General features: G+C 51.1%; 45 protein-coding genes, 1 tRNA gene and 3 pseudogenes (2 of these 49 running past the window's edge). 27 read left to right on the top strand and 22 right to left on the bottom strand.

Translation table 11 applies throughout. From position 1 onward, the window contains the following. A protein-coding gene (gene arcB / locus QRY16_RS02555; protein ID WP_289775534.1) for an aerobic respiration two-component sensor histidine kinase ArcB crosses the window boundary here: on the bottom strand, nucleotides 1-635 show its 5' end (the start). The gene continues 1702 nt to the left of window position 1, outside the view; only the first 635 of its 2337 coding nucleotides appear in the window; it begins with the start codon at nucleotides 633-635; the stop codon falls past the left edge of the window. 892 nt (nucleotides 636-1527) lie between these two features. On the opposite strand from arcB, the gene QRY16_RS02550 reads away from it, so the two are divergent. Next, complete coding sequence (locus QRY16_RS02550; RefSeq protein WP_289775533.1) at nucleotides 1528-7059, top strand: glutamate synthase-related protein; 5532 nt, start codon at nucleotides 1528-1530, stop codon at nucleotides 7057-7059. 177 nt (nucleotides 7060-7236) lie between these two features. Next, the gene (locus QRY16_RS02545) at nucleotides 7237-8994 is read left to right on the top strand and encodes a sulfite reductase subunit alpha (protein WP_289775532.1); all 1758 of its coding nucleotides are present in this window, start codon (nucleotides 7237-7239) and stop codon (nucleotides 8992-8994) included. A gap of 136 nt (nucleotides 8995-9130) precedes the next feature. Here the strand turns inward: QRY16_RS02545 and sspB are convergent, their stop codons facing one another. From sspB to zapE, 5 genes are all read right to left on the bottom strand, one after another. Continuing rightward, nucleotides 9131-9616 carry a ClpXP protease specificity-enhancing factor gene (sspB, locus tag QRY16_RS02540; RefSeq protein WP_289775531.1) on the bottom strand — a complete coding sequence of 162 codons (486 nt, stop codon included), beginning with the start codon at nucleotides 9614-9616 and terminating at the stop codon, nucleotides 9131-9133. Between the two features lie 3 nt (nucleotides 9617-9619). Further along, the gene (sspA, locus tag QRY16_RS02535; protein WP_193405226.1) at nucleotides 9620-10261 is read right to left on the bottom strand and encodes a stringent starvation protein SspA; all 642 of its coding nucleotides are present in this window, start codon (nucleotides 10259-10261) and stop codon (nucleotides 9620-9622) included. A gap of 329 nt (nucleotides 10262-10590) precedes the next feature. Beyond that, entirely contained in the window at nucleotides 10591-10983 is a 393-nt protein-coding gene (gene rpsI / locus QRY16_RS02530) for a 30S ribosomal protein S9 (RefSeq protein WP_193405227.1), read from the bottom strand. A 15-nt stretch (nucleotides 10984-10998) separates the two neighbouring features. After that, the gene (gene rplM / locus QRY16_RS02525; protein ID WP_067427471.1) at nucleotides 10999-11427 is read right to left on the bottom strand and encodes a 50S ribosomal protein L13; all 429 of its coding nucleotides are present in this window, start codon (nucleotides 11425-11427) and stop codon (nucleotides 10999-11001) included. Between the two features lie 235 nt (nucleotides 11428-11662). Then, complete coding sequence (gene zapE / locus QRY16_RS02520) at nucleotides 11663-12790, bottom strand: cell division protein ZapE (RefSeq protein WP_289775530.1); 1128 nt, start codon at nucleotides 12788-12790, stop codon at nucleotides 11663-11665. A 178-nt stretch (nucleotides 12791-12968) separates the two neighbouring features. Here zapE and zapG point away from each other — a divergent pair, with 178 nt between their 5' ends. The 3 genes from zapG (at nucleotide 12969) to degS (ending at nucleotide 16008) form a co-directional block, all read left to right on the top strand. Further along, nucleotides 12969-13373: a Z-ring associated protein ZapG gene (gene zapG, locus QRY16_RS02515; protein ID WP_193405229.1), complete on the top strand. Its 405-nt coding sequence runs from the start codon at nucleotides 12969-12971 to the stop codon at nucleotides 13371-13373. 110 nt (nucleotides 13374-13483) lie between these two features. Beyond that, nucleotides 13484-14857, top strand: coding sequence for a serine endoprotease DegQ (gene degQ / locus QRY16_RS02510; protein ID WP_289775529.1), 1374 nt, complete (start codon nucleotides 13484-13486; stop codon nucleotides 14855-14857). An 89-nt stretch (nucleotides 14858-14946) separates the two neighbouring features. Continuing rightward, nucleotides 14947-16008 carry an outer membrane-stress sensor serine endopeptidase DegS gene (gene degS / locus QRY16_RS02505; RefSeq protein ID WP_193405231.1) on the top strand — a complete coding sequence of 354 codons (1062 nt, stop codon included), beginning with the start codon at nucleotides 14947-14949 and terminating at the stop codon, nucleotides 16006-16008. Nucleotides 16009-16160: 152 nt separating this feature from the next. Here degS and epmA read toward each other — a convergent pair whose 3' ends face one another. From epmA to efp, 4 genes are all read right to left on the bottom strand, one after another. Further along, complete coding sequence (gene epmA, locus QRY16_RS02500) at nucleotides 16161-17138, bottom strand: elongation factor P--(R)-beta-lysine ligase (protein ID WP_193405232.1); 978 nt, start codon at nucleotides 17136-17138, stop codon at nucleotides 16161-16163. Nucleotides 17139-17516: 378 nt separating this feature from the next. Beyond that, the gene (locus QRY16_RS02495) at nucleotides 17517-17651 is read right to left on the bottom strand and encodes an entericidin A/B family lipoprotein (protein ID WP_193405233.1); all 135 of its coding nucleotides are present in this window, start codon (nucleotides 17649-17651) and stop codon (nucleotides 17517-17519) included. A 102-nt stretch (nucleotides 17652-17753) separates the two neighbouring features. Then, nucleotides 17754-17885: an entericidin A/B family lipoprotein gene (locus tag QRY16_RS02490; protein ID WP_193405234.1), complete on the bottom strand. Its 132-nt coding sequence runs from the start codon at nucleotides 17883-17885 to the stop codon at nucleotides 17754-17756. Nucleotides 17886-17939: 54 nt separating this feature from the next. Then, nucleotides 17940-18506 carry an elongation factor P gene (gene efp / locus QRY16_RS02485; protein WP_289775528.1) on the bottom strand — a complete coding sequence of 189 codons (567 nt, stop codon included), beginning with the start codon at nucleotides 18504-18506 and terminating at the stop codon, nucleotides 17940-17942. A gap of 43 nt (nucleotides 18507-18549) precedes the next feature. On the opposite strand from efp, the gene epmB reads away from it, so the two are divergent. Then, the gene (gene epmB, locus QRY16_RS02480) at nucleotides 18550-19578 is read left to right on the top strand and encodes an EF-P beta-lysylation protein EpmB (protein WP_289775527.1); all 1029 of its coding nucleotides are present in this window, start codon (nucleotides 18550-18552) and stop codon (nucleotides 19576-19578) included. A 55-nt stretch (nucleotides 19579-19633) separates the two neighbouring features. Here epmB and QRY16_RS02475 read toward each other — a convergent pair whose 3' ends face one another. The 4 genes from QRY16_RS02475 to QRY16_RS02460 form a co-directional block, all read right to left on the bottom strand. After that, nucleotides 19634-19987 carry a DUF4156 domain-containing protein gene (locus tag QRY16_RS02475; protein WP_193405237.1) on the bottom strand — a complete coding sequence of 118 codons (354 nt, stop codon included), beginning with the start codon at nucleotides 19985-19987 and terminating at the stop codon, nucleotides 19634-19636. Nucleotides 19988-20180: 193 nt separating this feature from the next. After that, entirely contained in the window at nucleotides 20181-21830 is a 1650-nt protein-coding gene (gene groL, locus QRY16_RS02470) for a chaperonin GroEL (RefSeq protein ID WP_289775526.1), read from the bottom strand. A 48-nt stretch (nucleotides 21831-21878) separates the two neighbouring features. Further along, nucleotides 21879-22172, bottom strand: coding sequence for a co-chaperone GroES (locus tag QRY16_RS02465; protein ID WP_193405239.1), 294 nt, complete (start codon nucleotides 22170-22172; stop codon nucleotides 21879-21881). A 244-nt stretch (nucleotides 22173-22416) separates the two neighbouring features. Continuing rightward, nucleotides 22417-22881 (bottom strand): FxsA family protein, encoded by a 465-nt coding sequence (locus tag QRY16_RS02460; protein ID WP_289775604.1) that lies wholly within the window; start codon nucleotides 22879-22881, stop codon nucleotides 22417-22419. 344 nt (nucleotides 22882-23225) lie between these two features. On the opposite strand from QRY16_RS02460, the gene aspA reads away from it, so the two are divergent. The 8 genes and pseudogenes from aspA to QRY16_RS02420 all read left to right on the top strand — a co-directional run. Then, nucleotides 23226-24662 carry an aspartate ammonia-lyase gene (gene aspA / locus QRY16_RS02455; RefSeq protein ID WP_289775525.1) on the top strand — a complete coding sequence of 479 codons (1437 nt, stop codon included), beginning with the start codon at nucleotides 23226-23228 and terminating at the stop codon, nucleotides 24660-24662. Between the two features lie 110 nt (nucleotides 24663-24772). Continuing rightward, nucleotides 24773-26074: an anaerobic C4-dicarboxylate transporter gene (locus QRY16_RS02450; RefSeq protein ID WP_289775524.1), complete on the top strand. Its 1302-nt coding sequence runs from the start codon at nucleotides 24773-24775 to the stop codon at nucleotides 26072-26074. Between the two features lie 75 nt (nucleotides 26075-26149). Continuing rightward, nucleotides 26150-26443: a divalent cation tolerance protein CutA gene (cutA, locus tag QRY16_RS02445; protein ID WP_289775523.1), complete on the top strand. Its 294-nt coding sequence runs from the start codon at nucleotides 26150-26152 to the stop codon at nucleotides 26441-26443. Beyond that, nucleotides 26440-28140 carry a protein-disulfide reductase DsbD gene (locus QRY16_RS02440; RefSeq protein WP_289775522.1) on the top strand — a complete coding sequence of 567 codons (1701 nt, stop codon included), beginning with the start codon at nucleotides 26440-26442 and terminating at the stop codon, nucleotides 28138-28140. Before cutA ends, QRY16_RS02440 begins: the two co-directional genes overlap by 4 nt. 64 nt (nucleotides 28141-28204) lie before the next feature. After that, nucleotides 28205-28783: a division control transcriptional repressor DicD gene (gene dicD / locus QRY16_RS02435; protein ID WP_289775521.1), complete on the top strand. Its 579-nt coding sequence runs from the start codon at nucleotides 28205-28207 to the stop codon at nucleotides 28781-28783. 107 nt (nucleotides 28784-28890) lie between these two features. After that, nucleotides 28891-28966: transfer RNA gene (locus QRY16_RS02430), tRNA-Phe, on the top strand. Nucleotides 28967-29245: 279 nt separating this feature from the next. Continuing rightward, nucleotides 29246-29362: pseudogene (locus tag QRY16_RS02425) on the top strand (IS200/IS605 family transposase); the annotation flags it as partial. Next, nucleotides 29352-29506, top strand: a pseudogene (locus QRY16_RS02420) (IS66 family transposase); the annotation flags it as partial. The pseudogenes QRY16_RS02425 and QRY16_RS02420, both read left to right, overlap by 11 nt. A 261-nt stretch (nucleotides 29507-29767) precedes the next feature. Here QRY16_RS02420 and QRY16_RS02415 read toward each other — a convergent pair. After that, the gene (locus QRY16_RS02415) at nucleotides 29768-35053 is read right to left on the bottom strand and encodes an inverse autotransporter beta domain-containing protein (RefSeq protein ID WP_289775520.1); all 5286 of its coding nucleotides are present in this window, start codon (nucleotides 35051-35053) and stop codon (nucleotides 29768-29770) included. Nucleotides 35054-36504: 1451 nt separating this feature from the next. Continuing rightward, entirely contained in the window at nucleotides 36505-36780 is a 276-nt protein-coding gene (locus QRY16_RS02410) for a helix-turn-helix domain-containing protein (protein WP_289775519.1), read from the bottom strand. Nucleotides 36781-37152: 372 nt separating this feature from the next. Here QRY16_RS02410 and QRY16_RS02405 point away from each other — a divergent pair, with 372 nt between their 5' ends. Genes QRY16_RS02405 through queF form a run of 3 tightly spaced genes read left to right on the top strand, consistent with a single transcriptional unit; the run spans nucleotide 37153 to nucleotide 39498 of the window. Next, a complete protein-coding gene (locus tag QRY16_RS02405) occupies nucleotides 37153-37764 on the top strand; it encodes a helix-turn-helix domain-containing protein (RefSeq protein ID WP_289775518.1) in 612 nt (203 codons plus the stop codon). A gap of 31 nt (nucleotides 37765-37795) precedes the next feature. Then, nucleotides 37796-38671 (top strand): queuosine precursor transporter, encoded by an 876-nt coding sequence (locus tag QRY16_RS02400; RefSeq protein WP_289775517.1) that lies wholly within the window; start codon nucleotides 37796-37798, stop codon nucleotides 38669-38671. Beyond that, entirely contained in the window at nucleotides 38662-39498 is an 837-nt protein-coding gene (queF, locus tag QRY16_RS02395; protein WP_289775516.1) for an NADPH-dependent 7-cyano-7-deazaguanine reductase QueF, read from the top strand. The genes QRY16_RS02400 and queF overlap by 10 nt, the downstream gene beginning before the upstream one ends. A gap of 228 nt (nucleotides 39499-39726) precedes the next feature. On the opposite strand, the gene QRY16_RS02390 is transcribed toward queF, so the two are convergent. The 3 genes from QRY16_RS02390 to QRY16_RS02380 form a co-directional block, all read right to left on the bottom strand. Continuing rightward, the gene (locus tag QRY16_RS02390) at nucleotides 39727-40896 is read right to left on the bottom strand and encodes a Gfo/Idh/MocA family protein (protein WP_289775515.1); all 1170 of its coding nucleotides are present in this window, start codon (nucleotides 40894-40896) and stop codon (nucleotides 39727-39729) included. 10 nt (nucleotides 40897-40906) lie between these two features. Further along, entirely contained in the window at nucleotides 40907-41827 is a 921-nt protein-coding gene (locus QRY16_RS02385) for a TIM barrel protein (RefSeq protein ID WP_289775514.1), read from the bottom strand. A gap of 151 nt (nucleotides 41828-41978) precedes the next feature. Further along, nucleotides 41979-43007, bottom strand: a complete 1029-nt coding sequence (locus tag QRY16_RS02380; protein WP_289775513.1) for a LacI family DNA-binding transcriptional regulator — start codon at nucleotides 43005-43007, stop codon at nucleotides 41979-41981. Nucleotides 43008-43386: 379 nt separating this feature from the next. On the opposite strand from QRY16_RS02380, the gene QRY16_RS02375 reads away from it, so the two are divergent. Together QRY16_RS02375 and QRY16_RS02370 are read left to right on the top strand one after the other, a co-directional pair. Then, nucleotides 43387-44424: a Gfo/Idh/MocA family protein gene (locus QRY16_RS02375; protein ID WP_289775512.1), complete on the top strand. Its 1038-nt coding sequence runs from the start codon at nucleotides 43387-43389 to the stop codon at nucleotides 44422-44424. An 18-nt stretch (nucleotides 44425-44442) separates the two neighbouring features. Continuing rightward, entirely contained in the window at nucleotides 44443-45324 is an 882-nt protein-coding gene (locus QRY16_RS02370; protein WP_289775511.1) for a sugar phosphate isomerase/epimerase family protein, read from the top strand. Nucleotides 45325-45360: 36 nt separating this feature from the next. Here QRY16_RS02370 and QRY16_RS02365 read toward each other — a convergent pair whose 3' ends face one another. Next, nucleotides 45361-45528 carry a hypothetical protein gene (locus tag QRY16_RS02365; RefSeq protein ID WP_289775510.1) on the bottom strand — a complete coding sequence of 56 codons (168 nt, stop codon included), beginning with the start codon at nucleotides 45526-45528 and terminating at the stop codon, nucleotides 45361-45363. A gap of 324 nt (nucleotides 45529-45852) precedes the next feature. Here QRY16_RS02365 and yghU point away from each other — a divergent pair, with 324 nt between their 5' ends. Beyond that, nucleotides 45853-46716 (top strand): glutathione-dependent disulfide-bond oxidoreductase, encoded by an 864-nt coding sequence (gene yghU / locus QRY16_RS02360; RefSeq protein ID WP_289775509.1) that lies wholly within the window; start codon nucleotides 45853-45855, stop codon nucleotides 46714-46716. A 224-nt stretch (nucleotides 46717-46940) separates the two neighbouring features. Here the strand turns inward: yghU and QRY16_RS02355 are convergent, their stop codons facing one another. After that, on the bottom strand, nucleotides 46941-48035 hold the full coding sequence (locus tag QRY16_RS02355; protein ID WP_289775508.1) for a YncE family protein: 1095 nt from the start codon (nucleotides 48033-48035) through the stop codon (nucleotides 46941-46943). A gap of 107 nt (nucleotides 48036-48142) precedes the next feature. Here QRY16_RS02355 and QRY16_RS02350 point away from each other — a divergent pair, with 107 nt between their 5' ends. Continuing rightward, nucleotides 48143-49366: an IS91 family transposase gene (locus QRY16_RS02350; protein WP_289775507.1), complete on the top strand. Its 1224-nt coding sequence runs from the start codon at nucleotides 48143-48145 to the stop codon at nucleotides 49364-49366. A 142-nt stretch (nucleotides 49367-49508) separates the two neighbouring features. Here the strand turns inward: QRY16_RS02350 and QRY16_RS02345 are convergent. After that, nucleotides 49509-51176 (bottom strand): annotated as a pseudogene (locus QRY16_RS02345) (ABC transporter permease subunit); the annotation flags it as partial. A 150-nt stretch (nucleotides 51177-51326) separates the two neighbouring features. Between QRY16_RS02345 and ppk1 the strand changes: the two are divergent. From ppk1 to QRY16_RS02315, 6 genes are all read left to right on the top strand, one after another. Further along, on the top strand, nucleotides 51327-53387 hold the full coding sequence (gene ppk1, locus QRY16_RS02340; protein ID WP_193404621.1) for a polyphosphate kinase 1: 2061 nt from the start codon (nucleotides 51327-51329) through the stop codon (nucleotides 53385-53387). A 5-nt stretch (nucleotides 53388-53392) separates the two neighbouring features. Beyond that, entirely contained in the window at nucleotides 53393-54916 is a 1524-nt protein-coding gene (gene ppx, locus QRY16_RS02335; protein ID WP_289775506.1) for an exopolyphosphatase, read from the top strand. 40 nt (nucleotides 54917-54956) lie between these two features. After that, on the top strand, nucleotides 54957-55550 hold the full coding sequence (gene tehB / locus QRY16_RS02330) for a tellurite resistance methyltransferase TehB (RefSeq protein WP_193404619.1): 594 nt from the start codon (nucleotides 54957-54959) through the stop codon (nucleotides 55548-55550). Nucleotides 55551-55648: 98 nt separating this feature from the next. Next, nucleotides 55649-55834 (top strand): YfgG family protein, encoded by a 186-nt coding sequence (locus tag QRY16_RS02325; RefSeq protein WP_289775505.1) that lies wholly within the window; start codon nucleotides 55649-55651, stop codon nucleotides 55832-55834. 117 nt (nucleotides 55835-55951) lie between these two features. After that, entirely contained in the window at nucleotides 55952-57385 is a 1434-nt protein-coding gene (gene mgtE, locus QRY16_RS02320) for a magnesium transporter (RefSeq protein WP_289775504.1), read from the top strand. A gap of 276 nt (nucleotides 57386-57661) precedes the next feature. Continuing rightward, nucleotides 57662-57671, top strand: partial view of a GDFGVC terminal motif YodC-like protein gene (locus QRY16_RS02315; RefSeq protein WP_193404617.1) — the 5' portion only. 170 nt of this gene lie beyond the right edge of the window; only the first 10 of its 180 coding nucleotides appear in the window; the start codon lies at nucleotides 57662-57664; its stop codon lies off the right edge, out of view.

Genomic DNA, 57671 nt, shown 5'->3' with positions numbered 1-57671 from the left:
ACTTTTGTCGCCGCATCGTCGTCATAAATATCGCGCGGCGTCAGTCCAATCAGCTGCTTCTCACTTTTGCCGGTCAGTAACTCCATTGCGCGGTTACAGCCAGAAAATTGCTTATCAATGTTGCGGTAGAAAACCAGATCGGGCGAAGCATCAAGAAAGGATCGTAAAAAAGAGGATTGCTGCTCCAGTTCGATCTGCGCCTGCTCACGTCGCGCCACTTCTTCACGTAGCTTGTCCATCACATGTTCGCGGGCCAGCTCCGCCTTTTTACGGTCAGCAATCTCCTGGTTCAGCTGGGAAATCGTCTCTTTCATCTGCTGGTTGAGCTCCAGATCGCGGGTACGCATCTCCTCCAGCTTATCCACCAGCCGCGCCAGCCGTTGACGCGAATCTTCCAGCTGATCAACCACTACCGACAGAAAATAGACCGCCCACGGCGTGATGAGCAGGCCAAAGAATACCGATCGCACCATATCGATACTTTCTACATGCCCGCGCAGCACCAGGGTAACCGCCATTTGTACAATCATCGCCAGCACGACCAGCGCCGAGGCTAATAGCAACGAAAAGCGAATCAGGCCGAGCTTAACCATCAAATCAACGTAATATTGCGCCAGCAGGCGGATTTGTTTCATAAAGACTCCCTGGATGAGAAACAGGCACATAATAGCGTAGTTGTACCGCCGCTGGCTTTACGCATCTGAGGCAGATAGCGGAAGGGTTGCGCTGTTTTGGTGCGACACACCGGCTGATCGCCGACGTTTATGACATATGCATTAAATCCCTTGACTAATTGTGCTAACTGAATAATCTGTAGGGCCGCCAGCTTAATGGCAAATAAATTAGCTTCTTATTTTTTCAATATCCTGGCAGCGTCCTGTTGCACAGGCACATCCTTATTTTTGCATACCCATTCATCTTAAGCGTAATTTTAAGCAGATTCCCATTGATTAATTTTACTTATAACGTCGCCCTGTTTCATTCAAATATGCCGCTATAAGAAAAACAGATACATCCTGTGCATGAAGGGGCCGCAGCAGCATTTCATGCTAATAAAGACCTTATCACCAGCATGGTGCAGAGATTTGGACGCTGCACCACAGTGAGACAGTTCACATTTATTGGCCTTTTCCCAGCCGGTTAACCCTACCCTATTTTCCAGTAAAAACCTTACATTACAGATGGTTAACCTCAAAAAAGCCCGATTAACGACTATAACTTACCTTATTTGACCTGTATCGCCTTTCCCGATAAGTTGGAAATCCGCTGAAAGCTTTCCTGACGGGCCAGTGTCTCGGCATATCTATGCAATAAGAAGACTCCCCCATGGTGTAAGTCATCTCCTTTAAGAGACCGGAAATCAAAGAGCAGCTCAATTAAGGACGTTTTAAACCTGTCTGGAGTGAACTGCCCGGAGCAATAACGCCCGTTCGACAGAGCGAGCTGCTGAATATGAAACTGCGCCTGTTGGCGCTTAGTTATTGAAATAATGCAGGTAATGTCAAAAGCAGTTTAAGGAGACCCTCAATGTCCACTCAAAAACCTAATTCCTATGGCTTGTATGACCCAGCAGCAGGGAGTGATAGCTGTGGTGTAGGTTTCATTACCCGTAAGGACGGCGAGCAGACCCATGAGATCCTGCAGATGGCGCATGGCGCCCTTTGTACCGTACCTCACCGCGGGGGCATGTCGGCTGAAGGCGTCGGTGACGGCGCTGGGGTAAACGTCGATCTTTCATTACATTTCTTTCGCAAGATAACCGGTCAGGCGCTGGAAGCCGGACGCTTTGGCGTGGGTAATTTCTTTGTACCAAAAGATGCCGGGCTGCGCGCGAATGCAGAACGTCTGGTAGAAGAGACGCTGACCCACTTTAATCTGCCGATCATGATGAAACGTGACATGCCGCTTGACAGCAGCGTGACGCGTCCGGCTGCTGTGCAGTTCCAGTTACCCATCGTGCAGTGGATTTTCTCTGCACCGCAGGATGTGGTCGATCAAAACGACTTCGAACAACGCATCTACCGCGCCCTGCTGGCTATCGAAGCCCGTGCCTTTACTGAAAGTGAATTTGGCGGACTCTATCCGCTGTCGCTCTCTTCCCGTACCCAGGTATTTAAGGCGCGTCTGAATTCCAATGAAGTGATTCCTTACTTTAAAGACCTGACCGATCCCGATCATCAGGTACGCGGGTTATTCTTCCATACGCGTTTTTCAACCAATACCGATCCCCATACCACCATGGCGCAGCCGTTCCGGCTGATGGCCCATAATGGTGAGCTCAACACCGACCGTAAAAACCGTATTGCGGAATCGGCGCTGGCGCTGGCGCGTGGTAAGAAGATTGTGCGACCAAAAGGCCAGTCAGACAGTTCGCGCCTCGATCAAAGTATTCACAGCCGCTTAATGGAAGACAGTCTTGATTTGATTACCGCAGTGGTTTCTATGATGCCGCCAGCCTGGGAAAACGATACGTCTTTAACCAAAGACGTTCGCGATATGCTGGAGTACTTTTCACTGTACGAAGAGAAGAACGATGGCCCGGCTGCGCTGATTTTCGGTAACGGTGAAGTGATTGGCGCACGCCTTGATCGCCTTGGCCTGCGTCCGCTGCGTTCGGTTGAAACAGCGGAATATATCGGTGCGATGTCGGAAGCCGGTCAGATTGCCTTTCCGCCTGAAAGCGTTCTGCGTCGTGGCCGTATTGAAGCAGGCGGTATGCTCTACTTCGATCATCGCGAAAAACGCAGTTACACCACGCACCAGGCGCTGGAAAAACTGGCGGCGGAAAAAAATTATTCTGCCCTGCTGGCTAAATCCCGCGTTGGCCTGAACGATCTACCGGTGATCCCGGCCGAGAAGCAAGGCTCACCATTGCGCTATCGGGGCGATCTCAAAGCCTATCAACGCTTCGTGGCGTACTACTACAATCAGGAAAGCTTCAAATTCATGATGGACCCCATGCTGACAACCGGCGCAGAGAAAATCTCCGCGATGGGTTACGGCAACGCCATCAACGGCTTATCTGATCACGAAGGCGGCGTAGCGCACTATTTTTCCCAGCGCTTTGCCCAGGTAACCAACCCGCCGCTGGACTCAATTCGTGAAGTGGATGGCATGACGCTGCGCGTAGCGCTGGGGGCAAAACCGCATCTGGGCCGCAGTAAAGGGCGTCAGATCATCGTGCCAACACCGATCCTCAGCCATCTCGATATGCTGCAACTACGCGAGCAGAATGTCGCGCCTTATGCGCGCTTCGAAATGCTGTACGAACCCGTAACCGGCAAAGATTTACTGAGCCGCACCGCGAATGCCAATGCGCTGGAAAAAGCCATTGATGATTTGGCGCAGCAGGTGGTGGATTTCGCTCGTTCCCAGGGCGGAATCGCCGTGATCACCGATCGCCACGTCTCCTCAACCCAGGCAGCCATTCCCATGCTGCTGGTGGTTTCCGCCATTAATCAGCGTCTGGTACAGGAAGGTTTGCGTCTTGATGTCTCGCTGGTAGTAGAAAGCGGCCAGAGCATTTCTTCACACCATATTGCTGCCGCGTTGGGCTTTGGCGCATCCGCTATTTATCCGCTTGGCGTACAGATGCGCGCCGAAGAAAAATATGGTGAAGGTGAAGAAGGTAATAAAGCCTTTAAACGCTATGCGAAAGCGGCTGAAAAAGCGCTGATGAAAACCATGGGCAAAGTTGGCCTGTGTACCGTTGAAAGCTATAGCTGCGGTGAGTTTTTTGAACCGAACTTCCTCAACACCGACGATCCGGTGCTGAAAAAGTATTTTCCAAATATCAAAACACCGGTTGGTGGTGCAGGCTTTGCAACTATCGCGCAGATGGCCGTTGACTGGCACCAGAGCGCGCTGAAAATTCAGGGCGAATCTGATGTTCCGTTACTCGGCCTGTTTAAAGAGCGTGCTGAGGGGGCGGGCCACTCTTACGGCACTATCGCCGTTCGTACTTTTATTGATATGACTGAAGAACCTATCCGGTTTGCTGATAAAGCGCGTGAAGAGGATAACTTTATCCGACTGATGACGCTGGCCAAACTGGATAATGCATTTGGTATCAAAGCCGACTCTTTCAAAGACAGCAGCTTTGAGCGTATCCCCAATGAAGTCATCAATAGCTTTGCGATTACCGCGGATTATCGTCAGTTCTCCAGCCTGATGTATGAAGAACGTAAACGCCGTCCGGCCGCGCTACGCGATATTTTGGCCTTCCCGGCCGATTTGACGCATATTGACAGCGAAGCTGAGTTCCGTCGCAAACTGGGGCGTTATTCACTCACCAATAATGGTTTTGCTACCCGCGGTTTGGTATGCGAAGCGGTTGATGGCAGCCTGAATCATTTTACGCTGCATCTGACCGATGCCATTAAAGGTTTAAAACCAGAAAGCGAGCGTCTCGCCGCACTGGCACAGGCACTGAAATCCCGCTTCAATGACGAAATTGAAAGCACCGAGGTGGTAAATGAGAGTTTACACGTCGTCGCTTATGGCAAAGCCGCTGAGTATCTGTCGCGTATTTTTACCAGCCTGCCTTCGTTGCCTCTGAACGAAGTTCAGCCGGCCTGCGAAATCACGCGTACTTTTGCTTCCGGTGCGATGAGTCACGGCGCACTGGTGGCACCAGCGCACGAAGCAGTCGCGCATGGCACCAATATGGTGGGCGGCATGAGTAACTGTGGTGAAGGTGGCGAACACTACTCACGTCACGGCACCATTCGCGCATCACGTATTAAACAGCTGGCTTCGGGCCGTTTTGGCGTATGGGCAGCCTATTTAGCCGACCCGATGCTGGAAGAGCTGGAGATCAAAATTGGTCAGGGTGCGAAACCAGGCGAAGGCGGCCAGTTACCGGCACCGAAAGTAACTGTGGAAATTGCGGCCGCACGTGGCGGCACTCCAGGCGTGGAGCTGGTTTCACCGCCGCCGCACCATGACACTTACTCTATCGAGGATTTGGCGCAGCTTATCCACGACTGTAAAGCTGCACGCGTCCGCGTCATCGTTAAACTGGTTTCTTCTGAAGGCATCGGCACGATTGCTGTCGGCGTAGCAAAAGCGGGCGCCGACGTGATCAACGTCGCGGGTAATACTGGCGGCACCGGCGCAGCGTCGGTGACCAGCCTGAAGTATACCGGACGCGTAGCGGAAATCGGCATTGCCGAAGTGCACCAGGCGCTGTGCGCTAATGGCTTGCGCGAGAAGGTTCAGTTGCGCTGTTCTGGCGCGCAGCAAACCGGTAGCGATGTCGTAAAATCGGCGCTGCTGGGTGGCGACAGCTTTGAGTTCGGTACTACCGCGCTGATGATGCTGAAATGCGTGATGGCGAAAAACTGCAACGTTAAATGCCCGGCTGGTTTGACTACCAATGCCGAAGCGTTTGATGGCGATCCGCGCCAGCTGGCGCAGTATTTTATGAACGTGGCGCATGAAGTGCGTGAAATTCTGGCCCGCATGGGCTTGCGTTCGCTGCGTGAAGCGCGTGGGCGTTCTGATCTGCTGCACCTGATGGATCACCCACTGGAAGTCGGCAGACTCGACCTGCGTGCAATGTTAACCGTAGTGCCAGAACTAAAAATCGATCATCCGGTTTATCTGGAAAAAGATTTCGAATTAGACGATGCCTGGGTTGAGCAGCTGAATAATGAACTGGTTACTCAGGGCAAAAACGACGTTGCACTGGGCCATAACGTCACGCTCAACAACCGTAATAAGAGTGTCGGCGGGCAGTTAGCGATTGATATTGAGCGTATGCTGAACCACACGCTGACGGCAGATCAATGGCAAGCGATGCCAGCCGTCTTACAGGATGATCGTGGGCGTCGTTACCTGGCACCAGAAACGGTGAAGATCACCACTTCCGGCTCGGCGGGACAGTCTTTTGGCGCTTTCTGCAACGACGGTATGCAGATGAAACATTACGGCACCTGTAATGACGGCGTAGGTAAAGGCCAGTGTGGCGGCGAGTTAGCCATTATGTCACCAGGCGGCGGCGCGCAGGACAGCGATGGCAACGTGCTCATTGGTAACTTTGCACTGTTTGGCGCCACAGGCGGACGTCTGTTTGTGCAGGGCCAGGCGGGTGACCGTTTCGCCGTACGTAACTCAGGCGCAACGGCGGTAGTCGAAGGCGTGGGTGATTTCTGCTGCGAGTACATGACTAACGGTGCCATCCTCAACCTTGGCACCTTCGGTAAAGGCTTCGGTAATGGCATGAGCGGCGGCTTCGCCTATCAGTACGATCCTTATGGATCGCTTGCCAGCTACGCTGCCGGTGATTCGGTGCTATTCGGTTCTATTGCCGCACAGGACGAAATGGCGCAAACGCACAAGCAAGCGGTGCTGACGATGCTGAACTGGCATCTGGAAGCAACCCACTCGCCGCGTGCAGCCTGGCTGCTGGAAAACTGGGAAACGGAATGCCAGCATTTCGTCTACGTAATGCCGCGTTCACTGCTGCTGTATCAAGACGGTGGCGAAATCCTGAAAGCAAAATCACGCAAAGATTTGCTGGAAGAGCTATCAACGGCACTGGCCGGGCATCAGGTTGCGAAGTTCAAATCAGCCTGGCGTGATGGCAAAACGATTGCTGATGGCGCAGTACCGGCTTATGGCGCAACCGACACGCTGGAAATGTTCGTGCTGCTAAACAACTATACCGTGCTGAGCTTTGCCCAGCAGCTGGCGCTGGGTAAATTACCGAAAGGCACAGCTGTGGAAGATCCGGCGGTGGAAAAAGCGGTACGTAATCTGCTGATGACCGAGGACTTTTCGCTGATCAGCAAATTGCAGCGTCATGCCCGCTCCGCAATTGAGAGCTATAGCGATGACGAACTGGCCAGCCTGATTGGCACCAAGCGCATGACGGATTATAAAGCGGCGCTGAAGCAACGTAACATTCGCTCAATGGACAGCCTGGCAACGTATGGCTGGATCATGTATCAGGATGCCTGTAACCGTGAAGTTCTGGGCCATCTGCCTGATTTTGAAGAGCTGTTCGCACGTGCTGCCTTGCCAGAAATCGCGGCTGCTGTCGGCAAATTGTCTTGAAAGCAACACACACGAATATGAACATTAATAATTACCCTGAATAATTCGGGTTGCAGGACGGCGGTAGCCCCGCGAATTCCCCAGGCACAGAGTGACGCTGCGCCTGGGGTAGACAGGCTCCTGACCTACCTGCAGCGCGAACTATGACGGATAAAACGGGATTGAGTAAAAGCACCCATGAAAATTCCTTACATTCCTGAAGATGCGCCGTTTAATGGTGATCAGAAATATTGGCTGGCGGGATTTCTCGCCGGTCTCCACTCCCGTCTGTTAGTGTTAGAAGACAAGCAGCAGGTCGCGGCCGGTACTGGCACAGCCGCCACAACCCAGCTGCATATTCTGTACGGTTCCCAAACCGGCAACGCAGAAGCGCTGGCACAAACTGCGGCTAAATCAGCCCGTGCTAAAGGGCTGGTGCCGGTCGTTCAGGCGCTGGGTGAAGTCGATCTGGATGTGTTCGCCACAATGCGCCATGTGCTGATCGTCACCTCGACCTATGGTGAAGGTGAGATGCCAGACAACGCGCAGCTGTTCTGGAATGCTATCTCTGCCAGCACCGCGCCACGTCTGGAAGAGATGCACTTCGCCGTGCTAGCCATTGGTGATACCGGCTACGATGGGTTTTGCCAGGCCGGTAAATTTATTGATATGCGTCTGGAGCAGCTGGGCGCGAAGCGTGTGGTTGAGCGTATTGATTGCGACATCGATTATGAAGAGCCCTCTAGCGAATGGCTGAATAGCTCAATGCCGCAGTTTGCAGCAAGCGCTGGTAGCAGCGGCACCGTGCTGGAAAGCGCACCAGAAGCCCCGGTAATCCCCGGCAGCAATAAATCCAATCCTTATGCTGCCGCGCTGGTGACCAATAAGCGCCTGTCGGGTGAGCAGTCCGCGAAAGACATTCGTCACTTTGAATTTGATTTGACCGATAGCGGCCTCAAATACGAAGCGGGCGATGCGCTGGGCATTATTCCTGTCAACGATCCTTCGCTGGTTAGCCTGCTGCTGACGCAGTTAAATGCGGATTATCAGACACCGGTTCCAGGTTTCGACAGAAATTTGGGCGATCTGCTGACCTATCAGTTTGAAATTTCAGAACCGTCACGCAAGCTGATTGAGTGGGTAGGACAAAACACCACTAATCAGGAATTGCGTCACGTTTTACAGCATGACGATAAAGATGCACTGAGCGTTTGGTTGTGGGGCAAGGACACGCTGGATCTTCTGCAACTTGAGCTGACGCGTTCGCTGTCGGTGCCTGAGTTTGTTGCTCTGCTGCGTCCATTGCAGCATCGCGCTTACTCCATCTCTTCCAGCTCGAAAGCACATCCAAATCAGGTGCATTTGACGATAGCCTCTGTGCGTTATCACAGCGGTGGGCGTAACCGCAGCGGTGTCTGTTCGACCTATCTGGCCGAACGTGTGCGTCGCGGTGAAAAGCCGGCCATCTTCATTTCGCCTAATAAAGCCTTCCGCGTGCCGCAAAATGCAGATGCGCCGCTGATCATGGTTGGACCGGGTACGGGTATCGCGCCATTCCGTGCTTTCCTGCAAGAGCGCCAGGTAACAGGTGCGGCGGGTAAAAACTGGTTATTCTTCGGCGATCAGCACCAGGAGCACGACTTTGTTTACCGTGAAGAGCTGACTGAATGGCAGCAAAGCGGCCTGCTGACCCGCCTTGATCTGGCATTTTCACGCGATCAGGATAAGAAAATCTACGTGCAGAGCCGCATGCTGGAGCAAGGTGCAGAACTCTATGCCTGGCTGCAGGAAGGGGCATATTTTTATGTATGTGGCGATGCGTCACGTATGGCGAAGGACGTCGATAATGCGTTGTATGAAGTGGTTCGTCAGTATGGCGGCCTTTCAAGCGAGCGCGCTGCGGATTACATCGATCAGCTGAAAAAAGAGAAGCGCTACCTGCGTGACGTTTATTAATCGCTAGCGCTGTTAATCAGTACAAAAATCCGGGTAACGCGCGTTCCCGGATTTTTTGTTGTAATACATTTCATTCACAACAGGCACAAAAAAATGCCCATCAATAATTGATAGGCATTCCATGTTATTTTTTAGCTTATTTCACTACCCGCAGTGAAGGTCGCCCACCACGCGGCGGTGGATCATCATCAGGCGGCGTTTCATCATCGCTGGCATCGTCAGGACGATCGCCATCAATAACGGACATGACAGTCTCTTCCTGTTCTGCTGAATCTTTCTGGCTGGAAAGTTCATAAGCAGGTTCAGGTTCGAACATGGTGCCAGCGCCGTTTTCACGCGCATAAATTGCCAGAATCGCTGCCATCGGCACGTTTACCTGACGCGGAACGCCACCAAAACGTGCGTTGAATGACACCTGATCGTTGGATAAATTCAGATTGCCGACCGCGCGTGGCGCGATGTTGAGAACAATCTGTCCATCTCGCGCGTACTCAAGCGGTACCTGAACGCCAGGCAAATTAATATCAACCACCAAATGCGGCGTTAACTGATTGTCGAGCAACCAGTCATAGAAAGCGCGTAGCAAATAGGGACGACGAGCAGTGAGTTGCGACATTTCCATACGTTAGCCCCGGGCGTGCAGGCGCATTTCACGTTCGGCTTCGGTCAGTGAAGCAAGGAATGAGTCACGCTCAAATACGCGATTCATATAGCCTTTCAGCTCTTTCGAACCTGAACCAATCAGATCAATACCCATTGATGGTAAACGCCACAGCAGCGGAGCCAAATAGCAGTCAACCAGGCTAAATTCTTCACTCATAAAGAAGGGGGTACGCCCAAACAAGGGTGCAATCGCCAGCAGCTCTTCACGCAACTGCTTGCGTGCTGCTTCAGCTTCCTGACCCGTGCTGTTCTCAACCTTTCTCATCAGGCTGTACCAGTCCTGCTCAATGCGGTGCATCATCAGGCGGCTTTCACCACGCGCAACCGGGTAAACCGGCATTAACGGCGGATGCGGAAAACGCTCATCCAGATATTCCATGATGATACGCGATTCATAAAGCGTCAGCTCACGATCTACCAGCGTCGGCACGGTGCGATACGGGTTGAGGTCAATCAAATCCTGCGGCAGGTTATCCATTTCGACCTGCTCGATCTCTACGCTGACACCCTTTTCCGCCAGGACAATACGCACCTGGTGGCTGAAAATGTCAGTAGGACCAGAAAACAGCGTCATTACCGAACGTTTGTTGGCAGCGACAGCCATGAAAACCTCCAAGTTTGTTCACAAAAAGTTACTGCGAATAGCCAACCACTCGGCGACTCACCTGCTTATAGAACTCGCACGCAGCCCGCGTTAGCTGCGTCGTACTGACGTCCCAACAGCGGGGAAGCGCATAACGCGCCGGCTCAACGGGCGCAAAGTGACACAGAGTTTACCAGATTTTAAGCAGCTTGTGGGCGAGGATTGAATTTTTGCGGGCATTTTGCGAGCGATGTTGACGTTTTAACGTGAGTTTATGTAAAACGCTCAAAAGTAAAAAACCCGCCGAAGCGGGTTTTTTGTGCCAACTGACACTGCCGAAGCAGCAACAATTAACGTTTGGAGAACTGCGGACGACGGCGTGCTTTACGCAGACCGACTTTCTTACGTTCAACCTGACGCGCATCACGGGTAACGAAGCCCGCTTTACGCAGATCGGCACGCAGTGACTCGTCGTATTCCATCAGAGCGCGGGTGATACCGTGACGGATCGCACCGGCCTGACCAGAAATACCACCACCTTTAACAGTGATGTACAGATCCAATTTACCAACCATATCAACCAGCTCCAGCGGCTGACGCACGACCATGCGTGCAGTCTCGCGACCGAAGTACTGCTCCAGAGAGCGCTGGTTAATAACGATGTTTCCGCTACCCGGCTTGATGAAGACGCGTGCGGATGAGCTTTTGCGGCGACCAGTGCCGTAGTTTTGAGTTTCAGCCATTGCCTTTAATCCCGATTAAATGTCAAGAACTTGCGGTTGCTGTGCCGCATGGTTGTGCTCGTTGCCCGCGTAAACTTTTAGTTTACGGTACATAGCACGACCCAGCGGGCCCTTCGGCAGCATGCCTTTAACCGCGATCTCAATCACACGCTCAGGACGGCGAGCAATCATCTCTTCAAAAGTCGCCTGTTTGATACCACCGATGTGACCAGTGTGGTGATAGTAAATCTTGTCAGAGCGCTTGTTGCCGGTTACAGCAACTTTCTCAGCGTTCAAAACGATGATGTAATCACCGGTATCAACGTGCGGCGTATATTCCGCTTTATGCTTACCACGTAGACGGCTGGCCAGTTCAGTCGCCAGGCGACCTAAAGTTTTGCCAGTTGCGTCAACAACATACCAGTCACGTTGGACGGTTTCTGGTTTAGCTGTAAAAGTTTTCATCGAAAAGCTTACCCAAATTAAGTTACACGTTGGTGAAATCCCAAACGCTTAAGTAAACGATTGAGGCTCACACGACCATTTTGACCAGCAAGCCACCCCTTCGGATAGAGTTACTGGAACACAAAGGATTCGGGAAAAAATCCGTTTGCTGTAACGTGGGGTCGCAAGATTATAGAGAAGTCGATGACAAAAATCGAACCCTATTTCAGCATTTATCCACTTTATTGTTTATTGCTTAAGGCAGATGCGGCAAACGCAGATACTCCTCACTTTGCATTTCCTGCAGGCGCGACAGGCAGCGCTGATATTCAAACTTCAGACGCGTTCCCTGATAAATTTCAAATAATGACGTTTCCGCTGCCACAACCAGTTTGACGTGGCGCTCATAAAACTCATCAACCAGCGCGAGAAAACGACGCGCCTGATCTTCGGTTTTATAAATCATCACCGGCACGTTATACAGCAATACGCTGTGGAAACGGCGCGACAGCTCAATATAGTCATGTTGACTACGGCCTTCGCCACACAACGTAAGGAAGTCGATCGCCAGCACGCCTTCGCTGACGCCAAGTGTCGTCATAGTGCGATGATTAATTTCCAGCACGGGTGCGTCTTTTCGCTGGCTACCCGAAAGGCCCTGAAACATATATTCCATAGCCGCATACGTTTCTTCATTGAGCGGAAACTTCCACAGATGCGCAGAGGTTAACGTACGCAGACGGTAATCGATGCCCGCGTCCACGTTCATTACGTCGCAATGCTTTTTTATCTGTTCAATCGCGGGCAGAAAACGGGCGCGCTGCAGGCCGTTGCGATACAGCTCGTCTGGTGGAATATTTGATGTGGCAACCAGCGCAATGCCCCGTTCGAACAGCGCTTCCATTAACGTGCCAAGCAGCATGGCATCGGTAATATCCGAAACGAAAAATTCATCAAAGCAAAGAACATCGGTTTCCGCTTTGAAGCGATCGGCAATGATTAACAGTGGATCGCTTTGTCCTTGCAGCGTCGTTAACTCTTCGTGTACCCGCAGCATAAATCGATGAAAATGCAAACGAAGTTTACGGTTGCCAGGAATAGACTGAAAAAACAGATCCATGACCCAGGTTTTACCGCGGCCCACACCGCCCCACATATACAGCCCGCGCACAGGCGGCTGTGCTTCACTTTTCTCTTTGCCCAGCAGCTTTGACAGACGGCCAAACAGGCCCTGAGCGGTTGGCGCTGAGGTTTGCTGACGCGCCACCAGCCCTTGTTGGAGCATGTCTAATCGCGTGATCGCTTCGCGTTGTACGTCATCGGGCTTAAAATCGCCTTGCGATAGCGCCTGCTCATAACGTGCAAGCGGAGATGAAGTTTGCATTGTTCTCTCACAGTCCCTGAAATTTGTCTTATTCACACAGCAGTTGTCGAAAAAAAGGCCGCTCTACACTAAGCCATGCCGCTCCAGAGTTCCACATCCATAAGATTAACGGGTATAGTGGCTACTATTGAAAAGGTGCACTGCCCTACGGAACAACGGAAATTACACGGGAGTCATTATGACCTGGGAATACGGGCTAATTGGTTTAGTTGTAGGTATTATTGTCGGCGCGGTTGTAATGCGTTTTGGCAACAAGAAGTTGCGTGAGCAACAGAGCATGCAATATGAGCTTCAAAAGACAAAAGCAGAACTGGCGGATTACCGCGAAGAGCTGACCAATCACTTTGCCCAGAGTGCTGAGCTGCTGGATAACATGGCGCGTGATTACCGTCAGCTATATCAGCACATGGCTAAAGGCTCAAACGACTTGCTGCCCAATCTGCCGGGCGAGAAAAACCCGTTTGCTTATCAGCTGACCGAAGCGGAAGCCGATAACGATCAAGCGCCGGTCCAGATACCGCGTGATTATTCGGAAGATGGCGCGTCCGGTTTATTACGGAGTGACCGCGCAGCACGCGATTAATCTTTTTGGGGCGCAGCAAGCCTGCGTCCTTTGTTTCTGCGAACCCTGACCTCAAACGACTGTCACACTCTTTTATTCCTCCCACTTTTTGCAGCGAGAGCGTTGTAGCAATGAAAAAACAAGCACGACTGTTTAGCGCATTAGCCTTGAGTATTGGGATAAGCCTTGCCGCCGCACCAGGTGCGATGGCGACGCTGCCAGCACAAATTCAGGGTCAGCCGCTTCCAAGCCTGGCGCCGATGCTGGAGAAAGTGCTGCCCGCTGTGGTGAGCGTTCACGTTGAAGGCACCCAGACTGACGCCCAGGGCCAGGATATTCCTGAGCCGTTAAAACGTTTCTTTGGCCAAATGCCGGGTAACAATAATCAACCTCAGCCCTTTGAAGGGTTAGGGTCTGGCGTCATTATTGATGCGGCCAAAGGCTACGTATTGACCAATAATCACGTGGTAAATGGCGCCGACAAGATTAACGTCCAGCTCGGTGATGGCAGCGAATATGACGCTAAACTGATTGGTCATGATGAGCAAACTGACATTGCGCTAATACAAATCGAAGGCGCGAAAAACCTGACCCAGATAAAAATGGCTGATTCAGATCAGCTGAAAGTGGGTGATTTCGCCATCGCCATCGGCAATCCATTTGGTTTAGGCCAGACGGCAACCTCAGGCATTATTTCTGCGCTGGGCCGCAGCGGTCTGAATCTTGAAGGTTTGGAAAACTTTATCCAGACAGATGCTGCAATTAACCGCGGCAATTCAGGGGGCGCGCTGGTAAATCTGAACGGCGAACTTATCGGCATTAATACCGCCATTCTGGCCTCAAGCGGCGGCAACATCGGTATCGGTTTTGCTATTCCAGCCAATATGGCAATGAATCTGGCGCAGCAGCTGATCAAATATGGCGAAGTAAAGCGCGGCCAGTTAGGCATTAAAGGCACGGAAATGACCGCCGATATGGCGAAAGCCTTTAAGGTTGATGCGCAACGTGGTGCCTTCGTTTCAGAAGTTCTGCCCCAATCAGCGGCGCAAAAAGCGGGAATTAAATCCGGCGATATTATTACTTCGGTAAATGACAAGCCCATTACCAGCTTTGCCGAGTTGCGCGTCAAAATTGGCACCACTGCGCCGGGTGAACACGTAAAACTGGGTCTGCTGCGTGAAGGTAAGCCCTTAACGGTGAACGTCACGCTGGAGCAAAGTGCACAAACTACCGCCAGCGCCCAGTTGATGTCTCCGGCCTTGCAGGGAGCCACGCTAAGCGATGGGCAAACGAAGACCGGTGATAAAGGCGTGCAGGTCGATACCATCGAAAAAGGCACGCCAGCCGAACAGGTTGGCTTGCAGAAAGATGATGTGATCGTTGGCGTCAACCGCAACCGCATTCAGTCCCTTGCAGAAATGCGTAAAGTATTGGCAGGTAAACCGCCAGTACTGGCCCTGAATGTGGTGCGTGGTGACGAAAGTATTTATCTGCTACTGAGATAAACCGCCTGTTACGACGGACACAAGCGCGTGTGTGTCCGTCGCTCTCATGTTATTCTCACCAGCGATCTTCTCTGGCGTGATTTAACACCATGTTTCTTAAACTTTTGCGTTCAGTGGTGTTGGGCCTGATTGTTGCGGGTATTTTACTTGCAGCCTTGCCTGCACTGCGTATGGGCAGCGACGCCCTGCATATTCAGGCTGACAGTAATAACGAATCCCCCTTTAGCTTTAATCAAGGGGTGCGTCGTGCCGTGCCTGCGGTTGTCAACGTTTACAACCGCAGCGCCCACGGCAACAACAATCGTGGCATCACCACGCTGGGTTCTGGCGTGATCATGAATGCAAAAGGTTACATCCTTACTAATAAGCACGTTATTAATAACGCCGATCAAATTATCGTCGCGTTACAGGATGGCCGCTTCTTCGAAGCCACATTGATTGGCTCCGATGCCATGACCGATTTGGCAGTGTTAAAAATTACTGCGTCAAGTCTGCCCGTCATCCCTATCAACCCGAAACGCATTGCCCATATCGGTGACGTAGTGATGGCGATTGGTAACCCTTACAATCTTGGTCAAACCGTGACGCAAGGCATTATCAGTGCAACGGGACGTGTAGGGTTAAGTTCCTCCGGCCGCCAGAATTTTCTGCAAACCGATGCTTCAATTAACCAGGGTAACTCCGGCGGTGCGCTAATTAATTCGCTGGGCGAACTGATGGGCATCAATACGTTAACGTTTGATAAGAGTAATGACGGTGAAACCCCAGAGGGGATTGGCTTTGCTATCCCCACCGCACTGGCGACAAAAATCATGGACAAGCTGATCCGCGATGGTCGCGTCATTCGTGGTTATATCGGGATTACAGGTCGTGAATTGCCGCCATTACATGGACAAGGCAGCAACCTTGATCGCGTGCAAGGCATTATTGTCAGCGTGGTGACGCCAAATGGCCCGGCCGATAAAGCCGGTATTCAGGCCAATGACGTATTACTGAACGTCAATGGCAAACCGGCGGTTTCAGCGCAGGAAACGATGGATCAGGTAGCAGAAATTCGCCCTGGATCGATGATTAATGTGCAGGTTTTACGTAACGATAAAAAACTTACGCTGCCGGTAATGATTCAGGAGTTTCCAGACAGCAGTAGATAGTGCGGTAAAAAACGCGTTGAATCAGCCAGTTCGCTAATCATAGTGCGGTCGATCGTAAAGGAACCTGATCTCCTGGATATCGACCTCGCCATAGCCGGACGCCTTACCCTTCAGTGAGCGATTTCTTTTCGTCCCGCGCAGAGATGCCGCAGTTAACAGCGTTCCACCGGAAAAGCGATAACTTCACTTAACGATTCCGCTTTCAGTGCCAGCATAATCAAGCGATCCACGCCCAGCGCCACACCCGAACACGCCGGCATCCCATGCGCCAGCGCGTCCAGTAAATAAGTATCAACCGGATGCTGTGGCAAGCCACGGGCAGCACGGCGGCGATTATCCTGCTCAAAACGTTGTCGCTGCTCACGGCTGTCGGTCAATTCACGGAAACCATTCGCCAGTTCAATGCCCTTGTAATACACCTCAAAACGCTCTGCTACGCGATGATCTTCTGTACTGATCTCCGCTAACGCCGCCTGGCTCGCCGGAAAGTGATAAACAAAGCACGGCTTCTCCTGACCAATTTTGGGTTCAACGCCCAGCATGAACAGCAGCATCAGCAGCGTATCGCGATCGTCTTCTGCACGTGCCAGCTCGCCCTCGCCCAGTTTCTCTGCAACTTCACGCAGCTGCGCTTTGTCGGCTGACAGCGGATCGATTTCAAGGTGACGAATAAAAGCCTGTTGGTATGAAAGCGATTCGGCGCTGTCGCATTCCAGCACCTGCTGCATCAAATCATCGACTTCATTCATCAGGCGATACATATCATAGTGCGGGCGATACCACTCCAGCATAGTGAATTCAGGATTGTGATGGCGTCCGGCTTCTTCATTGCGGAAACTGCGCCCCATCTGATAAATCGGACCGCTACCTGCCGCCAGCAGGCGCTTCATATGATATTCCGGGCTGGTCATCAGCCAAAGATCGCGCCCTTGCGCAGCACCAGGCCCCACAAATCGCGTCTGGAAAGGCACCAGATGAACGTCAGTAATGGTTGCCTGACTCATGGCGGGCGTATCAACTTCTAATACGCCACGATCGGCAAAAAAACGCCGTATTTCCGCTACGATAGCGGCGCGTTTCAACAAATTAGCAATGGGTGCGCTAGGTTGCCAGCTTGCCGTTTCGCTCATGATGATGACTCCTGATACAGATAAGGGAGGGAAGTCTACCCGTATTGCCTGTAGCAAACAATCTCATGCCGACGCCGTCAAAAATCCGCTGATCCTATGCTTTAAGCGGTTAAGTCACACCAAACCGCCCATGCCAGCATTAGCGATTTTTTCCGTGGCCCAATATAACCTCGCCTGATTAAATCCTTGTCATACGCCGGTATACGGCCCAAAGAGAATGATTCAGGCATTCTGGCGCCAATGCCTCAGCTTACCGGCATAAAGCAAAAACAGCTTAGCAGGCACGTCAGGTCGGTCTCCCGACAGATAAGTTAATGCAGATAACGTAGCGAAACGAAAGAAGATCCGGTACGAAACCGTGTTTCGCACCGGTTGATATTACTGAGTGCTGCGCTGAATAGCCTGGCCGCCCGCCTCTACATCTTCCCCCACGCCACGCGTAGTGTTACAAGCCGACAGCAGTGAAGAGAGCACCAGTACAGAGAAGATCGCGACAATACTTTTCTTTAACATGGTAATTTCCTTTTTTGGTTGCAGTAAAAGTACAGCGTTTTAAGCATAGCCCGAATTCGAGGTGCTGCTGCTACCGGTACAACAAAAGGAAAGAGTGAAAAATTAGTTTGCTGCGCGCGAAATGGCGCCACCTAAATGGGAGACATCTTCGCCAAAACCGTGGAATGTGTTGCAGGCGCTCAACGCGGAGGAGACCAGCAACGCGAACGCGATAAATTTTGCCAGTTTTTTCATTTTTTCTTAACCCACGCAGTAAAAAGCGCACCGAATGATGCGCTTTTTAGGGACTTATTTTACGCGTGACACATATTCGCCAGAGCGCGTGTCAACTTTAACCACTTCGCCCTCTTGAACGAACAATGGCACTTTCACCACAGCACCGGTTGACAGCTTAGCTGGCTTACCGCCAGTCCCTGCGGTATCACCTTTCAGGCCAGGATCGGTCTCAACGATTTCTGCTTCGATAAAGTTCGGTGGCTGAACCGCGATTGGGCGGCCGTTCCACAGCGTCACGATACATTCAGCATTGTCCTGCAACCATTTCGCTGCGTCAGCAACCGTCTTATCTTCAACCTGGAATTGCTCGAAGCTTTCCGGGTGCATAAAGTGGTAAAACTCACCGTCGTTGTACAGATAGTTCAGATTGGTATCCATAACGTCTGCGCCTTCGGCAGAGTCGGTGGATTTGAACGTTTTCTCAACGCGGGAACCCGTCAGCAGGCGACGCATTTTAACGCGCGCAAAAGCCTGACCTTTGCCCGGCTTAACGAACTCACTGGATTCGATGGCATACGGCTCGCCTTCGAACATGATTTTAAGACCGGGACGGAAATCGTTGCTAGAATAAGTCGCCATGAAGGCCCTCTACGAAAATTGATACTGGTACTTAGCCAAAAAAATGGCACACATTGTAACCCTAAATACACCTTCCAGAGAAGATTGGTTGCAGCAACTTGCTGATGTTGTCACTGAACCTGATGAATTACTGCGAATTTTAGCCCTTGATCAGCATGCAGAACTGGTACAAGGTGCAGAAGCGCGGCGCCTTTTTGCGCTGCGCGTGCCGCGTGCGTTCATTGCCCGAATGAAAAAAGGGGATGGAAACGATCCGCTGCTGTTGCAGGTACTGACCAGTCGTCAGGAATTCATTGATGCGCCAGGTTATAGCACCGATCCGCTGGATGAACAAAGCAGCGTTGTGCCCGGTTTACTACATAAGTATAAAAACCGTGCGCTTTTACTGGTAAAAGGGGGCTGTGCGGTAAATTGTCGCTACTGCTTCCGCCGCCATTTTCCTTATCAGGATAACCAGGGCAATAAACGCAACTGGCAGACTGCGCTGGATTATATTGCAGCCCACCCGGAACTGGATGAGATTATTTTCTCCGGTGGCGACCCGTTAATGGCAAAAGATCATGAACTGGCATGGCTGGTTAACGCGCTGGAAAATATTCCACACCTGAAACGTCTGCGTATTCACAGCCGTCTGCCCGTAGTGATCCCCGCCCGCATCACCGAGTCGTTATGCCATCTGTTGGGTGAAACGCGCTTGCAGGTTCTGCTGGTCTCACATATCAATCATGCGCAGGAAATAGATGATGATCTGTACGACGCAATGCACAGGCTAAAACGCGCAGGGGTAACATTACTTAACCAAAGCGTACTGCTGCGTGGCGTTAACGATAAGGCGCAAACGCTGGCTGCTTTAAGCAATGCGTTGTTCGACGCCGGTATACTGCCCTATTACCTGCACGTGCTGGACAAAGTGCAAGGCGCAGCACATTTCTTTGTTTCTGATGAAGAAGCGCGAGCGCTAATGCGTGATTTATTGCCGCTGGTATCAGGGTATCTGGTGCCGAAGCTGGCACGCGAAATTGGTGGAGAGCCGAGCAAAACCCCGCTCGATCTGCAATTACGACAGGAATAAAAATGGCCGGCGTAACATCCGGCCATCTGCAACAGATCTTCGCATTAAATTATGCCTAGCTTTGCGGGCATTTATACACTTGACCACTCATTTTGCTGTCGAGCGGGGCAAAGGCTGACAGCAGATTCTGTGTCGGGCTGGTTGCGCCATAAATGATGTTGCCCCCCATTTCCGCAGCGCGATTACGCAAATCGTTAGCGGCTCCACGCAGTGCGCTGGTATCGCCGCCTGCACCACTCAGCCAGTTGCTTTGTGAGCCGGTAATATTCCCCAGAAGCTGACATTCGCTGCCGGGTTGCTGATCGGTAAAGGTGACTCGTTGACCGCCAGCAGATAACTGAGTTGAGCTGCTACAGCCCGCCAGCAATAACGCGCCAGCCGCCAGTCCGAGCAAGAGGTTAATCCGCATTGTAATCCCCATTTATTATCATCAGTTTTGGGTGGCAGCGTAGCAGAAAAGCGCACTTTTTTTCTGAACATTCATTGCCCTAATCCCGTTAAGCCGAACTATTGCGCCACTACTTATACTATTTTCCGTCCCAAAAGAAAAACCCCCGACCGTTTCCGATCGGGGGTTTCGCGACTTAAGCAGTCAACGGCAATTACATCATGCCGCCCATACCGCCCATGCCACCCATACCGCCAGCACCCGCACCTAAATCAGGCGCATCGCCTTTTGGCAGGTCGGTGACCATACACTCGGTGGTGATCATCAGACCAGCCACAGAAGCCGCGTACTGCAGCGCAGAACGGGTCACTTTGGTTGGATCCAGGATACCGAAGTCGATCATGTTGCCATATTCTTCAGTCTGCGCGTTGTAACCGTAGTTACCGTCACCCGCTTTCACATTGTTCGCAACCACTGAAGGCTCTTCACCGGCGTTAGATACGATCTGACGCAGCGGCGCTTCCATTGCGTGCAGCGCAACTTTAATACCGACGTTCTGGTCTTCGTTCTGACCTTTCAGATCGGTCAGCTGTGCGGCAACGCGAACCAGCGCCACACCACCACCTGCAACCACGCCTTCTTCAACGGCTGCGCGGGTCGCATGCAGGGCATCTTCAACGCGGGCTTTTTTCTCTTTCATTTCAACTTCAGTTGCTGCGCCCACTTTCAGAACGGCTACGCCGCCTGCCAGTTTCGCTACACGCTCCTGCAGTTTTTCTTTGTCATAATCAGACGTTGCTTCTTCGATCTGCTGACGAATCTGGGTAACACGGCCCTGGATTGTCGCTTCTTCGCCCACACCATCAATAATGGTGGTGGTATCTTTGTTGATAACAACGCGTTTTGCCTGACCCAGATCTTCCAGCGCTGCTTTTTCCAGCTCCATGCCGATCTCTTCAGAAATCACGGTGCCGCCAGTCAGAATAGCAATATCCTGCAGCATAGCTTTACGACGATCGCCGAAGCCCGGTGCTTTAACCGCAGCCACTTTCACGATGCCACGCATGGTGTTAACCACCAGCGTTGCCAGTGCTTCACCTTCAACATCTTCAGCGATGATCAGCAGGGGTTTGCCCGCTTTCGCGACGGCTTCCAGTACTGGCAGCATTTCGCGGATGTTAGAGATTTTTTTGTCAGCTAACAGAATGAATGGGCTTTCCAGCTCAATTGCACCCGTTTCTGGCTTGTTAATGAAGTACGGAGAGAGGTAACCGCGGTCAAACTGCATACCTTCAACCACATCCAGCTCGTCTTGCAGACCGGTGCCTTCTTCAACGGTGATGACGCCTTCTTTACCCACTTTTTCCATCGCCTGAGCGATCAGGGTACCAACGCTTTCATCAGAGTTAGCAGAAATAGTCCCTACCTGCGCGATTGCTTTTGAATCAGAGCAAGGTACAGACAGCGTTTTCAGCTGCTCAACAGCTGCGGTAACCGCTTTGTCGATGCCGCGCTTCAGATCCATTGGGTTCATGCCCGCAGCTACCGCTTTCAGGCCTTCGTTTACAATAGACTGAGCCAGTACAGTTGCGGTGGTGGTGCCGTCGCCTGCCGCGTCATTCGCTTTAGAGGCCACTTCTTTCACCATCTGCGCGCCCATGTTTTCGAACTTGTCTTCCAGCTCAATTTCACGCGCAACAGAAACACCATCTTTCGTGATAGAAGGTGCACCAAAAGATTTGTCCAGCACGACATTACGGCCTTTTGGACCCAAGGTAACTTTTACTGCATCTGCCAGTACGTTTACGCCACGCAGCATTTTTACGCGTGCGTCATTACCGAATTTTACGTCTTTAGCTGCCATTTCAAATATCCCTTAAATTCGTTTCGTTCAGTGAATTACGCGTAAAGATTACGCCTCAACAATTGCCAGAATGTCGCTCTCAGAGATAATCAGCACTTCTTCATTGTCGATTTTCTCGGTTTTTGCGCCGTAACCTTCGTTAAAAATGACTACGTCACCCACTTTCACGTCCAGTGGCTTAACTTCGCCGCTTTCCAGGATACGGCCATTGCCGACTGCCAGCACTTCAGCACGCGTCGATTTTGCCGCTGCTGAGCCGGTCAGAACGATGCCGCCAGCTGATTTGGATTCAACTTCTTTACGCTTGACGATAACGCGATCGTGCAATGGACGAATTTTCATTTGATAGCTCTCCTTTGAGAAGTCCAATCATTCATTTTGGGGTTGAACGCCGGGCTGCATGGCTACCGGCTTGTGACGAGAGAGGTAGGGGCGGGCTCGGAGGCTTTCAAGTGCCCAAACGACAAATTTTTTACTTAAATGTGATAGCTGGTCACTTTTCATCCAATTCACGCCCTGTTCACACGCAAATGTGGGCTGGATAAACAAAAAACGCGACATCTCTGTCGCGTTTTTACCGTTTCATCTATTCACGATCGTTGGGATCGTCTTTGTACTCTATCCCGTCACTATTCTTGCGCTCAAATTCGCCATCCATAGTGTAACCACTATCGGGTCTCGCACCCGGCCCACGCCAGACGCGCAGGTGGGGCATCAGTTTAAGCGTCAAATGCTTCTGCACTGGTGGCAACAGCAACAGCAAACCAAGAAAGTCCGTTAAAAAACCGGGGAGTAACAGCAAGAAACCAGAGATGATCAGCGAAACGCTTTTAATCATCTCCCTGGCTGGGCTTTCATTACGCGCCAGTTTCTCCTGCATCATCATGAAATTCTTCATGCCCTGATTTTTCACCAGCGACACACCAACGCAGGAAGTAAAAATCACCAGTAACAAGGTGAATAGCACACCAATGACGTGCGCAACCTGGATAAATAGCGATATTTCAACCCAGGCCAAAACGAATAAGATCACTAACGGTAACCAGCGCACCGGGTACTCCTGTAAGTTGTGGCCGCCCGGCATCATACCAGGCAGCAAAAAACCTTCATCAAAATGATGGTATAAAAAAGAGATGGGCACCTGCCGCTACAATTTCAACCGATCCCGCCAAATTTTCATGCTGGCGTTAATTTTGTGACCAACATCGCATATCGTTAAGCTGGGGCCATCGGTAAGGCGATCTGCATTCACGCTTTGCTGACGCATCAGAATATGATCGTGCTCACTCGCCCGAATACGGATAAAATATCGGTTCTGGCATTCCACGACAAAATAAATCACATCTCCTGTGTTAGTTAGCGGCAATTCATAGCGACAACAATAAGAAGGTTATCATGGCGGACAACATTCGTATCGAAGAAGACCTGTTAGGTATGCGCGAAGTGCCAGCAGACGCCTATTATGGCGTTCATACTCTGCGTGCGATTGAAAATTTCTCTATTAGCAGCAGCAGAATCAGCGATATTCCTGAGTTCGTTCGCGGCATGGTGATGGTAAAGAAAGCGGCAGCAATGGCCAATAAAACGCTAAAAACCATTCCGCGCAATATTGCTGATACCATCATTCAGGCTTGCGATGAAGTCCTGAATAACGGTCGTTGCATGGATCAGTTCCCGGTTGACGTCTATCAGGGCGGTGCTGGCACCTCGGTGAACATGAACACCAATGAAGTGCTGGCGAATATCGGCCTGGAATTGATGGGACATCAAAAAGGCGAATACCAGTATCTGAATCCCAACGATCACGTGAATAAATGCCAGTCAACCAATGATGCCTATCCAACCGGTTTCCGCATCGCGGTTTACAGTTCAATCCTGAAGCTGCTCGACGGCATCAACCAGCTAAGCGAAGGTTTTCAGCATAAGGCTGATGAGTTCCAGACTATCCTGAAGATGGGTCGCACTCAGTTGCAAGATGCCGTACCAATGACGCTCGGTCAGGAATTCCATGCCTTTAGCGTGCTGTTAAATGAAGAGACCAAAAGCATTTTGCGCACGGCTGAATTGCTGCTGGAAGTCAACCTCGGGGCGACGGCCATAGGAACACGCCTGAATACGCCGGACGGTTATCAGCATCTGGCTGTGCAGCATTTGGCGGAGGTCAGTAAGCTGCCCGTCGTGCCAGCTGAAGATTTGATTGAAGCCACCTCCGACTGCGGCGCTTACGTTATGGTGCACTCTTCGCTTAAACGTCTGGCGGTTAAGTTGTCCAAAATTTGTAATGACCTGCGCCTGCTTTCATCCGGCCCACGGGCAGGACTAAACGAAATTAACCTACCGGAACTGCAAGCGGGTTCGTCGATCATGCCAGCTAAAGTCAACCCTGTCGTACCGGAAGTGGTGAATCAGGTGTGCTTCAAAGTAATCGGTAACGATACCACTGTCACCATGGCGTCAGAAGCAGGTCAGCTACAGCTGAATGTGATGGAGCCGGTGATTGGTCAGGCGCTGTTCGAATCCGTCAGCATCCTGACCAACGCCTGTTATAACCTGCTGGAAAAGTGCATTAAGGGGATCACCGCCAACAAAGCAGTGTGCGAAGCATACGTATTCAATTCTATTGGTATTGTGACTTACCTTAATCCGTATATCGGCCATCACAACGGCGACATCGTTGGGAAAATCTGTGCAGAAACCGGAAAAAGCGTGCGTGAAGTGGTGCTGGAACGCGGCCTGCTGACTGAAAGTGAGCTGGACGATATTTTCTCGGTACAGAATCTGATGTACCCGGTTTACAAAGCTAAGCGCTATACCGACGAAAACGAGCAGTAAAAGTAAAGCGTAAAATTTTCCTTGAAGGCACATCGCGATCAACGTGGCGTGCCTTTTTTTTTGCCAGGCTACACGCCATTTTTAGCAGATCGCCCCTGGGGAGTGACAGGATGATATTCTTTGAACTGTTCATAGTTTTACTGGCAATCTGGTTAGGCGCGCGTTTGGGCGGCATTGGCATTGGTTTCGCCGGTGGCTCAGGCGTATTGATCCTGACGTTATTTTGCGGCATGAAGCCCGGCGTGATCCCCTTTGACGTCATTGAAATTATCATGGCGGTCATAGCCGCGATTGCGGCTATGCAGGTGGCGGGCGGCATGGACTATCTGGTCAATCTTGCCGAGCGCCTGCTGCGCCGCCATCCTCGCTATGTCACCTTTCTCGCGCCGCTGGTCACTTACGTGATGACGCTGTTGGCAGGCACCGGCCATACCGCGTTCTCTACGCTGCCCGTGATAGCCGAAGTTGCCAAAGAGCAAGGCGTGCGCCCTTCCCGGCCGCTATCCATTGCTGTGGTGGCGTCGCAAATTGCCATTACGGCTTCGCCGATCTCCGCTGCGGTGGTATTTTTCGCTACGCTGCTTGAGCCGCGCGGCGTCAGTTATATCGCGCTGCTGGCGGTGGCGATTCCTTCCACGATGGTTGGTATTTTTCTCGCCGCCCTGCTCACCAATTTCCTCGGAAAAGAGCTGAAAGATGATGAAGTTTATCAGGCACGTTTAGCCAAGGGAGAAGTGAGTCTGCGTGGCACCAGCGTATTCACCGCAAAGCCTGGCGCGAAAAAATCGGTTCTGTTGTTTTTGATCGGCATTGTGGCCGTGGTTTTCTACGCCACTGCCACGAGCGAAAGCGTCGGCCTAATCGTCAGTCCTGTGTTGCCGCGTAACGAAGCCATTGTGGTGTTTATGCTGACCATCGCGACACTAATCAGCTTAACCTGCAAAGTGGATAGCGGTGAAATCCTCAGTGCCAGCACGTTTAAATCCGGTATGAGCGCCTGTATCTGCGTGATGGGCGTCGCCTGGCTGGGTGACACTTTTGTTAAAACACACCTTAACGATATTCAGGCAGTAGCAGGCAATATGCTGCAAACCTACCCGTGGTTACTGGCGCTGGTGCTGTTTTTTGCCGCGACGCTACTTTATTCACAGGCAGCCACCACCAAAGCCTTGATGCCCGCCGCGCTACTGCTCGGGGTTTCGCCGCTCACGGCTATTGCTTCATTCGCCGCCGTTTCGGCCCTGTTTGTTTTACCGACCTATCCTACTTTGTTGGCCGCGGTCGAAATGGACGACACCGGTTCCACCCGCATTGGCAAGTATGTGTTTAATCACTCCTTTATTATTCCCGGCGTGGTTGCCATTGCGCTTTCCGTCCTGTTCGGCTTTATATTTGGCGGGCTTGTTTTATAGCACCGTTACAACCTGTAAACCTTGTCGCCCGCTGAGCGTGCTATTATCGGCGCTCTTTTATTCAGGAGCCGCGTGATGAATGCTGTCGTAATCCTTTGCACCGCCCCCGATCAGCCTTGTGCGCAACAGCTTGCACAACAGGCGTTGACTGCCAAACTGGCGGCCTGCGTTACGCTGCTTCCTGGCGCGACCTCTTACTACATCTGGCAGGGCAAGCCCGAACAGACGAATGAAGTGCAGATGCTGCTGAAGTGCGACAGCGCTCACCAGCAAGCACTGATGGATCTGCTTAAGCGCGCGCATCCTTACGATGTGCCCGAACTGCTGGCGCTGCCGGTTCAACATGGAGACAGTGAATACTTGTCATGACTGCACGCATCTCTCGCCTAATAGCGCTGTGTTTCGCATTGCTTATCTGCCTGCAGGCGCAGGCTTCGCTTTTTTCTCCAAACAGCACCAGCCGTTTTGTGCCGGTCGATCAGGCATTCTCTTTTGATTTCAATCAGCAAGGCTCACAGCTCACGCTGAGCTGGAAGGTAAAATCTGGCTATTATCTTTATCGCCAGCAAATTCACGTCACGCCACAAAAAGCACGGATCGCACCGCTGAATTTGCCGCCTGGACAGCCGCATAAAGATGAGTTCTATGGAAAAAGCGAGATCTATCCAACGGACGTAACGGTGCCGATCATGCTGCATCAGGCCACACAGGGGGCAACTGTCAGTGTTACGTATCAGGGCTGCGCGGCCGCCGGTTTCTGTTATCCACCAGAAACGCGTACTGTTCCGTTAAGTGCGGTTGCGGCTAACAGCGCACTGCCCCATGTCAGTGCGCAACCAGCTCTCGCCAGCCCGCTGCCGTTTTCACCCCTGTGGGCTTTGTTGATTGGGATTGGCGTGGCGTTTACACCTTGTGTGCTGCCAATGTACCCGCTGATTTCGGGGATCATCCTGGGTAGTCAACGCAACTATTCGCTGGGTCGATTGTTCGCCCTGGCAATGGTGTACGTGCAAGGTATGGCACTGACTTATACGCTGCTGGGTGTGATCGTAGCGGCGGCCGGATTACGCTTCCAGGCCGCGTTACAGCATCCTTATGTGTTGATGGGATTATCAGGGCTGTTCATCATTCTGGCGCTGTCGATGTTTGGCCTGTTTTCTTTGCAGCTACCGGCAAGTTTGCAAACGCGGCTGACGCTATGGAGCAATCGTCAGCAGGGCGGCGCGTTAACTGGCGTGTTCCTGATGGGCGCGCTGGCAGGATTGATTTGCTCGCCCTGCACTACCGCGCCGCTCAGCGCCATCCTTCTTTATATTGCGCAAAATGGAAATCCCTGGGCCGGCGCCGGAACGTTGTGGCTGTATGCGGTTGGCATGGGTTTGCCGTTAATTGCGGTAACCATGTTTGGCAATAAGTTGCTGCCGAAGAGCGGCCCGTGGATGCAAACGGTTAAAGAAGGATTTGGTTTTGTTATCCTGGCTTTGCCAGTGTTTTTGCTGGAACGGATAGTGGGTGACGTCTGGGGATTACGCCTGTGGAGCATACTTGGCGTAGCCTTTTTCGCATGGGCATTTAGCGTTAGCCTGCGCAACGGAAGTGGCAAATGGCGAGTAGTACAGATCCTGATGCTTGCCGCAGCCTTAATCAGTGCGCGTCCTTTGCAGGATTGGGCTTTCGCGAGCAATACTTCGCAACAAAGCATCACGCGTCTACCTTTTACGCCGGTTCACTCAGCTTCCCAGCTCGACACGGCTTTACAACAGGCGCAAAACCGCATCACTATGGTCGATCTTTATGCCGACTGGTGCGTGGCCTGTAAAGAATTCGAAAAATATACGTTTAGCGATCCATCGATACGCGATGCACTGAGCAAGGTGCAGTTGCTGCAAGCTAATGTCACCGCTAACAGCCCCAGCGATAACGCATTATTGCAGCATCTTCAGGTGCTGGGCTTGCCAACCATTCTGTTCTTCGACGCGAAAGGGAAAGAAATTCCCAACTCGCGTATCACGGGATTTCTCAATGCTGCTGACTTCCGTGCGCATTTGCAGAAACTCGACCCGTAAACAAAACTGGTGTCAGGACACCGCCCGCGCATCACTACGGGCTCGCAGATCAGAGGAGAATCACTTGCAACGTGAACAAATACTCGAGCATGCGCTGAACGTGCTTGAACAAAACGGCCTTGCTGCTACCACATCACTACAACAACTGGCGGACGATAGTACGTTTTCCGTTGAACAACTGCAGCGGTTCTGGCCCGATCGTGACGCCCTGTTATACGATGCGTTGCGCTATCACGGCCAGCAAATTGATACCTGGCGGCAACAAATTTTGTCAGATGATGCGCTGAGCCACGAACAAAAACTGATGGCACGTTATCAGGTATTGAGCGAACAAGTCAGTATTGGACGTTTTCCCGGCTGCCTGTTTATTGCCGCCTGTAGTTTCTATCCACAATCCGATCAGCCAATACACCAGCTGGCAGAGCAGCAGAAACGTGCTTCATGGCAGTTCACCCATGATGTTTTAGTGGCGCTGGCGTTAGATAACCCGAGCATGGTTGCAGACCAGATGGAGCTGATCCTTGAAGGCTGCCTGAGCAAGCTGTTGGTGAAGCGCCATGTGCAGGATGTGAATATCGCGAAAAGCCTGGCGGAAGATGTTTTAAGTATCGCGCTGTGTCGTAAAAATGGCGCGTTAGCCTGATGTTTCATCACCTTTGCCTGAAATTCAGGCAATCAGTCACGTTTCCCCAGTTTTTTTCATGAAAGCCGTTGACGACCCGCAGCCTTTACGGTTTAATGCGCCCCGTTGCCCGAATAGCTCAGTCGGTAGAGCAGGGGATTGAAAATCCCCGTGTCCCTGGTTCGATTCCGGGTTCGGGCACCATACATCGAAGCACACTGGTTAGCAGTGAGATCTCTAACGGGTGTCTAAACGAAGAGGGTGTTCAAAGCAACGGTGACTGCATTTGAAGGTGCATCATCCAGGATTGAACATAAAAATCTTCATGAAAGGGTATCAGTTCACGCTGATACCCTTTTTTCGTTATCAATCTTAAACCATCTCCCATGGAGGTGGTGATCGTTCATGTGGGGCTTTGCCCGTAGAATGCTCATGCTAAATACTGTCTCGGTTTGTTACCAGCAAATCAGGGGGGTAAATAGCATGAGCAGATATGAATCCGCTTCCCACGTATTCTGTCGCTGTCAGTATCATCTCGTATGGATCCTGGAGTACAGATACAAAATCCTTAAAGGCAATCTCGGTAAAGCGCTCTACAGATACCGCGAAGGCGTTTACATACCTGCTGAAGCAGTGGGACGCGCTGAACCAGCACTGCAGCAACAGCTGGGCTGGGCCGAAATCGACAACAACCTTGCGGAGAACGCGCTACGTGGCGTTGCCATGGGACGAAAAAACTGGCTGAGATCGTCAGGGGTTTCGAGAATTTTGGCCAGTTCATTAGCCAGAGCCTGCAACTGTTTTTCGTCCATAAATTAACCTGCTTTTGATGCTGGATTGAACTTATCAAAACCAGGCAATTACAAAATCTCGTGTACAGGCTCAGGAATTTATATACATAAACATATGCAACTCCCCGCCATCACAGGGACAGATCGTGTTACCGTCCATGGTCAGGTACACTAAAAAGAGGCGATTCAATCACCTGACCATGAAGCATAAATATTAATCAGCTGGCACCTCTGTCTGCCAATCGGGAAATGCGTCATACCAGCTTTTATTACCACCGCCCATATAGGCACTGCTACCTGGTCTTATACTGGACTTACAAATCCAGGCTTTGAAATATGCGCTGCTAGTTGGCGCCCGTATGCCTGGTGTCGTTCCATCTTGTCCAGTTACACGCTTCCAACTCTCACCGCCAAAACCTGTAGCCTCGAAGCAAACCTCTACACCCTCGACTGGCATATTTCTGTTATTAACAACATAAACTTGAGGTTCATATACCCAGCCACTTCCTGGCTTGAGATAGTAATAATGTTTTATCTGAGCGATATGCCAGATAACAGGTTTAATGGCTGTAGTAAACGGTGAGGTGGTACTCAGTGTCGGGTTCTTTTTACTGGCTATCGTGACATACAACTTTGCACCAACAAGCTGCTTGTCCCATGCCCGGAAGCTTGCGACACCATTTCTGAGTTCTGAATTGCCGTACCAGCTATAACCTTTGTCTGTCATCCATGTCACATCAATATCATCATTTGCCAGCCCCAACCCTGCCAGAGTTACTTTAAAAGTATTCCCTAACAACATATCTCCTTCCTGCGGAGCAGGAACAGGCGGGGCTTTGAGCAAGACATGTATGCTGAGCGGCAAATCAGCCGGCGCCTCAGCCGAGTCTGTCGCCGCCTGGCTGACGGTTACCGTGGTTTTACCGGCGTTACGGAACGTCAGCATCCCGCTGTCATCCACCGTCACCACCCCGCTGTCAGCAGAGGTGAAGCGCATCGCGCCGCCATTGCCCCCGCTCACCACCAGGCGTCTGGCCGCGTTGCCGTAAGTGACTATCATCCCGGATGCCTTTAACGCCGCCGCCGTACGCCGGCGTACCTCCACACTGATCACCAAATCAGAAGAACTGGCGTGGGTGTCCGTGGCGGCCTGCTTCACCGTCACCGTGGTTTTACCGACGTTGTGGAAGGTCAGCACCCCGTCATCATCCACCGTCACCACCCCTCTGTCGGCAGAGGAGAAGCGCATCGCGCCGCCGTTGCCCCCGCTCACCACCAGACGTCTGGCCGCGTCGCCGTAAGTGGCTTTGACCGCCTCTGCCGTTAAGGGGCCAGACGCATTTTTGTAAATGCCGATCGTGAAGGAGAAAAACCTCATTTCATAGTTGCGGGTGCCATGTAAAGCTCCGTCAATGGTTATTTTACCGGCTTTAACCGCCGTCAGCAGACCGCCGGCATCGACAATTGCTAAATCCGCACCGGCACTAATACTCATAGTGACATCGCCATCGCTGTCACTGATTACTTTCAGCTGCTGCGTGGCGCCGACCGGCATGGTTTCCTGGGAGCCCACTTTCAGAGTAGGTTGTGCTTTAGCTACCTCCACACTGATCACCAGATCAGCCGGCGCCTCAGCCACGTCCGTGGCCGCCTGACTGACGGTCACGGTGGTTTTACCGGCGTTACGGAAGGTCAGCATCCCGCTGTCATCCACCGTCACCACCCCGCTGTCAGCAGTGGTGAAGCGCATCACACCGCCGTTGCCCCCGCTCACCATCAGGCGTCTGGCCGCATCGCCGTAAGTCACGGAAACTGGCTCTGCTGTCAGTGCGCCAGCTGCATTTTTATTTACCGTCACCGCCCAGGTTTTCGCCGCACTGACGTAGTTATCCGTCGCCTGCTGCGTCCAGGTCACGCTGACCTGACCTGCCCTGTGGGCCGTCAGCAGGCCGTTTGCATCAACGGATGCAACATCCTTACCCTCATTAATGCTCCAGCGCGTCTGGCCGTCGCTGTCGCTGGTGACCTTCAGCTGCTGCGCGGCACCTGCCTGCATATGCTCGCTGAGGGTGACGCTGAACGCAGGGACTTTCCGGCGTACCTCGATACTGACCGGCAAATCGGCCGGGGCCTCAGCTGCGTCCGTGGCCGCCTGGCTGACGGTCACGGTGGTTTTACCGGCGTTACGCAAGGTCAGCATCCCGCTGTCATCCACCGTCACCACCCCGCTGTCAGCAGTGGTGAAGCGCATCACACCGCCGTTGCCGCCGCTCACCATCAGGCGTCTGGCCGCGTCGCCGTAAGTCACGGAAACTGGATCTGCTATCAGTGCGCCAGCTGCATTTTTATTTACCGTCACCGTCCAGGTGCGAGTCGCCGCCAGGTAATTACGCGTTGCCTGCAGCAACCAGCTAACGCTAACTTTTCCTGATTTCGTGGCAGACAACAGACCATTTTTATTAATCGTTGCCAAATCTTTACCGGCGTCAATGCGCCACGTTACGCTACCGTCGCTGTCGCTTTTCACGTCCAACTGCTGTGTAGCGCCCGCCAGCATGGTGGGCAGAAGGGTAACATTGACTTCAGGTGATGCCGGTTGCACCTCAACGTTGATCTGCAGATCCGCTGGGCTTACTAGGGATTCGGTGGCAGTCTGGCTAACAGTTACGGTAGTTTTACCGGCATTGTGGAAAGTCATCACACCTTTTGCATCTACCGTCGCGACCTCGCTGTCCGAAGACCTGAAGATCATTTGGCCTCCGTTGCCGCCCTCTGGCATCAACGTTTTACTTTGTGGTTCCGGGCTGTAGGTTACCGTAATATCGCTGGCTGAAAGCGGTGGAGCCTCTTTTTTATGTAAAGGCACAGCGAACTCCGCAAGACGCCCTTCATCTGGCAGCTGCGCTTCAACACGCCATGTCCCGTCGCCATAGTGTGTTGGAACAGGTAAGCGCATGTCACTTTTTCCATCGCTGTCGGTCATAGATGTGCCGAATTCTGCACCATTGCTCAGCCAGCGGATTTGACGCTCTGCTATACCTAAACCGTGCGTTTCACTCAATATTGCCGTGAAGGTAACAGGGGTATCGCCAGGAACAACCAGCGACGCGTCCTGCGCTTTCAGCTGAATGCTGGGATGCACAATCATCACTTTCAGTTTTAACTTAAGTTGTTTAGGCATCGTCTGCCCAGCATCCTTGTCTGCTGCCAGTACCATTTTGGGTGCTAATAATGAGGCGAAAATCGTGTCTTCAGCAGGGCCGCTGACATTTTCCAGAACGACCTCAGTATTTCCCTGCGAATCAGTGAGACTTTGGGCCGTGCTGAGCTGCCCCAGTACGCCCTGATAGGACCACCACACCGGTCGTTCAGCAAGCGGATTACCTTTTTCATCTATGGCTCGCACGCTGAGTTTCACAGTTACACTTTCGGTCACACCAAGTTTGATCGTTGTTTCATCGATTTGCACGCCGCCTTCAAGCTTGCTGAGCCGCAGATCCACCAGTTGCTGAGCGGGACCGGCGATCTGCGATGTTCCAGGCTCGCCATGTTGCTGATTCTTATTAACGGGGGTAACCCGAAACAGGATTGTCTTATCCAGATCATCAGCCGTTACCTGATAATACGCACCCCGCGCCAGCGGCTGAGACAAGTTGTCGGTATGGAACCACTGCTGCAATGAACCACCTTCAGCCTCTTCTTCACCCTGATTCGAGTGGTAGCGATAATGGCCGGTCAGGGTGTTGCCAATCCGCGCTTCGCCTTCAATGGCAACCTCGCTAACAGATGGCGCGAAGTCGCCCGGCAGCACGCTCAGGCGATATTGCGCAGTGGCCGAAGGGCGAACGTCTTTCATTGAAGCGTACAGTTCGGCATAAACTGTAGTTTCACCGGTTCGCAGCGGCGTGACGCGGCCGCTGCTACTCTCAACGGTGGCGATATCCGGACGTAGAGAGCGATAGACGATATGCGCATTGCCGCCTCCCCGAACCTGATTAATAAAAGCTGCACTTCCCGCTTTGGCAGAAAGTTCAGCAGGGTCAAACCAGATATTCCATGTCTTCTGCTGCTCTTTATAAGCCAGCACAATATTATTGTTTCGCTGAACGAAATCGGTACGTGACAACGTCTGTGAGGACATCGCTTGCGAATGACTGCTATCGAGCATTTCCGACAGGGTGCGACCAAATTCCCAGACCAAATCCAGGCCCAGGTTAAAGTCGTTGCGTTGGCCAGTGATCAACTGCTGTTCTGCATGCAGCGCCACCAGCGGCACGGGCAGCCATTTAACGCCCAGATTCAGACCATGAGGATTTTTACTCGCTTCACTGCGATTGCCGTTCACATCGACCTTGTCGCCGAACCACTGGAAAAACGTTGTTCGGGCTGAGAGATTTTTTGACAGCACGGCTTCAACATTCAGATCCCAGCCGCGCGCCGCACGCTCATAAAGGTTGTAATGCGCTTTGTCCTCCAGAAACGGAGCATCAGAGCGTTTCCAGTCGCTAAGCGGCAGATAATAGTTTACTGCCCCGTGCAGGCGTTCGCTCCATAGCTCAAGTCCCATCCCTAACCGGCTGTGATGGCGGGTGATGTCCTGATCGTAAAAGGCGTTGGCACCGCCCACTAGCTGGGGATTAAAATTATGACGCCAGCCAATGCCGGCATTGAGGGTATTACGCGCGTTCCAGCGGTGGCCATTTAACTGAACAAACAGCGTATCCTGCTGCCCGTTAAAAAAAGGATATAAATAGTCCAGGCCAAAATCAGCACTGCTGCCTTTGGTCAGATCGAAGCCAGCGCTAACGCGCGAACGCGAACCCGATTGATTAAGCCAGTTTTCCACTTCGGTGGTCAGGAATGCGCTGGCGGCATTCTGCGCCTGAGTACGTGCGCTGCTGATGGCACCATTGCTCTGTGCTGACTGCCAGAACGATCCCAGAATATCGCGTAGCTTTTCCGATCCCTCAGAGGTTCCGGTGTCAGACGTACGTCTTTCATCAGGCACAATCACCCACTGCCCCGACAAATCCGCAAGCTGTGAGGGGCTTTTTACATGGCGATTGAGATTAATTAATTGCTCAAGCGAAAGCCTGTAACGCCAGGCAAAATCGCTCAGGCTCTCCCGCTCAGCGATGGCCGCCAGAGTTACGCGCGGGTAAACCTGCGCTAAGCGTGCATCTGCGGGTAACAGGGATGATGACTGGAAGTACAGACCATATTGCTGTGCCAGCACCCGTTGCCAGCGTTCGATATCGCTTATTTGCAGCGACAGTTCATTACGGACGTTCTGCCAGCTTTTGCTGGCTGGCTTCTGATAGAGAACATAGCTGATAGAGTCGACCGTTTTTTTTACTGGTTGATGAGCAGCTTTGAGTCCAGCAGGGAAAAGTAAAACCAAAAGCGTAAAAACATAATGAAATAGTACAATACAAGCAATATTTTTCCGTGCACGATGGCTAATAATACTCACTTGAAACTCACCCAGGTAAACGTTCATCTACTCCAGAGAAATGCATTATTACGGCAAGTTATTTCTCTCACTGGGAGCTGAATTCGGCGTGGTCTTTCTTATCATTAACAATCAAGGGAACGCTTACAATAACGAGGCGATACCCGGTTGCCATACAGCCTCGCTCAACTCTTCTGTTTATGTGTTCGATTAACTTAATTGAACGCAGATGATTAGCGCCATAAAATAATTTTTATTTTTATTCCTACCTTATCTTGATAAGTTTATTAGAAACGGCATGAGCCTTTCGTCAGGACGTGACGATTTTATAAGAGTCACGCCAAATGTGACCTGGCCATTAGAAGTTATTAACCATTCAGCAATAACGCGCTAAAATAATCGACATCTTTGCACGCGGCATCAACAATGCGTGCTGACTGCCTCTATATGATGCAATATTATGGATAAGCTTAGATCTAACAGAACTCGGCAGGTGACGGGATTTCCTTGCTATCAGGGTAAAAACATCTGACTGCGAGCCGTATATTTCACTCTCAACGACACGGGTTAATGTAACTCAATGCAGTGACTGGTTAGTTACCCCTTAATTAACCAGTCACTTTAATGTAATAAATATAAATAAAAAGTTTCACTATAAATTTAAGATAATTCTTTTTGGAGCAGAGAATGCTACCTCAATCCAACGTAATAATTTAACATCATCCATAGAAATTTCTCTATTGCGCGTTTATCGCCGCTACTCCTGTCACTGACAGAAAGATGCTTTCTAATCCATGTATTAACTCTGTAATGCACAGACAGGCTGATCTGTATTAAATTAATAATACTCTCTATTCGGCACTTTGGATATTCGTTATTGTTAAACACAATGATTTATTTATCTTAAAACAAGCGATAATTTCAGCAGACTGTTTTCTATTTCAAGTCAACCATTCTCTTTCCGGCTGCGTCAGTTGAAATATTTTGAAAGGATTTATTACAATGTTCTCATAACGCCTGTAATTCAAAAACTATTTGAGATGAGAGATAAAACACCTGGCAGGAGCGATAGCACCGATTTTAATGTTAGAATTAACGATTCCGCATGTCATTGCAGATATGAACGTTTTTCTGAATTAAAGCACGTTAAGTAATGATGTATAGGCTTTTCTTCCTGGTAGCGGAAAATTCTCTCAGAAGCACACTAGCAATGCAAAACAACCGTCAGCAGGAGATGCCGCAATTAATCAGCACTCGCAAAACGTTAGTCATACTACTCCCCTCTGGCCTCAATGTAGAATCGCTAAACCTGCTCGCCAGGAATAAAGAAGGGTTGTTGTCAGGAAAATTCGCTGAGTATCGACTGTATCATTACATCCGAATATCCCCACTATGAGCGGGTTGCTCGCCTGGATGCCAATAGTTTTTATTATTCGATGAATTCCCCGGTATTGCCATGTTATATATAGCCTTCACTGCTCCTGTTGATATATCAGACCTTAAACAGCAAAGATGTCAGGGCTGATAGTATTTCGCTTACGGGCCCGGTATCTTTTTGAGCGGTATCGGCTTGGCCATATTTCTTCAGGCGGCAGGCCAATAGCACTGGCAATAATTTCCTCGCCACGCGGCCAGGGTCTTATAAGCGCGTTACTTAAGGTTCCTGATGAAAGGCCATGCTCTCTTGACAGAGCAGCAAGTGATTTCTTCTTTTTTCTGACTGCGGCAAGAATATCCTCTCTGTGCCAGTCTGATAAAAAATGATTCGATTCCATTCCTTAATCTCCATAATAAATTATGCTTCGCTTAATAAGATAATTCGCACCATTAATTCCCTGATGTTGTTATAAGACATACATATAATTAAGGGATTCTTCTTTTTTTGTTTACTTTTAATACATTAAAATTATCTTTGCCCCTCCACAAAGTCAACAAAAAAGCATTCAAAATGACAATAAAAGTGTATTTTTTGTTGGGTGATTTTATTTAACTTTTTGATTTTATTTAATTAAAATCCTAATGAATAACCTTGCAGAAAACAATGTCATACGCCACTTTTTATGTTACCTTCTGAAACACACTATAAAGGAGAATGTTAAACATTAGTTATGCGTTTTGGGTGGGCACTCACGACAAGGACGGTCTTGATGAAAATTTCTGGCTTACAAAGAAAAGAAAATATAATAAACAATATAGAATATCTGATAAAAAGCCGCGGCGAGACGAAGGCTTCCTTCGCCAACCGCACAGGCGTGACGCGTGCAACGTTATATAAAATTCTGGAAGGTAAGGTCAGTAACGTTCAGCATTCAACCATTATCCGAATCGCAGATTTTTTTGGTGTTTCATGTGAAATAATCGAAAACAGTGATCTCCGACATATTGAGCTCATTGAAAAAACCTTATCGCCAGAAGGCGATAAAAATCCGGCTGCTATTCCTGTCGTGCCACAAACTGAGTTCATATCCCGTCTGGAAAACAGGATCGGATACCTCGTTACGCAATATCCTCTCACCTGGTATTTTGGCGAAGTATCAAACGTAATCGCTTTACGTGTAGAAAAGAACATTGGCAATACGTTCCGCGTTGGGGATATGTTAATTATAAAGCGAAAGACACCACCAAAGAAAAAACAACTGGCTCTGTTCTTCTCAGAAGAAAAAGGTTTCTTTTTCAGACTTAACAGTGATTCAGTTAGTTATATGACATTAGCGGGTGAATTATTAATCGGGACAGTAGTTGAGGAGAGGGTTATATAAAAACCCAGCAAAATTTAAGGAAGAAGAGTATATGCACGCCAATAAAAAATACAAACTGACCGGATTCGAACGCTCGGATACGATAACAGCTAATGTAATGGTTATTGCAACGGGGAAATCTATTAATATTGGGCTGCCGGAGCTGGAAAGCAGCGCAATAACCGAAGACTTTAACAGGAATGAACTTAAAGCGCTTTACCGTCGTCTGTATAATGAAACAGACACCGTGACGTCCTATGAATTAGGCGACAGGCATGAACGTTCCTGGTATGCCTACTTAATCATTAGCCTGCTGTTAACCGTTGTCTACATTCTTTGTACCGTTAGCGGTGTAAAACCTGTGCATCTGCCAGTATTCAATTTCATTATTCCCCCGGCAATATTTTTCTACCCCATATCGTTTATTCTTGTGGACATTCTCAACGAATTTTATGGCCTGAAGATGGCCAGAAGGACAATTTTCATCTCATTTTTAGCAAATATATTCTTCGTTACCTGTTTATGGTTTACCAGTATCATATCGGCATTACCAGAATGGGAACTGGCTGCACCCTATACCGCCTTCGTTAACAGTATTATTTCTGTAGTTTTCGCATCGTCGGTTTCTTATCTAATTTCTGAAAACATTAACTCATTTTTATTATGCAAAATAAAAGAGCTCACTAATTCCAGATACCTGTTTATTCGGGTCATTACCAGTACCGTCACGGCGTCAGCCATTGACAGCGTTATATTTTGTGTTCTGGCGTTTTATGATGTCCTGAATATGGATGTAATAAAAACAATGATAGTTTCTCAGTTTATTATAAAGCTAATTTATGCCGTTATCGGTGTTGGGCCTATCTATGCAACACGTGAATTATTCAGCCGTTATATTAATACAGAAAACAGAAAGGAATGCTTATGACAATTAAAGACGGAATCACATTACTGGGTAATACGACAGAGTATATACAGCAGTATACGCCTGAACTCCTTGAAGCACTGCCTCGTTCGCGCAACCGAAGCTCAATCAATATTGAATCCAGTGAGCTGCCGTTTTCTGGTTTCGACTTATGGACAGCATTCGAACTCTCATGGTTAAACGATAAGGGTAAACCGGTTGTTGCGATTGCAGAATTTCTTGTCCCTGCTACAAGCAGCAACATTATTGAATCAAAATCATTTAAGCTTTATCTCAATAGTTTTAATCAATCGAGGTTTAGTTCGACAGACGAAGTCGTATCGATATTAGCAAAAGATCTTTCTCTGGCGGCAGAGGGTGAAGTGAATGTAAAGGTTTTTCCAGAGCCAGATTGTTACCCACAGACCATCACCGCTCTGCCAGGATATTGCATCGATCATCTGGACATCAGCATCGATAATTATGACTTCAATCCGGAATACCTTATCGATGCCACCACGAGTGAAAACGTATCTGAAACTCTCTCTTCCAATTTATTAAAGTCTAACTGTCTGGTCACCAATCAGCCAGACTGGGGAAGTGTGATCATTACCTATGAAGGTAAAAGGATTAATCAGGAAAAATTACTTCGCTATATTATATCGTTCAGGATGCACAATGAGTTTCATGAGCAATGCGTTGAGCGAATTTTCAACGACATTAATCGTTACTGCCTTCCCACAAAATTAAGCGTTTTCGCGAGGTATACGCGCAGAGGGGGTTTAGACATCAATCCATTCCGCAGCAATTTTGAACAATATCCCAACGTGCAACGTTTAATCAGGCAATAGCAGAAAGGCTTCGGTTTTTGAGCGAGACGCTGAATTAAGCAGATATAAAGGCGACCCGTTTAGTTAACTCTGACATTTAGCGTTTTGCTAACCGGCACAGAGATGAAAAGTCTCTGTGCCTCTGGCTTGTCGTTCGCGCCACATCCATATGGTGCGTAGAATAAGACATTCAGTGGGTCCGCCGGTTGACGGATGCTACTTTTCTGGTCGCGAACGGCTTTCACCGGTTCAGTATTCCACCCATACCGCGCCAGCATCCGCTGACTTCACGCACTGCTCAACCCAACGCACGCCCGTCAAACCAGCATGTACATCGGGATACCAAAAATCGGCCAGGAAATCGCTGTCGCCACGATCGGTCGCATCAATCGCCTGTGCAAAGCGATGATAAAGATTCGACCAGGCTTCAAATAAGCCTTCAGAGTGCCCGCCCCCGATACGATCATCCTCCAGCGCCCGTTCGCTGAGATACCCCATACCGCGCTCCAGAATACGCACCGGCTCGCCCTGGATTTCATAACGCAGCTGGTTTGGCTGTTCGTCCCACCACTCCAGGCTGGCCTTTGCTCCCACTACGCGAATTTTCTGGCCGTGCATCGAACCCGCATTCACCGCCGATGCCCACATTGTTCCCACCGCACCATTGTCATACTCCATCATCACAAAGGCGTTATCTTCCAGCGGTGCGCGCGACGGGATAAAACTTTGACGTGAACAAAGCAGGCGTTTTATCTGCAGTTTCGGCACCATGGTTTCAGCAATAAACAGCGGATGCGTAGCCAGATCTCCCAGCACGTAGCTCGGACCAACAAAGCGCGGATCGACACGCCATTTCGTGCTTGCGTTCTGCAATTCCACCGCTTCGTTATGGAAGCCGTGAGCAAACTGCATATTGATGATACGGATCTCACCCAGCTCTCCGGCGGCGATCATTGCGCGTGCCTGATGAATAAGCTGGTGTCCGGCATAACCATAGGTAACGCCGATAATTTTATTCTTTTCTGCACATAACTGTTCCAGTTCATCTGCCTCAGCAGTGGTGAAGCAGAGCGGCTTTTCACACACCACATGCAGGCCAGCGTTGATAGCCGCACGGCAAATCGCAAAATGCGTATTGTTTGGCGTGGCGATCGATACAACTTCAATACCGTCATTACGTGCCGCTTCTGTTGCGAACATCGTTTCGTAATCGGGATAACAGCGATCGGCTGTCACACCGAGCGCCATGCCAAAATCACGGCCACGTTGTGCATCAATATCAAATGCGCCCGCTAACAAAGAAAAATTACCATCGCGTAGAGCCGCCGAGCGATGTATATAGCCAATCTGACTGGTGCCACCGCCGCCAACCATGCCCCACCGTAATGAGCGTCCAATCGCTTTTTTGCCATTAATCATTGTGTTGACCTCAGAATCCAACTGACTGGAGATAATGCAGGCTAGCCGTGACGTCACGCAGACTGGTGTCGGCATTACGCGGATCGCGCTCCTGCTCAATGGTAATCCATCCTTTATAATTGCGCTCTGTGAGGAACGCGCGCACCGCCGGATAATTGATAGCGCCTTTGCCAATCGGACACATTACGCCTTCAGCGCAGGCAGTAAAAAAGTCGAGACCGCGTGCAGTTACGTCACGCCACACCGCATCGTTAATATCTTTGAAATGCAGATAGTCGATGCGATCCCAGTAACGCTGCAGGTAGGTGATCGGATCCATGCCGGAATAATAAAGATGGCCGGTATCAAGGCATAAACCCGCCACGTCATGCGGAATATCTTTCACCAGTTGCGCCAGTTCGTCGGCATACTCAATACAGCCCCCCGCATGCGGATGAATAACCGGCCGCACACCGTACTCTTTCCAGGCAATCTCGCTCAAAGCTGTGATGTGCTGCATCATGCGCTGCCAGTCGTCGGCAGGAAGGCGCGGAGCTTTATCGGATTGCCCGGCATATCTGGCGCGTTCGGGATGACTAAAATCGATAATGACCAGATAAGGTGCAGATGCATTACCAGGGGTTTTCTCCGCAGTGGGGACTTTCGACAGATTGCGGCAGATGTGGTGCGTCAGTTCAATTATTGCCGGGAAATTCGCTTCACTCACCAGATCGTCAAAGATCGTGCCCGCCACCAGCGACAGGCCATGATCATTTAGTTGTTTGCTGAGTTCAGCGGGATCAACTGGCAAGTAATGCCAGGGACCCAATTCAATGCTTTGATAACCGGCTTGCGCCGCTTCACTCAGGACTCTCTGCCACGGTGGCAGGAAAGGATTTTTGGGATCATCAACGCCCCAGCTGCAAGGCGCATTGGCAATATGCATCGTCATGATTTCTGTCCGTGCTATGAGAGTTGCCGACAGTATCAAACAAACGTTTCAAATCAAGCAACAATGAAAGTTTTATTTTTTGATAGAGATCGCATTATAAAACGTCCTTTTTTTGATAATTTACTATCAAATTTAACTTAACCATTTAATTTTACACGTTTTCCCGAATCATCATTTCAAACGGTAGGGTAACTCTGAAAAATTGCACGTTTTCGCCTGAATGTTGACTGATACAGTGCTCAACAACCGCAGCCGCCATTTCCTCAATACGATGCCGCAGCATTAACGTAATCGTGCCATCAATTAATGCAAGTTCACCGCCCTGAATCGGGCCGTGGCACAGCAGTGCAATCCCTTTCCGTCCGCTCTGACGTAATGCGCGCACCACACCCTCAATACCGCCGCACGGCGCGTAAATCATGACTAAATCATCGTAATCGTTCAGCAGCTGCTGGGTTGCCTGATACCCGCCGTCAATGGATTCATGGGTTTTCAGCGGTTCCAGCACCCGCTGGCTGATCCCCGCTTCACGCAGGTAAGAGCGGAAGCTAATTTCGCAACTTTCCTGACAGGTAAACCGGTGATCACCCAGCAACACGCCAATGCTGCCCAGCTTGTGCAACAGGTGTTGCGCCATCCACGCAGCGGTGCGACCGGCTTTCTGATTATCAAGCCCAATAAAACCTGCATGGCCGCATGGTGAAAAGTCAGAAAACAGCGCATAGACGCGCACGCCCTGGCGCGAAACATCCTGTATTGCATGACGGATAAGCGGATGATCCAGCGCTACCACGCCAATCACCTCTACACGCTTCGCCAGACTGCGCAGTGAAGACGCAACGGCTTCGACATCATTAATATCGTGCCAGCAAAATTCCGTTTCACTTCCCGACGGTTGATAAGGTTCTGCCTGTTTGCGCAGCGCCTCACCCAGCGGTTGATAAAATGAATAGCGGGACGATAATAAAATAAAGCCCATGCGCAATTGCGCCGCTATTACCGGCTGGCTGGAAGACAAAATGCGTGATTGTTCCAGCCGATAACCCAGGCGACTTGCTGCCGTCAGCACTTTCTGTTCGGTTACGCTCCGTACCGGCGCTCGCCGGTTAAGTACGCGGTCCACCGTTGCCACCCCTACGCCTGCTTCGCGCGCAATGGCGGTCATGGTCACTTTCGACATAATCTTTACCCCAAATAATGAAATTTTGAATCACCTGCCTGATCTGCTGTTCTGCAATCTGCTGCCTGGCACGCTGTGCTGCTTTACTCGGATTTTACTATCCCACCGCTGAAGTCATTTTCTATCCTCATTTTGATAGAAAACATCTCATAAAGTTGATCTCTCTCGCAAAATGAAATATTCATTCCTTTTTTCATTCATTACAGAACGAACATTTGCTAGAAAGGTTTCGTTTCAATCGACAAAGCGTGCCGGATTTATATCAGTAAGACCGTAGAGAGGACGGCAACCAGCTTGCTGCGGTGAAAGCCTGCCGGGCGTTGCGGCCTGGCCCGACAGCGCGCTTCACCTCTCTGCGAATACATAAAATGGAGATGTTATGTTTCCCTCTACACTACCTGTTCCGCGCTTACCTGATGCCAGACAGGTTCCGGTGCTGCGCTGGGGCATTGTTGGTCCCGGCTGGATCGCCGATCACTTTGCCAGTGCGCTGCGAAATCATACCGATCAGCAACTGGTCGCTGTTTCATCACGCAGCCGCGATAAAGCCCAGGCGTTTGCCCGCAAATGGTCAATTAGTCATGCCTGCATGGGGATTAATGAATTGCTGGCGCGGGATGATATTGATGCGGTGTATATTGCTACGCCACATAATCGTCATTTTCCCGATGGCCTGCGCGTAATTGAAGCAGGTAAACATCTGCTGATTGAAAAGCCCCTGGCGCTGAATGCCGCACAGGCGAAGCAGCTACAGCAGGCGGCGACCGCACGTAATGTGCTGTGCATAGAAGCAATGTGGTGCAATTTTACACCCAAATACGATGTCATTCGCCAGTTACTTGCGGATGGCGCGCTCGGTGATATTCACAGCCTGATCGCCGATCACGGTGAGTTTTTTAGCACAGATCACCGAATTTTTAATGCCGAACTGGCGGGCGGCCCACTGCTGGATCTCGGCAGTTACCTGGTGAGCTTCAGCGTAGGAGTGGGCGGCGCGCCAGACACGATTGTGGCGAAAGGCCAGAATGCGACGGCAGAGATAAATGGCCAGACCTCAATGCTCTTTACTCATGCAAATGGCATGCATTCAGTCCTGCACACCACACTGTTCAGTAACACGCCCGGCTCCGCAGTTATCGCCGGTCGCGATGCCAGCCTGGTGCTGGACGGTCAGTTTTATGCGCCCGGTAATTTTCGCCTGATCTCCAGCGATGGCCAACGCACCCTGCACTGGCAAGAACCGAACAACCGTTACGTGCAGCTATGTCATGAAATTAATCACTTTGCCTGGTGTATTGGGCAAAACCGATTTGATTCGCCGATCCATTCCCTCAACAGCGCGATCGTAACGCTTGCCGCGATGGACGAAGTGAGAAAGCAGATCGGCGTTGTTTTTAATGAAGAACAGCAACCTTAAACGCCCCGGAGTAGACAGATGAAAATCGCTTTTGATGTGGATGTGATTAAAGATATGGGCATCACCCGCATGGTCAATCAGGTGGCCGACTGGGGATATAAATACATTGAACAATCGCCGCATCCGCAGATTAATCCCTTTTATAAGCACCCGAAAGCCAGCCGCGAGATCATGACGGAATACAAAAATGCGCTGCGCTCAACGGGCGTGGAGATCTCTTCTTTTATCGTGGTATATCGCTGGTCCGGCCCGGATGAACTACGCCGTCAGGCCGCCGTGAAAAACTGGAAGCGCATGATTGAGATTGCGGTCGAAATGGGTGTGCAGGTCATTAACACCGAATTATCAGGTACGCCGAACGAGCCGGAAATCTGTGAAGAGATGTTCTATCGTTCAATGGAAGCGTTGCTGCCAGTCATCGAACGTGAAGGGATTCGCGTTGAAATTCAGTCTCATCCCTGGGACTTCTGCGAAGAAAATAACGAAACGTCTGACATCGTGAAGTCCTTCCGTAGCGAGAATATCAAATACGTTTACAGCGCGCCGCACACCTTCTTTTATGACAAAGGTAAAGGCGATGTGAAAAGTATGCTGAAGTATGCCGGAGATGATCTGTCACACGTGCTGATCGCCGATACCATGAACCACACCAGGCATTGCCGCTATATCGTCAACCCGCCGGGCGTGGATGCCACCATCCACCAGCACGTCGGCGTAGGCGAAGGTGAAGTGGACTTCCCTACCCTGTTCCAGACGCTGCGCGACATGAATTTCGCTAACCGCACCTATAAAGTGGGCGGTGAATCGATCATCGCCTCTTCGCTGTTTGGCTATCCAGAGAAGATGAAAGTACAGGCGGTGGAAACGCGTGAACTGATTGAACGTGAACTGCTGGGCTAATTAAAAAAGGCGGCTCATTAGCCGCCAGTTTAACGCTTAACCTCTCCGCTTGATTTCACTGAAACGCCCGTGGCTTAGCGATGCACAGGCTGCTTCTACAACGGCCTGAGCCTGCAATCCATCGACGCCCGGTAAAGCATTAAGCTGTTCAGCAGCCAGCTGGCGCAGAAAGGCATCGGGATAAGGGTTATAAATATGGCACACCCGACTAAACAGGCCGGGCAGCGCAGCCTTAGCTGATATAAGCTCGCACCGCGCCTGGCTTTCTCATACCTGCCTTCTGAACCTCTAACGCTAATACGCGCCCTATCCCTGTGTAATAGCCGGGTGTCGTCCCGCTGGCGCTGAGCCTGCTTTTGCTGCATCGAAAAAAGGAATCCGTTCTCTGATTTATGCGGAAGGTAACGCCGGACTGAGGCTTTACAGTCGGAAGAACGTCAACCGATCACCGCCAGCAGAGTTAAACCGGCTGCTGGCAGCCTGCTACACTCGAACAAAAACTCAATCACAACAAGGCGAACCTTCACCATGTCGGAAAACACTTATCAGCCCGCAAAAGTCTGGGTTTGGGACCCCGAAGCCAAAGGTAACGGCGCAAAAACCAATCGCCCTTTCGCCGGACCTACGCACGAAAAAAACCTGCCGGTCGGCAAACACCCTTTGCAGCTCTATTCGCTGGGTACGCCAAATGGTCAGAAAGTTACCATTCTGCTGGAAGAGTTACTGGCGCTGAATGTGAATGATGCCGAATACGATGCGTGGTTGATTCGCATCGGCGAGGGCGATCAATTCTCCAGCGGCTTTGTTGACGCCAACCCGAACTCAAAAATTCCCGCGCTCAGCGATCACTCCGCCACGCCGCCAATTCGCGTATTTGAATCGGGTCATATTCTGTTGTATCTGGCCGAAAAATTTGGCCACTTCCTGCCAAAAGATACCCCTAAACGCACCGAAACGCTGAACTGGCTGTTCTGGCTGCAAGGCTCGGCGCCGTACCTCGGCGGCGGGCTGGGACACTTCTATCACTACGCGCCAGAAAAAATTGAATACGCCATTAACCGTTTTACGCTGGAAGCTAAGCGCCAGCTCGATGTGCTGGATCGCCAGCTTGCTGGAAATCGCTATCTGGCCGGTGATGATTGCACGATTGCTGACATCGCTACCTGGCCGTGGTACGGCAATCTGGTGCTGAACAATCAATACGGTGCCGCCGAATTCCTTGATGTGCAGTCATATAAAAACGTACAGCGTTGGGCGCAGGAGATTGCTCAGCGTCCGGCGGTGATCCGTGGTCGCAAAGTGAATCGCGTAATGGGCGAGCCAGCCGATCAGTTGCATGAGCGCCATGATGCATCGGATTTTGATACCCATACGCAGGACAAAAAGGCTTAACCCGCGCGGGATCAGCCAATCAATGTACTCGCTTTCTGTGGCAGGCGGGAAGATGCCAAAACGGCTGGACCTCTCCGCGCCAGAAGCAGCATACGCAAAACACGACAGCCGGAATATCAGGCCGCCGCGTATTGCCTGAAAAGTGCCAGCTACATGGGGTGTGGGATGGAGCAACGTAAAAAGGACGCCGCAGCGTCCTTTCTTCAGGCGGCTGACCCGCCTTTTTATTTCAGTGCGATACGCGCCACACTGTCCGGGCCTTTGGTGCTGTGGTCTTTGTTAAAGTCCTGCTTCACGGTGACATACAGCGTTTGCCCATCCGGTGAAACCAGCAGGCTGTTAGGATGACTGTCGAACGACCAGCTGTTTTTCACCGCATAGGTGGTGGCATCCAGTTGCAGCACTTTCTTCGATTCACGCTGGCTGATATAGATTTCGTTGCGTTTGGCGTTAAATTTAATGCCCAACGAATCGCCTAAATTCAGTCGCTTAATCACTTTACCGCTGCGCTCGTCAAACACCAGGGTATTTTTTGCTTTGGAATTGTCTGTCACAAACAGGCGACCCGTGGCTGGATCTTCTGCCATGTTCAGAAACAGATACGCTTTACCGTCGCCTGCGGTCAGACGTTTTTCGATTTTGTGACTGCGCGGGTTAATGACCAGGATTTCACCGCCACCGTTTGCGGCGTAAATACGATCGGTGACCGGGGAATAGATAATGCCAGTGACCCATTTACCGGCGTTTTTGATGCGGGTTTTCAGCTTCATCGTTTTCGCATCAACCACCCAAATTACACCCGGATCGCCCACTCCACCGATATAAAGCTGGCCTTCGTGCCAGAAGATTTCACGCGCGCCATAGGGAAATCCTTTTTCATTCTTTTCGCTGAACATCAGGCGTTGCAGTACTTTGCCGCTTTCAGGATCAATTTTAGAGATTCCGCCATCCAGCGAATTGGTTGCGTACAACGCACTGCCATCTGGATCGATGACCATACCGAAGTTTTTCAGATCGGTATGCGCCTCGCCGGTGGTTTTCAGCGTAGTCGCATCCAGACGATAAATCAGGCCACCGCTGACATCTTTAAAGCCCTGAGCGCTGGCTACATACAGTGCATTTTTCGTCGGCAGATATGCCATTTCATATAAACCGTTACCCAGCTCGCGCTGCGTCAGGTTGGTGTCGGCTGGCGCTTGTGCCGCAGCGGCTACAGGTTCTTCGGCTTTTTTCGCAGGTGTCTGGCAAGCAGTCAGGCTAAAGGCCGCGACAACCGCCAGGGCGAGAGCGGCTTTATGCGGGCTGAACAAAGATTTCATTCTTAACTCCATCAATGGACGAACGGTAGCACGCCTGCGGCGTGAGCCCGTCTGCTGCGCAGCCGAAGTCCTTTCCACCCTCATCGCCATATTTTATACTGTCTTTCATGTACATACCGCGACCCGCAAAGCTCCTGTTCCAGCACGATGACGGCTGGGAACGCTTCCTCGAGAAAAATGGTCACCAGCTCAGCGACTGGACCAAACTCTCCGTCGAGCGCATGCTCGCCTGTGGAACCTGCGCCATGGGCGTCAGAAAATATTGCTGCAGCTCCCCTGATTGCACGCATTCTCGTCTGATGTGCCAAACCTGTAAGTCCAAAGCCTGCAGCAGCTGCGGCCTCAAAAGCACCGAGCAGTGGATTGCCCAACAGCAACACATCCTGCCCGACTGCGACTGGCAACACATCACCTTTACCATGCCGCACTTGCTCTGGCCGTTCTTCAACAACAACTGGCCACTGCTCAATGACCTGTTTCGCTGCGCAACCCGCGCCATGCTCAGGCACGCGCGCAAGCTGGGCATCGAAGTCGGCATCTTCTGCGCACTGCACACCTACGGTCGCCAACTCAATCAGCATCCGCACATCCACGTCTCCATCACCCGCGGCGGCCTCGATGTCAAACACGGCGTCTGGCGCGACCTGTTCTTCAAAAAACAGCAGGTCGAAGCCATCTGGCGCGGTGCCGTCATCCGCCTGTTACGCGCCAGCTATCAGCACGTTACCCCTGCTTCCCTGCCCGGCCATGGTCACATTCGCGATGAGAAGCAGTGGAAGCGCTATCTGCAGGCGCAATACCAGCGTCACTGGAAGGTTCACTTCGCCAAAAAGACCCGCGGGGCCTGGCGCAGCGTGAAATATCTGGGTCGCTACCTGAAACGCCCGCCGGTGGCGGCATCCCAACTGCGGCATTACCGTGGTGGCGCTGTCGTTCACCAGTACTACGACCACAAAACCCAACAGCATAAACGCCAGAAGCTGACGCAGGAGGAGATGCTGTGGCGTTACGTCAGCCACATCCCGTCCCGGCACTTTAAAATGGTGCGTTACTACGGCTTTCTGGCCAACCGCAAGCGCGGCACGCTGCTGCCGAAGGTTTACGAAGCACTGGAGATGACGCCGCGAGAGAAACCGGAGAAGCCGGGGTTCGCGGTGCTGATGAAAGCCTTTCTGGGCACCGACCCGTACCAGTGCATCCTGTGCAAAAGTTCGCTGCGTTTTGCCGGCGCTGTGGCGGGCGAGCACGCGACAAAACTGTTGTCCGACAGGTTGCATCAGATGGCGAAAAAACGATGGCTTCTGACGCCAGCTCTGGATAAGTGCGCCTGAAAAATGGGTTTTAGATTAAAAACACGGCAAAACTGGCATTTTTACGCATTACAACACAACAGTCCCCACCACATGCGGCTTTTTCTCGCTACCATTCATGGTTAGGAAAACCAAAAGGGATCGATTCAGTTTCCTAACCATGCACCAGGGCAAAACCCATCGCCAGCGCCGCCACCAGCAGGTTACGCTGTTCGTAATGAGGCACCCAGTCGCCTGCGTCACGCACCCACAGCGTCGGCAGCCATAATGTCAGCACGATAACAACCAACAGCAGCGGTAACAGCAGCAGCACTTCGCGGCCTGGCTGTCGCCAGCGCGCTGGCAGACGGGCGCTGAGCACACCACACAGCAGCAGGCTGGCGGCTAAGGTGAACGGCAGCAGCAGTACGCCTGTCAGCGCCTGGTTGATATGCGGCGCCAGCCACCATCCCGCAATCAGCCCAACTACCACGCTGGGCAGCGCGCCCATCATCTCAATCGACGGTTTAACCCAGCGACGCAGACCCGGCGCCATAAACCATGCGGTGTACATCGCCGCAGCCAGCGCCAGCGGCGTAGCAAATAACAGCGCCAGGCTCGCAGCTTTTAACGTGCCGATGACCATTGGCACTAAACTAAATTTGGCCTGATAACTGTCGCCTGCGGCGGTGGATTGCCATACCCAGTCCGCTTTGGGATAGTTTTCGTACCAGATCTTCTGCCAGAAGTTGCGCCAGGTAACATCTGGCCACGGATTATCCAGCTTAAAGGTTTGCCAACTTCCCTGACGCTCCACCAGCAGGCTGTCGCCGTGCGGCGAGAACTGCGCGTGCAAGATGCCGGGGGCTAGCTGGCGTTGAAATATCGGCCCTGCTTGTTTGCTGGAAAACAGCTTCAGCATACCGTCCTGGGTGAAGGTGGCAAAGACGCGGCGCTGTGGCTCTGTAATCAGTTGCGCCTTGCCTGCGCTGTGCCTGAAGGTACGAATCTGATGCAGGCGCGGGCCTTGTTCGCTGGCAATTGAAAACCATTGCGTTACCCCCGCTTCATCCTGGACGAGCAGCGTTTGGCCACCGGTTAACAGATGCAGGCTCTGCGGCGTGTGCGGTAGCGTTTGTGTCTCACGCAGCTGCGCGTGATCCTTGTCCAACTGCCAGACCCGCAGCACATTACCTTCACTGGTATAGAGAAGATCGCCTTGCGGCGCAAGAAGCAGATGATCGGGATGCTGTTGCGGCAAGCTGATCATCGTTGCCTGACGATCGGGACCCAGCGTCAGATAGCCCAGGCCATGGGTGGTAACAACGGCGATACGCCATTGATTCGGGCTCAGCGTCGCCAGCGCCATTTTCTCCACCGTGCCTTGTGGCAGGTGGAAAGGTTTATCACCCAGCGGGAAACGCCACTGCGCTTCATCTTTTCGCAGAACCGGTTGCAGCAACAGTAAATCGCCCTGCATATTAAGCAGCAGCGTTTGGCGATCGGCGCTCTGTACCACTGTCTGCGGGGCTGGCGTCAGCGCTAATGCCTGATCGGCAGGCTGACCATTAAGCGGAATAAAACGCGCCGCGCCAGCCGTACTGATACGCCAGCCGTGGCTGCCGTCATTGCCTATCGCCAGCGCAGGTGCGCGATCCCACAGTTGCTGCGAAGCGCCTGGCTGCATGTCCGGCGCGCTGAACAGCGGCAGAACTACCCAGATTAGCCAAAAAAACAGCAGCATAAGCAGCAGAATCGCAATGCCACATGACGTGACCAGTCGCCGCGTCAAACGGTCAATCTTACGACGTCGGCGGTCGCTAAACTGAACGGGAATGTGGTTTATGCTCATGCGGTCCTAAATGCAGCGGAAAATAAGCCGCTATGTTGCCCGTAGCTGATTGATAAGACAACTCTTGCCGTTGGACAAGCCTGCCATACTCTCGCCATAATGTTGTTGGACACTGGATCTTCAGTCCTGCAACCGCTATACGGAGTGAGAATGGGTCAGGTAAAGCTGTATATTGAAAAAGAGTTAAGCTGGTTATCTTTCAATGAACGTGTCTTACAGGAAGCGGCGGATAAAACGAATCCGCTGATCGAACGCATGCGGTTTTTGGGTATATTTTCCAATAACCTTGATGAATTCTATAAAGTGCGTTTTGCCGATTTAAAGCGCCGTATCCTTATCGGTGAGGAGCAAGGTTCCCCTGGCACACCGCGCCATTTGTTTAAAAAAATTCAACAGCGTGTGCTGAAATCCGATCAAGAGTTCGACGCGTTGTATAACGATCTACTGCTGGAAATGGCGCGTAACCAGATCTTCCTGATTAATGAGCGTCAGCTTTCACCGAATCAACAAATCTGGCTGCGCCACTATTTTAAAAACGAACTGCGCCAGCATATTTCTCCCATTCTTATTACTCACGAAACCGATCTGACCGAATTTCTTAAAGATGATTACACCTATTTAGCGGTTGAGATTATTCGTGGTGACAATATTCGCTATGCGTTACTGGAAATCCCTTCGGATAAAGTGCCACGTTTCGTTAACCTGCCCGCTGAATCACCCCGCCGTCGCAAGCCGATGATTCTGTTGGATAACATTTTGCGTTATTGCCTGGACGATATTTTTAAAGGTTTCTACGACTACGATGCGCTGAACGCCTATTCGATGAAGATGACGCGCGATGCCGAGTACGACCTGGTTACCGAAATGGAGTCCAGCCTGCTGGAACTGATGTCCTCCAGCCTGAAACAACGTTTAACCGCAGAGCCGGTACGCTTTGTTTATCAGCGCGATATGCCGGATTCGATGGTGGAGCTGCTGTGCCATAAATTGTCGATCACTAACTTTGACTCAGTACTGCCGGGTGGGCGCTACCACAACTTCAAAGACTTTATCGGCTTTCCCAATGTCGGTAAAAATAATCTGGTCAACCGTCCGCTGCCGCAGATTCGTCATATTGGCTTTGATGGCTACCGAAACGGGTTTGACGCCATTCGTGACCGGGATGTACTGCTTTATTATCCCTATCACACTTTTGAACACGTATTAGAACTGCTGCGTCAGGCCTCGTTTGACCCCAGCGTACTGGCAATCAAAATCAATATTTATCGTGTAGCAAAACACTCGCGCATTATGGATGCCATGATTCATGCCGCCTATAACGGTAAAAAAGTCACGGTGGTGGTTGAGCTACAGGCGCGTTTTGATGAAGAAGCCAATATTTATTGGGCAAAACGTCTGACTGAAGCCGGTGTTCACGTCATTTTCTCGGCGCCAGGCCTGAAAATTCACGCTAAGTTATTCCTGATTTCGCGCCGCGAAGGGAATGAAGTTGTGCGTTATGCGCACATCGGTACGGGCAACTTTAATGAGAAAACCGCGCGCATTTATACTGACTACTCACTGCTGACCGCCGATGCACGTATTACCAATGAAGTGCGTCGGGTGTTTAATTTTATTGAGAATCCTTATCGGCCGGTGACTTTCGAGCATTTAATGGTCTCACCACAAAACTCGCGCCGCATGCTGTATCAATTGATCGATGAAGAAATTGCCAATGCGCAGCAAAAACTGCCGTCCGGCATTACGCTGAAAATTAATAATCTGGTGGACAAAGGCCTGGTTGACCGGCTTTATACCGCATCCAGCGTAGGGGTAAAGGTCAACTTACTGGTGCGTGGCATGTGCTCGCTGATCCCTGATTTACCGGGCATAAGCGAAAATATTCGCGTTACAAGCATCGTTGACCGTTATCTGGAGCACGATCGCGTCTATATTTTTGAGAATGGCGGCGATAAAAAAGTGTTTCTTTCTTCTGCTGACTGGATGACGCGTAACATCGATTACCGTATCGAAGTGGCGGTGGCGATTCTCGATCCGCAAATTAAACAGCGTATCCTGGATATTATTGCGATTCAGTTAAGTGATACGGTGAAAGCCCGGATTATTGATAAAGAATTAAGCAATCAATACGTTCCACGCGGAAATCGTCGTAAGGTGCGCTCGCAACTGGCGATTTATGATTACATTAAGAAACTGGAACAACCTGAATAACGCTTATGCCAATTTCCCAGAAAACTACGCCGAAACCCCAAGAGTTTGCGGCGATTGACCTCGGTTCGAACAGTTTCCACATGGTGATTGCCCGTGTGGTTGACGGCGCTATGCAGGTACTCGGTCGCCTGAAACAGCGTGTACACTTAGCCGACGGGCTGGGTCCGGATAATCGCCTGAGTGATGAGGCAATAGAGCGCGGCCTGAGTTGCCTGGCGCTGTTTGCTGAACGATTACAGGGCTTCAGGGCCAGCAACGTCACTATTGTTGGCACACACACGTTGCGTCAGGCCGTGAATGCCGAAACATTCTTACAACGCGCCGCAGAAGTGATCCCCTATCCAATCGAAGTGATTTCCGGTCACGAAGAGGCCCGCCTGATTTTTATGGGTGTAGAGCACACGCAGCCGGAAAAAGGCCGCAAGCTGGTGATCGACATCGGTGGCGGTTCAACTGAACTGGTTATCGGTGAAGATTTCGAGCCGCAGCTGGTGGAAAGTCGCCGCATGGGTTGCGTCAGCTTTGCGCAACTTTATTTTCCTAAAGGCGAAATCAACCGCGAGAATTTTCGTCGGGCACGTTTAGCGGCGGCGCAAAAGCTGGAAACGCTGGCATGGCAATATCGTCTGCACGGCTGGCAGTATGCCTTAGGCGCGTCCGGCACGATCAAAGCCGCCTGTGAAGTGTTACAGGAGATGGGCGAAAAAGAGAAGCTTATTACGCCAGAACGCCTTGAGATGCTTTATGACGAAGTGATGAAGCATAAAACCTTTACGGCACTAAGCCTGCCGGGATTATCTGAAGAACGTAAAGGCGTTTTCGTTCCTGGGCTGGCCATTATTTGCGGTGTGTTTGACGCGCTGGCAATTCGCGAGCTACGTCTTTCTGATGGCGCGCTGCGTGAAGGCGTGCTGTATGAAATGGAAGGCCGTTTCCGTCATCAGGATATTCGCAGCCGTACCGCGCAAAGCCTGGCTAACCACTACGCTATTGACAGCGATCAGGCACGGCGCGTGCTGGAAACCACCGAGCAACTTTATCTGCAATGGCGTGATCAGCATCCCAAACTGGCGAACCCGCAACTGGCTGCCCTGCTAAAATGGGCGGCGATGCTGCATGAAGTGGGGTTGTCCATCAACCACAGCGGCCTGCAACGCCATTCATCCTATATCTTGCAAAATAGCAATATGCCGGGTTTCAATCAGGATCAGCAGATGCTGCTGGCCGCGCTGGTAAGATTCCATCGCAAAGCGGTTAAGGTTGACGAATTGCCTCGTGTGACGCTGTTTAAGAAAAAGCAGTTCCTGCCGCTGATTTTCCTGCTGCGCCTTGGCACCTTGCTGAATAATCAGCGCCAGGCCACTACACGCCCAACTTCCTTAAAACTAAGCTGTGATGACGGACACTGGACGTTAACGTTCCCGGTGGGGTTTCTCAGCCAGAACAACCTGGTACAACTCGATCTGGAGCGTGAACAAAGCTACTGGAACGAAATCACCGGCTGGAAATTGATCCTTGAAGAAGCCTGACGTTGTGGACCTTTGTGCCCACTTCACTGAAGCGATAAAGATGAATAATTCGATTAACTTCTCAGAAAAATATGGCCTGACGCCGACACATTCAGAAGTGCTGGAGGCTTTCCCGCAACTCACAGTGGGCAAAGCGCTGGATCTGGGCTGTGGCAACGGACGCAACACCCTGTTTCTTAATCAGCAAGGCTTTGACGTTACCGCATGGGATCACAACCCAAAAAGCCTGGCGCGCCTGAACCGCATCATTGCAGACGAAGGCTTACAGGGTATTCACACCGGGCTGCGTGACCTTAACCAGACGCGCTTTAACGGCGGCTACGACTTCGTACTGTCTACGGTGGTGATGATGTTTTTACAACCGGAAACCATCCCGCAGCTGATCGCCGATATGCAGGCCTGCACGGTGAAATATGGCTACAACCTGATTGTCGCGGCGATGAACACGGATGATACGCCCTGCCCGACTGATTTTTCTTTTGCTTTTAAATCCGGGGAACTTAGCCACTATTACCGCAACTGGCACATCGTAAAGTACAACGAAAACAGGGGCCAGCTGCATCGCACCGATGAAAATGGCAACCGCATCACCTGCCGTTTCGCCACACTGCTGGCGCAAAAGGCCAGCTATTAATTATTTCTGTCGTTTTTTTAGACAACGATTGATTTCATCTGGCGACTGTGACTAAATATTGCTGTCGCCCATTTGGGTCATTACAGGAACCATCCCGCGTGAACAGCGCTATACCTTCCCGAAGACGTCAGAAAACCGGCACCATGACCCGGATCGTTCTGTTGATCAGTTTTATCATCCTCTTTAGCCGAATGATTTTTATCCTGCCTGCTGCTTTTGAACATCATCAGCAAAAAAAATCCATCTCCGCACCGGTAAGCCTTAGCGTTAACGATTCTCGCTAGCCAGACGCTTCATTAAGCAAGTAAACGCTGTCCAGACGACAGTACGATTTTTTGCATCCCTTTTACAGACGAAACGCTACACTTCGTGCTGGTACTTTCAGACAAAAGGGACGCAATATGTCTGCCTCTCACTCGCAACGTTTAAGTGAAATACGTCATCGTATTCTGACGCTGCTGCTTAACGAGCACGATCTGGTTGATGCGCTGCTTAAAAAAACCAGCCATCTCAGTTCTGAACAGCAACGTGAAAATGCGATCCAGCGCGAAATGCTGGAACAGGATATTACTCAGCTGCATGCTGCAGACCTGGCCGATATTCTCGAAGCCTTACCTGAAGAAGAACGTCAGGCGTTGTGGCGTCTGGTGCCCAACGAGCGGCGCGGCCATGTACTGGTCGAAGCCGCAGAAACTGTCTGGGCCAGCCTGACTGAAGAGATGAGCGACCGCGATATTCTGCGCGCTATCGAACCGCTGGATATTGACGACCAGGTCTGGCTGGCGCGCTATCTACCACGCGATCTTACCGGACGCTTGCTTACTACGCTGGAACCGAGCCAGCGGGCGCGCATACTCAACGTGATGCAGTTTGACCGCGACCGTGTGGGCCGGGTGATGGATTTTAATATCCTCACGGTGCGTTCCGACGTCACTTTAGCCACCGTGCAGCGTTACCTACGCTATCGTAAAGCCATACCAGGGGGCACTGACAAGCTGTTTATCACCAATCAGGATAATCACCTACTAGGTGAGCTGTTGCTTACCGACATTCTGCTCAACAAGCCGCAAATGCGCGTGGACGAAGTAATGAACACGCACCCTACCACCTTCCAGCTCAACGACAGAGCAGAGGATGCAGCCAGTGCCTTTGAGCGCTATAACCTGATTTCTGCTGCCGTTATTGATGCCAAAGGCAAGCTGATAGGCCGCGTTACCATTGAAGATGTGATCGATTTAGTGAACGAAGAGAACGAAAGCAACATTCGTAAAATGGGGGGTATCAGCCAGGAAGAGGACGTTTTTGCTCCGGTTCGTAAAGCAGTACGTAATCGCTGGGCGTGGCTGGCGATTAACCTGTGTACCGCCTTTGTTGCTTCACGCGTGATCGGCCTGTTTGAATCAACCATTTCGCAACTGGTCGCGCTAGCTGCTTTGATGCCGATTGTCGCGGGCATCGGTGGTAATACCGGTAATCAGACTATCACTATGATTGTGCGCGCCCTGGCGCTGCATCAGGTGGAACCGGGAAACTTCTCTTTCCTGATTGTGCGTGAGCTGGGAGTCGCTTTAATCAACGGTATTTGCTGGGGCGGCATTATGGGAATCATTACCTGGCTGATGTATGGCAACCCCGCGCTCGGCGGCGTAATGATGCTGGCGATGGTGCTTAATCTGCTGCTGGCGGCATTAATGGGCGTGCTGGTGCCATTGGTAATGACTAAAATTAAGCGCGATCCGGCGGTCGGCTCCAGCGTATTGATTACGGCCATTACCGATACCGGCGGCTTTTTTATCTTTCTTGGCCTGGCGACGTTATTCCTGCTGCGACATTAAATACGTAGCCATTCCAGTACAATAGCCAGATGCCAAATCACCGCTAACCCTGGCTTTCGGCATAGCGTGACGTGGCTTCTGTCTTTTTATTCGGGGCGCTTTCTGCCAGCCTTTGCCTGCCCCTTCAGTCCATTTAGTTTTGTTATCAACGACGACGAGCATGCCTTACTTCTTTCTACGGTTTAAATCAGCGCGCTAAACTGGAAAGCATGACGCAAAAATTTTCTAACTTACCCATGTAACCCGCTCGACACTGACTAAAAAACGGAGGGAGTGATGTTTAAGA

The sequence above is a fragment of the Mixta mediterraneensis genome (assembly GCF_030283135.1).
Taxonomy (GTDB): domain Bacteria; phylum Pseudomonadota; class Gammaproteobacteria; order Enterobacterales; family Enterobacteriaceae; genus Pantoea; species Pantoea mediterraneensis.
Note: the sequence above shows the minus strand (reverse complement) of the source record. Positions and strands in the feature narration are given on the sequence as shown.

Bases quoted from the DNA above. Each gene is read 5' to 3' on its own strand.
- ppk1 (WP_193404621.1), top strand. From the start codon at position 51,327: ATGGGTCAGGTAAAGCTGTATATTGAAAAAGAGTTAAGCTGGTTATCT.
- epmA (WP_193405232.1), bottom strand. From the start codon at position 17,138: ATGAGCGAAACGGCAAGCTGGCAACCTAGCGCACCCATTGCTAATTTG.
- QRY16_RS02380 (WP_289775513.1), bottom strand. From the start codon at position 43,007: ATGTCGAAAGTGACCATGACCGCCATTGCGCGCGAAGCAGGCGTAGGG.
- QRY16_RS02400 (WP_289775517.1), top strand. From the start codon at position 37,796: ATGCACGCCAATAAAAAATACAAACTGACCGGATTCGAACGCTCGGAT.
- QRY16_RS02355 (WP_289775508.1), bottom strand. From the start codon at position 48,035: ATGAAATCTTTGTTCAGCCCGCATAAAGCCGCTCTCGCCCTGGCGGTT.
- QRY16_RS02550 (WP_289775533.1), top strand. From the start codon at position 1,528: ATGTCCACTCAAAAACCTAATTCCTATGGCTTGTATGACCCAGCAGCA.
- QRY16_RS02415 (WP_289775520.1), bottom strand. From the start codon at position 35,053: ATGAACGTTTACCTGGGTGAGTTTCAAGTGAGTATTATTAGCCATCGT.
- zapE (WP_289775530.1), bottom strand. From the start codon at position 12,790: ATGCAAACTTCATCTCCGCTTGCACGTTATGAGCAGGCGCTATCGCAA.
- tehB (WP_193404619.1), top strand. From the start codon at position 54,957: ATGAATAATTCGATTAACTTCTCAGAAAAATATGGCCTGACGCCGACA.
- efp (WP_289775528.1), bottom strand. From the start codon at position 18,506: ATGGCGACTTATTCTAGCAACGATTTCCGTCCCGGTCTTAAAATCATG.
- rplM (WP_067427471.1), bottom strand. From the start codon at position 11,427: ATGAAAACTTTTACAGCTAAACCAGAAACCGTCCAACGTGACTGGTAT.
- sspA (WP_193405226.1), bottom strand. From the start codon at position 10,261: ATGGCTGTCGCTGCCAACAAACGTTCGGTAATGACGCTGTTTTCTGGT.
- QRY16_RS02475 (WP_193405237.1), bottom strand. From the start codon at position 19,987: ATGCGGATTAACCTCTTGCTCGGACTGGCGGCTGGCGCGTTATTGCTG.
- QRY16_RS02495 (WP_193405233.1), bottom strand. From the start codon at position 17,651: ATGTTAAAGAAAAGTATTGTCGCGATCTTCTCTGTACTGGTGCTCTCT.
- queF (WP_289775516.1), top strand. From the start codon at position 38,662: ATGCTTATGACAATTAAAGACGGAATCACATTACTGGGTAATACGACA.
- QRY16_RS02490 (WP_193405234.1), bottom strand. From the start codon at position 17,885: ATGAAAAAACTGGCAAAATTTATCGCGTTCGCGTTGCTGGTCTCCTCC.
- QRY16_RS02375 (WP_289775512.1), top strand. From the start codon at position 43,387: ATGTTTCCCTCTACACTACCTGTTCCGCGCTTACCTGATGCCAGACAG.
- aspA (WP_289775525.1), top strand. From the start codon at position 23,226: ATGGCGGACAACATTCGTATCGAAGAAGACCTGTTAGGTATGCGCGAA.
- QRY16_RS02370 (WP_289775511.1), top strand. From the start codon at position 44,443: ATGAAAATCGCTTTTGATGTGGATGTGATTAAAGATATGGGCATCACC.
- QRY16_RS02405 (WP_289775518.1), top strand. From the start codon at position 37,153: ATGAAAATTTCTGGCTTACAAAGAAAAGAAAATATAATAAACAATATA.
- rpsI (WP_193405227.1), bottom strand. From the start codon at position 10,983: ATGGCTGAAACTCAAAACTACGGCACTGGTCGCCGCAAAAGCTCATCC.
- sspB (WP_289775531.1), bottom strand. From the start codon at position 9,616: ATGGAAATGTCGCAACTCACTGCTCGTCGTCCCTATTTGCTACGCGCT.
- QRY16_RS02350 (WP_289775507.1), top strand. From the start codon at position 48,143: ATGTACATACCGCGACCCGCAAAGCTCCTGTTCCAGCACGATGACGGC.
- QRY16_RS02545 (WP_289775532.1), top strand. From the start codon at position 7,237: ATGAAAATTCCTTACATTCCTGAAGATGCGCCGTTTAATGGTGATCAG.
- epmB (WP_289775527.1), top strand. From the start codon at position 18,550: ATGGCACACATTGTAACCCTAAATACACCTTCCAGAGAAGATTGGTTG.
- mgtE (WP_289775504.1), top strand. From the start codon at position 55,952: ATGTCTGCCTCTCACTCGCAACGTTTAAGTGAAATACGTCATCGTATT.
- degS (WP_193405231.1), top strand. From the start codon at position 14,947: ATGTTTCTTAAACTTTTGCGTTCAGTGGTGTTGGGCCTGATTGTTGCG.
- QRY16_RS02390 (WP_289775515.1), bottom strand. From the start codon at position 40,896: ATGATTAATGGCAAAAAAGCGATTGGACGCTCATTACGGTGGGGCATG.
- QRY16_RS02385 (WP_289775514.1), bottom strand. From the start codon at position 41,827: ATGACGATGCATATTGCCAATGCGCCTTGCAGCTGGGGCGTTGATGAT.
- QRY16_RS02440 (WP_289775522.1), top strand. From the start codon at position 26,440: ATGACTGCACGCATCTCTCGCCTAATAGCGCTGTGTTTCGCATTGCTT.
- QRY16_RS02465 (WP_193405239.1), bottom strand. From the start codon at position 22,172: ATGAAAATTCGTCCATTGCACGATCGCGTTATCGTCAAGCGTAAAGAA.
- degQ (WP_289775529.1), top strand. From the start codon at position 13,484: ATGAAAAAACAAGCACGACTGTTTAGCGCATTAGCCTTGAGTATTGGG.
- ppx (WP_289775506.1), top strand. From the start codon at position 53,393: ATGCCAATTTCCCAGAAAACTACGCCGAAACCCCAAGAGTTTGCGGCG.
- zapG (WP_193405229.1), top strand. From the start codon at position 12,969: ATGACCTGGGAATACGGGCTAATTGGTTTAGTTGTAGGTATTATTGTC.
- yghU (WP_289775509.1), top strand. From the start codon at position 45,853: ATGTCGGAAAACACTTATCAGCCCGCAAAAGTCTGGGTTTGGGACCCC.
- QRY16_RS02410 (WP_289775519.1), bottom strand. From the start codon at position 36,780: ATGGAATCGAATCATTTTTTATCAGACTGGCACAGAGAGGATATTCTT.
- QRY16_RS02450 (WP_289775524.1), top strand. From the start codon at position 24,773: ATGATATTCTTTGAACTGTTCATAGTTTTACTGGCAATCTGGTTAGGC.
- cutA (WP_289775523.1), top strand. From the start codon at position 26,150: ATGAATGCTGTCGTAATCCTTTGCACCGCCCCCGATCAGCCTTGTGCG.
- groL (WP_289775526.1), bottom strand. From the start codon at position 21,830: ATGGCAGCTAAAGACGTAAAATTCGGTAATGACGCACGCGTAAAAATG.